Annotated in this window: 54 protein-coding genes and 1 riboswitch (1 of these 55 running past the window's edge); of the genes, 22 read left to right on the forward strand and 32 right to left on the reverse strand. The window is 72.4% G+C overall.

Going from position 1 to position 56480, the window contains the following annotated elements:
- Positions 1-48 precede the first annotated feature (48 nt).
- From AB0877_RS01320 to AB0877_RS01335, 4 genes are all read left to right on the forward strand, one after another.
- Positions 49-1302 carry a DUF2786 domain-containing protein gene (locus tag AB0877_RS01320; protein ID WP_366605596.1) on the forward strand — a complete coding sequence of 418 codons (1254 nt, stop codon included), beginning with the start codon at positions 49-51 and terminating at the stop codon, positions 1300-1302.
- Positions 1303-1450: 148 nt separating this feature from the next.
- On the forward strand, positions 1451-1807 hold the full coding sequence (locus AB0877_RS01325; RefSeq protein ID WP_366606159.1) for a YciI family protein: 357 nt from the start codon (positions 1451-1453) through the stop codon (positions 1805-1807).
- The gene (locus AB0877_RS01330) at positions 1804-3057 is read left to right on the forward strand and encodes a DUF6596 domain-containing protein (protein ID WP_366605597.1); all 1254 of its coding nucleotides are present in this window, start codon (positions 1804-1806) and stop codon (positions 3055-3057) included. Before AB0877_RS01325 ends, AB0877_RS01330 begins: the two co-directional genes overlap by 4 nt.
- Before the next feature lie 90 nt (positions 3058-3147).
- Entirely contained in the window at positions 3148-3852 is a 705-nt protein-coding gene (locus tag AB0877_RS01335; RefSeq protein ID WP_366605599.1) for a class I SAM-dependent methyltransferase, read from the forward strand.
- Between the two features lie 46 nt (positions 3853-3898).
- Here the strand turns inward: AB0877_RS01335 and AB0877_RS01340 are convergent, their stop codons facing one another.
- The 7 genes from AB0877_RS01340 to AB0877_RS01370 all read right to left on the reverse strand — a co-directional run bounded on the left by AB0877_RS01340 (position 3899) and on the right by AB0877_RS01370 (position 9940).
- Entirely contained in the window at positions 3899-5359 is a 1461-nt protein-coding gene (locus AB0877_RS01340; RefSeq protein WP_366605600.1) for an alpha/beta hydrolase, read from the reverse strand.
- Between the two features lie 123 nt (positions 5360-5482).
- A complete protein-coding gene (locus AB0877_RS01345) occupies positions 5483-5752 on the reverse strand; it encodes a hypothetical protein (RefSeq protein ID WP_366605602.1) in 270 nt (89 codons plus the stop codon).
- A complete protein-coding gene (locus tag AB0877_RS01350) occupies positions 5749-6096 on the reverse strand; it encodes a helix-turn-helix domain-containing protein (protein ID WP_285792822.1) in 348 nt (115 codons plus the stop codon). The genes AB0877_RS01345 and AB0877_RS01350 overlap by 4 nt, the downstream gene beginning before the upstream one ends.
- Before the next feature lie 163 nt (positions 6097-6259).
- A complete protein-coding gene (locus AB0877_RS01355) occupies positions 6260-6433 on the reverse strand; it encodes a CsbD family protein (RefSeq protein WP_036410891.1) in 174 nt (57 codons plus the stop codon).
- Between the two features lie 74 nt (positions 6434-6507).
- On the reverse strand, positions 6508-8754 hold the full coding sequence (locus AB0877_RS01360) for a heavy metal translocating P-type ATPase (protein ID WP_366605604.1): 2247 nt from the start codon (positions 8752-8754) through the stop codon (positions 6508-6510).
- Positions 8755-8766: 12 nt separating this feature from the next.
- Positions 8767-9717 carry a hypothetical protein gene (locus AB0877_RS01365; protein ID WP_366605606.1) on the reverse strand — a complete coding sequence of 317 codons (951 nt, stop codon included), beginning with the start codon at positions 9715-9717 and terminating at the stop codon, positions 8767-8769.
- A 13-nt stretch (positions 9718-9730) separates the two neighbouring features.
- Complete coding sequence (locus tag AB0877_RS01370; protein WP_366605607.1) at positions 9731-9940, reverse strand: copper ion binding protein; 210 nt, start codon at positions 9938-9940, stop codon at positions 9731-9733.
- A 94-nt stretch (positions 9941-10034) separates the two neighbouring features.
- Between AB0877_RS01370 and AB0877_RS01375 the strand changes: the two genes are divergently transcribed.
- A complete protein-coding gene (locus tag AB0877_RS01375) occupies positions 10035-10331 on the forward strand; it encodes a metal-sensitive transcriptional regulator (protein WP_366605609.1) in 297 nt (98 codons plus the stop codon).
- Positions 10332-10337: 6 nt separating this feature from the next.
- Here AB0877_RS01375 and AB0877_RS01380 read toward each other — a convergent pair whose 3' ends face one another.
- Entirely contained in the window at positions 10338-12302 is a 1965-nt protein-coding gene (locus AB0877_RS01380) for a copper-translocating P-type ATPase (protein WP_366606160.1), read from the reverse strand.
- 420 nt (positions 12303-12722) lie between these two features.
- Between AB0877_RS01380 and AB0877_RS01385 the strand changes: the two genes are divergently transcribed.
- Both AB0877_RS01385 and AB0877_RS01390 read left to right on the forward strand, forming a co-directional pair.
- Positions 12723-14093: a YibE/F family protein gene (locus AB0877_RS01385; RefSeq protein WP_366605611.1), complete on the forward strand. Its 1371-nt coding sequence runs from the start codon at positions 12723-12725 to the stop codon at positions 14091-14093.
- Positions 14094-14259: 166 nt separating this feature from the next.
- A riboswitch (cyclic di-AMP (ydaO/yuaA leader) is annotated at positions 14260-14390 on the forward strand.
- Positions 14391-14394: 4 nt separating this feature from the next.
- Complete coding sequence (locus AB0877_RS01390; protein WP_366605612.1) at positions 14395-15414, forward strand: hypothetical protein; 1020 nt, start codon at positions 14395-14397, stop codon at positions 15412-15414.
- A 55-nt stretch (positions 15415-15469) separates the two neighbouring features.
- Here the strand turns inward: AB0877_RS01390 and AB0877_RS01395 are convergent, their stop codons facing one another.
- Entirely contained in the window at positions 15470-16195 is a 726-nt protein-coding gene (locus AB0877_RS01395; RefSeq protein WP_366605614.1) for a carbonic anhydrase, read from the reverse strand.
- Between the two features lie 224 nt (positions 16196-16419).
- Between AB0877_RS01395 and AB0877_RS01400 the strand changes: the two genes are divergently transcribed.
- Positions 16420-16755: a MarR family winged helix-turn-helix transcriptional regulator gene (locus AB0877_RS01400; RefSeq protein WP_366605616.1), complete on the forward strand. Its 336-nt coding sequence runs from the start codon at positions 16420-16422 to the stop codon at positions 16753-16755.
- A gap of 69 nt (positions 16756-16824) precedes the next feature.
- Entirely contained in the window at positions 16825-18036 is a 1212-nt protein-coding gene (mycP, locus tag AB0877_RS01405) for a type VII secretion-associated serine protease mycosin (protein WP_366605618.1), read from the forward strand.
- A gap of 102 nt (positions 18037-18138) precedes the next feature.
- Here mycP and AB0877_RS01410 read toward each other — a convergent pair whose 3' ends face one another.
- From AB0877_RS01410 to eccCa, 3 genes are all read right to left on the reverse strand, one after another.
- Positions 18139-18417: a WXG100 family type VII secretion target gene (locus AB0877_RS01410; protein WP_366605620.1), complete on the reverse strand. Its 279-nt coding sequence runs from the start codon at positions 18415-18417 to the stop codon at positions 18139-18141.
- Between the two features lie 25 nt (positions 18418-18442).
- On the reverse strand, positions 18443-18751 hold the full coding sequence (locus AB0877_RS01415; protein ID WP_030329557.1) for a WXG100 family type VII secretion target: 309 nt from the start codon (positions 18749-18751) through the stop codon (positions 18443-18445).
- Between the two features lie 205 nt (positions 18752-18956).
- Positions 18957-22922, reverse strand: a complete 3966-nt coding sequence (eccCa, locus tag AB0877_RS01420; protein ID WP_366605622.1) for a type VII secretion protein EccCa — start codon at positions 22920-22922, stop codon at positions 18957-18959.
- A 166-nt stretch (positions 22923-23088) separates the two neighbouring features.
- Between eccCa and eccD the strand changes: the two genes are divergently transcribed.
- Positions 23089-24486 (forward strand): type VII secretion integral membrane protein EccD, encoded by a 1398-nt coding sequence (gene eccD / locus AB0877_RS01425; protein WP_366605624.1) that lies wholly within the window; start codon positions 23089-23091, stop codon positions 24484-24486.
- 19 nt (positions 24487-24505) lie between these two features.
- Here eccD and AB0877_RS01430 read toward each other — a convergent pair whose 3' ends face one another.
- Positions 24506-25693: a type VII secretion protein EccE gene (locus AB0877_RS01430; protein ID WP_366605626.1), complete on the reverse strand. Its 1188-nt coding sequence runs from the start codon at positions 25691-25693 to the stop codon at positions 24506-24508.
- Positions 25694-25856: 163 nt separating this feature from the next.
- On the opposite strand from AB0877_RS01430, the gene eccB reads away from it, so the two are divergent.
- The 8 genes from eccB (at position 25857) to AB0877_RS01470 (ending at position 32436) form a co-directional block, all read left to right on the forward strand.
- Positions 25857-27464: a type VII secretion protein EccB gene (gene eccB, locus AB0877_RS01435; protein WP_366605627.1), complete on the forward strand. Its 1608-nt coding sequence runs from the start codon at positions 25857-25859 to the stop codon at positions 27462-27464.
- A 46-nt stretch (positions 27465-27510) separates the two neighbouring features.
- Entirely contained in the window at positions 27511-27921 is a 411-nt protein-coding gene (locus tag AB0877_RS01440) for a hypothetical protein (protein ID WP_355004994.1), read from the forward strand.
- The gene (locus tag AB0877_RS01445) at positions 27914-29209 is read left to right on the forward strand and encodes a hypothetical protein (RefSeq protein ID WP_366605628.1); all 1296 of its coding nucleotides are present in this window, start codon (positions 27914-27916) and stop codon (positions 29207-29209) included. Before AB0877_RS01440 ends, AB0877_RS01445 begins: the two co-directional genes overlap by 8 nt.
- Positions 29210-29457: 248 nt before the next feature.
- Positions 29458-29778 carry a hypothetical protein gene (locus AB0877_RS01450; protein WP_366605630.1) on the forward strand — a complete coding sequence of 107 codons (321 nt, stop codon included), beginning with the start codon at positions 29458-29460 and terminating at the stop codon, positions 29776-29778.
- Between the two features lie 158 nt (positions 29779-29936).
- Complete coding sequence (locus tag AB0877_RS01455) at positions 29937-30755, forward strand: hypothetical protein (protein WP_366605631.1); 819 nt, start codon at positions 29937-29939, stop codon at positions 30753-30755.
- 33 nt (positions 30756-30788) lie between these two features.
- A complete protein-coding gene (locus tag AB0877_RS01460) occupies positions 30789-31130 on the forward strand; it encodes a YkvA family protein (protein WP_366605633.1) in 342 nt (113 codons plus the stop codon).
- A 31-nt stretch (positions 31131-31161) separates the two neighbouring features.
- Positions 31162-31569, forward strand: coding sequence for a TIGR03618 family F420-dependent PPOX class oxidoreductase (locus AB0877_RS01465; protein ID WP_366605634.1), 408 nt, complete (start codon positions 31162-31164; stop codon positions 31567-31569).
- A gap of 222 nt (positions 31570-31791) precedes the next feature.
- Positions 31792-32436: a C39 family peptidase gene (locus AB0877_RS01470; protein ID WP_366605635.1), complete on the forward strand. Its 645-nt coding sequence runs from the start codon at positions 31792-31794 to the stop codon at positions 32434-32436.
- A gap of 10 nt (positions 32437-32446) precedes the next feature.
- Here the strand turns inward: AB0877_RS01470 and AB0877_RS01475 are convergent, their stop codons facing one another.
- Complete coding sequence (locus AB0877_RS01475) at positions 32447-33829, reverse strand: FUSC family protein (RefSeq protein ID WP_366605637.1); 1383 nt, start codon at positions 33827-33829, stop codon at positions 32447-32449.
- A gap of 105 nt (positions 33830-33934) precedes the next feature.
- Between AB0877_RS01475 and AB0877_RS01480 the strand changes: the two genes are divergently transcribed.
- Entirely contained in the window at positions 33935-34534 is a 600-nt protein-coding gene (locus AB0877_RS01480; RefSeq protein ID WP_366605638.1) for a hemerythrin domain-containing protein, read from the forward strand.
- Between the two features lie 70 nt (positions 34535-34604).
- On the opposite strand, the gene AB0877_RS01485 is transcribed toward AB0877_RS01480, so the two are convergent.
- Positions 34605-34787 carry an antitoxin gene (locus AB0877_RS01485; RefSeq protein WP_091395189.1) on the reverse strand — a complete coding sequence of 61 codons (183 nt, stop codon included), beginning with the start codon at positions 34785-34787 and terminating at the stop codon, positions 34605-34607.
- 201 nt (positions 34788-34988) lie between these two features.
- Here AB0877_RS01485 and AB0877_RS01490 point away from each other — a divergent pair, with 201 nt between their 5' ends.
- Positions 34989-36089: an AI-2E family transporter gene (locus AB0877_RS01490; protein ID WP_366605639.1), complete on the forward strand. Its 1101-nt coding sequence runs from the start codon at positions 34989-34991 to the stop codon at positions 36087-36089.
- A 3-nt stretch (positions 36090-36092) separates the two neighbouring features.
- On the opposite strand, the gene AB0877_RS01495 is transcribed toward AB0877_RS01490, so the two are convergent.
- Positions 36093-36743 (reverse strand): alpha/beta fold hydrolase, encoded by a 651-nt coding sequence (locus AB0877_RS01495; protein WP_366605641.1) that lies wholly within the window; start codon positions 36741-36743, stop codon positions 36093-36095.
- Between the two features lie 191 nt (positions 36744-36934).
- Between AB0877_RS01495 and AB0877_RS01500 the strand changes: the two genes are divergently transcribed.
- On the forward strand, positions 36935-37129 hold the full coding sequence (locus AB0877_RS01500; RefSeq protein WP_366605643.1) for a hypothetical protein: 195 nt from the start codon (positions 36935-36937) through the stop codon (positions 37127-37129).
- A 99-nt stretch (positions 37130-37228) separates the two neighbouring features.
- Here AB0877_RS01500 and AB0877_RS01505 read toward each other — a convergent pair whose 3' ends face one another.
- From AB0877_RS01505 to AB0877_RS01545, 9 genes are all read right to left on the reverse strand, one after another.
- Positions 37229-39601, reverse strand: coding sequence for a glycoside hydrolase family 65 protein (locus tag AB0877_RS01505; protein ID WP_366605644.1), 2373 nt, complete (start codon positions 39599-39601; stop codon positions 37229-37231).
- Positions 39598-40401, reverse strand: a complete 804-nt coding sequence (locus tag AB0877_RS01510) for a beta-phosphoglucomutase family hydrolase (RefSeq protein ID WP_366605645.1) — start codon at positions 40399-40401, stop codon at positions 39598-39600. The genes AB0877_RS01505 and AB0877_RS01510 overlap by 4 nt, the downstream gene beginning before the upstream one ends.
- 59 nt (positions 40402-40460) lie before the next feature.
- Positions 40461-40925, reverse strand: a complete 465-nt coding sequence (locus AB0877_RS01515) for a DUF4442 domain-containing protein (RefSeq protein ID WP_366605647.1) — start codon at positions 40923-40925, stop codon at positions 40461-40463.
- Positions 40926-40999: 74 nt separating this feature from the next.
- The gene (locus AB0877_RS01520) at positions 41000-42298 is read right to left on the reverse strand and encodes an ABC transporter ATP-binding protein (RefSeq protein WP_366605648.1); all 1299 of its coding nucleotides are present in this window, start codon (positions 42296-42298) and stop codon (positions 41000-41002) included.
- A 124-nt stretch (positions 42299-42422) separates the two neighbouring features.
- Positions 42423-44633, reverse strand: coding sequence for a bifunctional glycosyltransferase family 2 protein/CDP-glycerol:glycerophosphate glycerophosphotransferase (locus AB0877_RS01525; protein ID WP_366605650.1), 2211 nt, complete (start codon positions 44631-44633; stop codon positions 42423-42425).
- 14 nt (positions 44634-44647) lie between these two features.
- The gene (locus AB0877_RS01530; RefSeq protein WP_366606161.1) at positions 44648-46687 is read right to left on the reverse strand and encodes a DUF5941 domain-containing protein; all 2040 of its coding nucleotides are present in this window, start codon (positions 46685-46687) and stop codon (positions 44648-44650) included.
- Positions 46688-46698: 11 nt separating this feature from the next.
- Entirely contained in the window at positions 46699-47445 is a 747-nt protein-coding gene (locus tag AB0877_RS01535; RefSeq protein ID WP_357355862.1) for an ABC transporter ATP-binding protein, read from the reverse strand.
- 1 nt (position 47446) lies between these two features.
- Positions 47447-48274 carry an ABC transporter permease gene (locus AB0877_RS01540; protein WP_366605651.1) on the reverse strand — a complete coding sequence of 276 codons (828 nt, stop codon included), beginning with the start codon at positions 48272-48274 and terminating at the stop codon, positions 47447-47449.
- Positions 48275-48345: 71 nt separating this feature from the next.
- A complete protein-coding gene (locus AB0877_RS01545; protein WP_366605653.1) occupies positions 48346-49716 on the reverse strand; it encodes an L-serine ammonia-lyase in 1371 nt (456 codons plus the stop codon).
- A gap of 421 nt (positions 49717-50137) precedes the next feature.
- On the opposite strand from AB0877_RS01545, the gene AB0877_RS01550 reads away from it, so the two are divergent.
- Complete coding sequence (locus AB0877_RS01550) at positions 50138-50347, forward strand: PspC domain-containing protein (protein ID WP_030486383.1); 210 nt, start codon at positions 50138-50140, stop codon at positions 50345-50347.
- A gap of 82 nt (positions 50348-50429) precedes the next feature.
- Here the strand turns inward: AB0877_RS01550 and AB0877_RS01555 are convergent, their stop codons facing one another.
- The 7 genes from AB0877_RS01555 to pdxH form a co-directional block, all read right to left on the reverse strand.
- Positions 50430-51299: a DUF4230 domain-containing protein gene (locus tag AB0877_RS01555; protein WP_366605655.1), complete on the reverse strand. Its 870-nt coding sequence runs from the start codon at positions 51297-51299 to the stop codon at positions 50430-50432.
- A 99-nt stretch (positions 51300-51398) separates the two neighbouring features.
- On the reverse strand, positions 51399-52562 hold the full coding sequence (locus tag AB0877_RS01560; protein WP_366605657.1) for an acyl-CoA dehydrogenase family protein: 1164 nt from the start codon (positions 52560-52562) through the stop codon (positions 51399-51401).
- A gap of 44 nt (positions 52563-52606) precedes the next feature.
- Entirely contained in the window at positions 52607-52912 is a 306-nt protein-coding gene (locus AB0877_RS01565; RefSeq protein WP_030329612.1) for a type II toxin-antitoxin system VapB family antitoxin, read from the reverse strand.
- A 187-nt stretch (positions 52913-53099) separates the two neighbouring features.
- Complete coding sequence (locus AB0877_RS01570; protein WP_366605659.1) at positions 53100-53702, reverse strand: nitroreductase family protein; 603 nt, start codon at positions 53700-53702, stop codon at positions 53100-53102.
- Positions 53702-54631 carry an aldose 1-epimerase family protein gene (locus AB0877_RS01575; protein ID WP_366605661.1) on the reverse strand — a complete coding sequence of 310 codons (930 nt, stop codon included), beginning with the start codon at positions 54629-54631 and terminating at the stop codon, positions 53702-53704. The genes AB0877_RS01570 and AB0877_RS01575 overlap by 1 nt, the downstream gene beginning before the upstream one ends.
- Before the next feature lie 18 nt (positions 54632-54649).
- Positions 54650-55948, reverse strand: a complete 1299-nt coding sequence (locus tag AB0877_RS01580) for an MFS transporter (RefSeq protein WP_366605663.1) — start codon at positions 55946-55948, stop codon at positions 54650-54652.
- A protein-coding gene (gene pdxH, locus AB0877_RS01585) for a pyridoxamine 5'-phosphate oxidase (RefSeq protein WP_366606163.1) crosses the window boundary here: on the reverse strand, positions 55945-56480 show its 3' portion. It continues 94 nt past the right edge of the window; the window shows 536 of its 630 coding nt (coding positions 95-630); its start codon lies off the right edge, out of view; the stop codon is at positions 55945-55947. The genes AB0877_RS01580 and pdxH overlap by 4 nt, the downstream gene beginning before the upstream one ends.

The raw sequence follows: 56480 nt of genomic DNA on the forward strand, positions 1-56480 counted from the left end.
TGCAGCCTGGAGGGGCAACGACAGCCAGATCCTGAGAGGGAGGTGCCCGTGCCGGACGCGGACGAACTCGTCGCCAACGCGCTCGCGGCGGTGCGCGGCACCGACGTACGGCAGGCCGAACGGCAGCTGGACCACCTGATGGTCGGCACCGGCGCCGCGGACGGCAGCACGGCGGTGGACGCCGCTCTGCTGCGTCGCCTGGTCCGCGGACTGGGTCGGCTCTGGCCGCGCGGTTGGCAACCGGTCGACGTGGACCGGATCACCGGTCGACGGCTCGACGGCCGCGCGGCGCGGCTGGTCCGTGCCGCCATGGCCGCGCAGCGACGCGACCAGGCCGAGCCGGTCCCGGCCTGGTGGGACGACCAGTTACGCGGGCTGGGGGCCGCCGAGGGCGGTGCCGACGGCAGCGTGGTGGCCGGTTGGGCCAGCCGGGAGGGGCTGGACCGGGCCGACGCGCTCCGCACGGCAGTGGACGCTCTCGCGCTGGTGGAGAGTCTGCCGCCGATCGCGGTGCTGCGTCCGCCGCCGGGCACGAACGGCGCGGCACCGACCCGCACGGCGGGCACGGCTCGCAGCGGTTCGCCGATGCTGGATCGGGTACGGGCGCTGCTGGCGAAGGCCGAGTCGACGACCTTCCCGGCGGAGGCGGAGGCGCTGACGGCAAAGGCCCAGGAGTTGATCGCCCGACACAGCATCGACGAGGCGCTGCTGGCGGCCGGGACCGAGCGCGGGGACCTGCCCGGCGGGGTACGGCTGAGCACCGACACCCCGTACGCGGGCGCGAAGGCGCTGCTGGTGCAGGAGGTGGCGGCGGCGAACCGGTGCGAGGCGGTCTGGTCCGACGATCTGGGCTTCGCCACGGTGCTGGGCTGGCCGGCCGATCTGGTGGCGGTCGAGTTGCTCTACACGTCGCTGCTGGTCCAGGCCACGGCGGCGATGCTGCGTGGCCGTGTCGAGCGCCGGTCGGGGTCGGGGCGGCGGACGAAGGTCTGGGACGAGTCCTTCCTCAACGCGTTCGCGCTGCGGATCGGCGAGCGGCTGCGCACGGCCACCGAGGCGGCGACCACCGCGGCGGATCAGGCGGCGGCCGGGACGGAACGGCTGTTGCCGGTGCTCGCGGCGCGGGGCGAGGCGGTCCGGGAGCGGTTGGACACGCTCTTTCCCGGCGTCACCCGGCACCGGCTCAGCGTGCGCGACGCCGAGGGCTGGTCGTCCGGCACCTCGGCCGCCGACCGGGCCTCGCTGGACGTGGGCGGCGCCCGGAAACCCCGGCAGGTGCCCGGCCGACCCGATCCGCGCTGAGCCGTCCGGCGTGGGAACGCCCCCGGAGGATGTTTCTGCGATTTTCTGCGGTACGCGGTAGGGATCGGGGGATCGGCTCCGACCCTCCGGTGAGTCGCGCCCCGATCGGGGTGCGACCAGAGCCTGAGGAGCAATCGCCGTGAAGTACATGCTGCTGATCTGGAACCGGCCCGGCTTCACCGAGGATCTGAGCGAGCAGGAGCGCACCGCCCTCTTCGGTGAGGTCGACGAGATCATGAAGGAGCTGACCGAGACCGGCGAGCTGATTGGCGGCCAGGCGTTGGCCAATCCGTCGCAGACGTTGACGGTCCGGCTCATGGACGGCAGCCCCGAGGTGCTCGACGGCCCGTTCATGGAGAGCAAGGAGCAGTTCGCCGGCTACCTGGCCGTGGACTGCGACAGCCCGCAACGGGCGGCCGAGATCGCGGCCCGTTGGCCGGACGTCCGCTACGGCGGCGCGATGGAGGTCCGTCCGATCATGGATGAGGCCGGGACGGAGATGTGACCGGGGACCGGACGGTCGAGGATCTGCTGCGCACGTTCGCGCCGCAGGTCCTCGGCCTGCTGGTCCGTCGACACGGACAGTTCGACAGGTGCGAGGACGCGGTCCAGGAGGCGCTGCTGGCCGCCGCGACGCAGTGGCCCGGACAGGGCGTACCGGACAACCCGCGCGCCTGGCTGCTCACCGTCGCCACCCGCCGGCTCACCGACGAGTGGCGCAGCGAGAGCGCGCGCCGGGACCGCGAGGTGGCGGTGGCGCGGCGTGAGCCGGCGTACGCCGGGGTGGTGCCCGCTGCGGACGCGGAGCCCACCGTTTCGGCCGACGACGACACCCTCACGCTGCTGTTCCTGTGCTGCCACCCGGCGCTGCCCGGCTCGGCGCAGGTGGCGCTCACCCTGCGCGCGGTCGGCGGTCTCAGCACCGCCCAGATCGCCCGGGCGCACCTGGTGCCCGAGGCGACGATGAGTCAACGGATTCGACGGGCCAAGCAGCGGATCGAGGCTGCCGGGGCGCGGTTCACGATGCCCGGTCCGGCCGAGCGGGGCGAGCGGCTGGGCACGGTGCTGCGGGTGCTCTACCTGATCTTCAACGAGGGCTACACCGCGTCCAGCGGCCCGGACCTGCGCCGGGCCGAGCTGACCGGCGAGGCGATCCGGCTGACTCGCATCCTGCGCGGGCTGCTGCCCGACGACGGCGAGGTGACCGGGCTGCTGGCGCTGATGCTGCTGACCGACGCGCACCGGGCGGCCCGGGTGGGGCCGGACGGGGAGTTGGTGCCGCTGGCGGAGCAGGACCGTTCCCGGTGGGACGCCGCCGCCATCGCGGAGGGGGTGGCGCTGATCATCGAGGCGCTGACCTGGTCGCCGCCCGGCCCGTACCAGCTCCAGGCGGCCATCGCCGCTGTGCACGCCGAGGCGTCGACGGCGGCGGAGACGGACTGGCGGCAGATCGTCGCGCTCTACCGACTGCTGGCCCGGGTCGCGCCGAACCCGATGGTCGCCCTCAACCAGGCGGTGGCGGTGGCCATGGTCGACGGGCCCCGGGCCGGGCTCGCCCTGCTCACGCCGCTGGACGCCGACGAACGCACGGCCGGGCACCACCGGCTGGCCGCCGTCCGGGCTCACCTGTTGGAGCTGGCCGGGGAGGTCGGTGCGGCGCGGGAGGCGTACCTGGTGGCGGCGCGGGGCACCACGAGCCGGCCCGAGCAGCGCTACCTGGAGGTGCGGGCGGCCCGCCTGACCGGGCAGGGCTGAGCCACACATCTTGCCGTTCTGGCAACAATCTTTGCGCATCGGCCGGTCGCCGGTCACAGTCGTTGGCGACGCGCGAAGGAGCAGGCACAGATGACCGAGCAGCACGAGTTCGACAAGGACTACTGGGAACGGCACTGGCGCCAGGCGCACCACGACCGCCCCGGCGCGATGAGCACGAGTCCCGCGCACCCGTACCTGGCCCGGGAGATCGGCGCTCTGGTGCCGGGCTCGGCGCTGGACGCCGGGTGCGGCGCGGGCGCCGAGGCGATCTCGCTCGCCGCCCACGGCTGGCAGGTCACCGCTGTCGACATCGCACCCCTCGCGCTCGCCCGAGCCGCCGAACGCGCAACGGAGAGCGGGGTGTCCGAGCGCGTGCGGTGGGTGGAGGCGGACCTGACGGCCTGGGCCCCGGAGGCACGGTTCGACCTGGTCACGACGCACTACGCGCACCCCGCGATGCCGCAGTTGGCCTTCTACGACCGCATCGCCGGATGGGTGGCACCCGGCGGGACCCTGCTGATCGTCGGGCACCTGCACACCTCGCAAGCCGCCGCGCCGGAGCACGGGCACGGGCCGGAGCACGGGCACGGGCCGGAGCACGGGCACGGGTCGGAGCACGGGCACGGGTCGGGGCACCACCCGCCGGACGAGGCGTCGGTCACCCTCGCCGACATCACCGCCGGCCTGGACGGCAGCACCTGGGAGATCGTCACCGCCGAGGAGCACCGCCGCACGGTGCCGGGCCGGGAGGCACCGCTGTACGACGTGGTCGTCCGCGCCACCCGACGCCGGTGAGCGCAGCGCTGCCGGCCGCCGGGCGGCCGGCGGCCGGCAGCGGCGGTCACACCTCGGGTTCGATGGCCGGGCAGCTGGCACCCCGGGCGGGCACCACCCGATCGGTCAGGTACGAGTCGACGGCTCGTTGCACGCACGGGCTGCTGCTGTAGCTGCCGTGCCCCCACCCCTGGTAGGTGAGCACCGCACCGTGCCGGCCCAACTGTCGCGCCACGTTGCGCGCCCAGTCGTAGCCCGTGGCCGGGTCGTGAACTGTGGCGGCGAGCAGCAGTGGCACGTCGGTGTGAACCCGTAGCCGATGCTGCGGGTTGGCCACCGGCGTCGGGGTGCCCAGGCAGGTGACCAGGGCAAAGAGCGCCGGCGGGTAGCGCAGGTCCGGCGCGAGCCGGGCCGCGCGGCGCAGATGTCCGGCGTACTCCCGGTAGTCGCGGACCGGCAGGCTCCAGTCCTGACAGAAGACCGCGAAGGGGTACGGCGCCACGGCGTCGCCGGTCGACAGGCCGGCGCTTCGCAGGGCGGCGGCGGCGTCCATCGTGCCCAGCCACTCGGCCAGGCCCGGCCACCGCCAGGTGTCGTAGAACTCCCTGTGGGTGAGCCGGCTCAACTCGAACGGGGTCAGCACCACCCCGGGGCGCTTCGGGTCGGTCAGCAGGCCGCGCTCGGCCCGCACGTGCAGCCCGGCCCAGATCGACCGGAGGTCCCGGCCGTGCAGGGCGCAGGTCGTGGACCGTTCACACCAGGCGGCGAACTCGTCGAACGCCCCCTCCGCGGTGGCGGCCTGGGTGTCCAGGAAGGCGCGGGTGCCGAGGCTGTGGTCCATCGTGGCCTCCAGCACCATGGCCCGAACCCGATCGGGGTACAGCTCGGCGTACCGCTGCCCGAGCAGGGTGCCGTACGAGCTGCCGTGGAAGGTCAACTGCCTCTCACCGAGCGCGGCGCGGACCGCGTCCAGGTCGCGGGCGGCGCTGGTGGTGTCGACGTGGTCGTAGAGCGCCCCGGTGCGGGCCCGGCAGTCGGCGCGCAGCAGCGCGTTGTTGGCGAGTGTGGCGTCGAACTGTGCCTGGTCGGCGATCAGTTGCGGTTGCCGGGCGAGCAGGTCCCGGGCACAGACCACCGGGTGACTGCCGCCGGTGCCGCGCGGGTCGAAGCTGACGATGTCGAACCGGGCCCGCAGGTCGGCGCTGAATCGGGAGCTGCCGTTCACCACCCGGTCGACCCCGCTGTCGCCCGGCCCGCCGGGGCCGAAGACCAGCGCGCCTTTCCGAGTCGCCGGGTCGGCGACCCGGCGGGCCAGCGACAGGTCGAAGCGCTCACCCCCGGGTCGGTTCCAGTCCACCGGCAGCGACAGGGTGCCGCACTCGGCGCTGGTGTCGGTGGCGCAGGGCCGCCAGTCGATCGCCGGGGCGGGCTGTGGTCGGGCGGCGGCCGGGCTCGCCGGGGTCAGGCCGGCGGCCGTCAGGGCCAGGGCGACGGCCCAGCCGACCGCGGATTTGCGTACGCGCAGCATGAGGTGCTGTCCTCTCCTCGAAGGAGCGTTGCCGGTGAAACTCGCCCACTGGGCGAGGTGATGCTGCTTCCACCCGGGCCGTCGAGTAGCCGCTCGACGGCCCGGGGCCTCTCGTCCGCCGGGTCAGTCGACCTCGCGCAGAACGCGTTCGAGCGTGGTCATCCGGGTCTCCATCCCACCCAGCCGGCCGTCCATCGCCGCGAGCAGTCGGGCGTTCTCCGCCTGGACCTGGGCGGCCGTCTCGGCGAGTTGGCGGTAGTCGTCCGCCCGGTCCGCCTCGTACCGGGCCCGACGGGTCTTGGCGAGTTGCACGACGGTCACCGTGACCACGCTGATGAGGAAGGCGAAGATGCCGATCGCGCCGACCACCTCGGTCCAGTCGTGTTCGCTCATCGCTGCGCTCCCGGTTGCTCGCCCGAGTCGGGCACGGTCAGCGTCTCGACCGCCGCCGCGATGACCGCGGGGGTGAGTGTGAGCACGAACGGCTCCACCTCGTAGTAGTTCATGGCCTTCCCGTCCTCCGACAACTCCAGGCGGGCGGTGACCAGCCCGGCCGCCGCCAGCTTCCGTAGGTGGACCTGCAACAGCGCCCGGCTGATGCCCAGTTGCCGGGCCAGCCCGCTGACGTACGCACGCTCGCGGGCCAGCGCGGCGACGACCCGCAGCCGGTGCGGGTTGGCCAGGGTGGCCAGCACCCGGACCAGGTCGTCGCCGGTCGGCGGTGAGGCGGTGCTCATAACCAGCCCTTGCACATGCCAAGGGAAGTTAGCAGGTGTCGCCGCACCGCGGTGCGGGCGGAGAGCGGAATCAGGGGGATCTCAGGGTCGGCGAAAGAGGCCGGAGACACAGCACGCCGGGCCGGTGATGATCACCGGCCCGGCGTGCGGGTTACGTCGTACGTCAGCTCTTGAAGGCGTCCTTGATCTTCTCGCCCGCCTGCTTGAGCTTGGCGGTGGACTGGTCAGCGCGACCCTCCGCCTCCAGCTGCTCGTTGTCGGTGGCCCGACCGGCGCCTTCCTTCAGCTTGCCGGTCGCGTCCTCGGTGGCGTTGTTGATCTTGTCGTCGAATCCCATTGCCAACCTCCATTGCAAGCGTCGCTACGACAACAGAGGTACCCCCGCCAAACCCGGTCCAACCATTACCGTCGTCACAGATCGGCGGCGGCCGACCGGAAGCCACGCAGGCGCAGGCTGTTGGCCACCACGAAGACCGAGGACAGCGCCATCGTGGCACCGGCGATCATCGGGTTGAGCAGCCCGGCGGCGGCCAACGGCAGGGCCGCCACGTTGTAGCCGAACGCCCAGAACAGGTTGCCCCGGATGATGCCGAGCGTGCGGCGGGACAACCGGATGGCGTCCACCGCGGCGTCCAGGTCGCCCCGGACGAGGGTGAGGTCGGCCGCCTCGATCGCCACGTCGGCGCCGGTGCCCATGGCCAGCCCCAGGTCGGCCTGGGCCAGCGCCGGGGCGTCGTTGACCCCGTCACCGACCATCGCCACCGACCGCCCCTCGGCCTGGAGCCGCTTGACCACGTCGACCTTCCCGGCCGGCAGCACCTCGGAGATCACCTCGTCGACGCCCACCTCGGCGGCGACCGCGCGAGCCACAGTGGCGTTGTCCCCGGTCAACAGGATCGGAGTCAACCCCAGCCCGCGCAGCCGGGCCACCGCCGCCCGGCTGGTCGGCCGGACCACGTCGGCGACGGTGAGCACGCCCCGGGCCCGGCCGTCCCAGCCGGCGACGATCGGCGTACGGCCGGCGGCCTCGGCGTCACGCACCGCCCACTCGACCTCCGGGGGTACGTCGATCTCACGCTCGCGCAGCAGCCGGACCCGGCCGACCAGCACGGCCCGCCCGTCGACGGTGCCGCTCACCCCCAGCCCTTCGAGGTTGCCGAAGGCCGTCACCGGGGGCAACGCGCCCGCCTCGGTGGCAGCGACCGCGACCGCACGGGCGATCGGGTGCTCGGAGGCGGCCTCCACCGCCCCGGCGAGCCGGAGCAGTTCGGCCCGGTCCACGCCGCTCGCCGGCACCACGTCCAGCACTGTCATCCGGCCGGTCGTCACGGTGCCGGTCTTGTCGAGCACCACGGTGTCCACCCGACGGGTCGACTCCAGCACCTCCGGGCCCTTGATCAGCACGCCGAGCTGGGCGCCCCGACCGGTGCCGACCAGCAGCGCGGTCGGGGTGGCCAGGCCGAGCGCGCACGGACAGGCAATGATCAGCACGGCCACGGCGGCGGTGAACGCCGCGGTCGGGCCGGCCCCGGTGCCGAGCCACCAGCCGAGCGTGCCGACGGCGAGGGTGATGACGATCGGCACGAAGACCCCGGAGATCCGGTCCGCCAGCCGCTGCACCGCCGCCTTGCCGCTCTGCGCCTGTTCCACCAGGTCGGCCATCCGGGCGAGCTGGGTGTCCGCGCCGACCCGGGTGGCGGTGACGATCAGCCGCCCGCCCGCGTTGATCGTCGCGCCGACCACGCCGTCACCCGGGGCGACCTCGACCGGCACTGACTCACCGGTGAGCATGCTCGCGTCGACGGCGGAGGTGCCTTCGTCGACCACCCCGTCGGTGGCGATCTTCTCCCCGGGGCGGACCACGAACCGGTCACCGACGGCGAGCCGGTCCACCGGGATCAGGGTCTCCACGCCGTCACGCAGCACCGTCACGTCCTTGGCGCCGAGATCGAGCAGGGCGCGTAGGGCGGCACCGGCGGTGCGCTTGGACCGGGCCTCGAAGTAGCGACCGGCCAGGATGAACACGGTGACCCCGGCGGCCGCCTCCAGGTAGATGTTGCCGGCGCCGTCGCTGCGGGCGATGTCGAAGCGGAACGGGTGCGTCATTCCGGGCATCCCCGCGTCACCGAGGAAGAGCGCCCAGAGCGACCAGCCGAACGCGGCCACCGTGCCGAGCGAGACCAGTGTGTCCATGGTGGCCGCGCCGTGCCGCAGGTTGGTCCAGGCGGCCCGGTGGAACGGCAGCCCGCCCCAGACCACCACCGGGGCGGCCAGGGTCAGCGACAGCCACTGCCAGTAGTCGAACTGCCAGGCCGGGACCATCGCCAGCAGGACCACCGGCACGCTCAGGGCCACCGACACCCAGAGCCGGGTACGCGGACCCCGCAACGGGTCCACCGGGGGTTCCGCGCTGGGCGGGGCCGGCAACGCCGCGGTGTAGCCGGTCTTCTGCACGGTCCCGATCAGGTCGTCCGGCGTGACGCCGTCGGCGTACCGGACCGTCGCCTTCTCGGTGGCGTAGTTGACGGTGGCGCTCACCCCGTCCATCCGGTTGAGCTTCTTTTCGATGCGGGCGGCGCACGCGGCGCAGGTCATCCCGCCGATAGCCAGTTCGATCCGGTTCGGCGCCTCGGGCAGCGGTCTGCTGGTGGTGGTCATCGTCTGGTCCCGTCAGTCGTGTCCGTGCCCGGGGGTGCCGTGGTCGGCCCCGCCGGTCGGCGCGGGCCCGCTCGGGGTGGGGGTGTCTCCGGTCGGGGCGGCGCCGGCGATCACTGTGAACTCGGCGGTGTGCACCTTCCCGCCGTGTCGGAAGTCGAGGTAGAGCCGGTAGCTGCCGGCCGAGGGCACCTCGGCGAGGAAGGTGACGGCCGGACCGGGCCGGGTGCGCCCGTCGCCGGGTGTGCCGTCCGGGTGCACGTGCAGGTAGGCGAGATCACCCCGCCGCAGTGCCACCAGGTGCCCGTACGCGCCCAGGTAGGGCTCCAGGTCGGTGACCGGCTGCCCGTCCCGGCTGACGGTCAGGGTCAGCGACGATGTCCGGCCGGGCTGCGGCGCACCGGTGAGGGTGACGGTGTAGCCGTCGACCGTGGTGCTGGTCGTCGGGGCGGGCAACGGCCGCTCGGTCAGCTCGCCGGGGACTGTCACGTCCACGCCCAGGGTCAGCGGCTCGCCCCCGGTCGGGGTGAAGTCGGCGAACGCCCGCCACTGCCCGGGGCCGGCCAGCGGGGTGTCGACCCGCCAGGTGCCGTCCGGGGCCAGCTCGGGGTGGACGTGGCGGAAGCCGGAGAGGTCCCGACGGGCGACGATCAGGTGCATCTGCTTGTCGTGCGCCACGTCGTACCGGGTGACCGGTCGGCCGTCCGGGCCGGCGATCCGGAAGGCGAACCCGCCGGCCGGGGCGTCCACCGGTTCGAGGGTGTAGCCACTGTCGGAGACGAGCAACCCGCCGGGCAGCCGATCGCCCGACCCGCCCCGCTCGCCCGCCGTCGGGGTGGTGGCGACCTCGTCGTGCCGGCTCTCGGCGACCGGGGCGGGGTCGACGACCCGGCCGACCCCGTAGGCGGCGCCGAAGACGGCCGCCAGGCCGACGGCGAACCCGGCCAGTTTCGTCACGGTACGCACGCCGGCCCGCCGATCACGCGTCGACGAGGTCGTAACCGGCCTCGTCGACGGCGGCCCGGACGACGGCGGTGTCCAGCGGCTGGTCGCTGCTGACGGTGACCCGGCCGGCGGCGAGGTCGACCTGCACGTCCCGCACACCCTCGATGGCACCGACCTCGGCGCTCACCGCGCTGACGCAGTGCCCGCAGGTCATGCCCTGCACCTGGTACGTCGTGTCGACCATTGGATCGTTCCCTTCGTGGTACCGGTACCCGGTGGGGGTATGTCAACAGAATCGACCGTACCATACCCCCTGGGGGTACGCTATCCTGGTCGGCATGACCGCACCCACCCCGATCCGCGGATACACCGCCAGCAAGGACCAGCTGCTCGCGCGGCTCCGCCGCGTCGAGGGGCAGGTCCGCGGCATCGAAAAGATGGTCGACGACGACCGGTACTGCATCGACGTGCTGACCCAGATCTCCGCCATCCAGGCCGCCCTCGACAAGGTGGCCCTCGGGCTGCTCGACGGGCACGCCCGGCACTGCCTGCACGAGGGTGCCGCCGAGGGTCGGGCCGACGAGATGGCCACCGAGATGATGGCGGCGGTCGGCCGGCTCATGAAGCGCGGCTGACCGCGCTCAGTCCGGCGCGGGATCGAGACGGACCCGGCGCAGCAACTGCGCGTTGAGCGCCACCACGATCGTCGACGCCGACATCAGCACCGCGGCCACCGCCGGGCTCAGCGCCACACCCGCCCAGGCCAGCGCCCCGGCGGCCAGCGGCAGCGCCACCACGTTGTAGCCGGCCGCCCAGGCCAGGTTCTGCCGCATCTTCCGGTACGACGCCCGCGACAGCCGGACCACGGCCTCCACCCCACGCGGGTCCGAGGATGCCAGCACCACCCCGGCGGACTCGATGGCCACATCGGTGCCCGCGCCGATCGCGATGCCCACGTCCGCCCGGGCCAGCGCCGGCGCGTCGTTCACCCCGTCACCGACCATCACCACCACCAACCCCCGCCGCTGGAGCTCGGCCACCCGATCGTCCTTCTCGGCCGGCAGCACCTCGGCGAAGACCTCGTCGACGCCGGGCCGGAAGCCGAGGTCGGCGGCGACCGCCTCGGCCACCGGCCGGGCGTCACCGGTGATCATGGCGATGGTCCGGACACCCTCGGCACGCAACTCGTCGACAGCGCGCCGGGCCTCCGGACGCACCTCGTCGGTCAGCGCGAACGCGCCGAGCACGGCGTCGGGCAGCCGCACCAGGTGCAACACCGCGGCACCCCGCGCCGACCACCGCCCGGTCGCGGCCTCCAGCTCCGCCGGGAGCGAAAGGCCCAGCTCACGCAGCAACGCCGGCCCGCCCACCGCGTACTCCGTACCGTCGATTGTCGCCTTCACACCGCGGCCCGGCAGCGACCGGAACCCGGCTGCCCGGGCCGGGCCGGCGCGGCCGGCCGCCGCCACTATCGCCCGGGCCAACGGATGTTCGCTCTCCGACTCGACACCGGCCGCGATCCGCAGCACCTCGTCGCGCTCGACGCCGGACGCCGTCGCCAGGTCGGTCACCCCGTGCTCGCCCCGGGTCAGCGTGCCGGTCTTGTCGAAGAGCACCGCGCCGACGGTCCGCATCCGCTCCAGGGCCAGCCGGTCCTTGACCAGGATCCCGGACCGCGCGGCGAGCGCGGTGGAGAGCGCGACGACCAGCGGGATGGCGAGACCCAGCGCGTGCGGGCAGGCGATCACCAGGACGGTGACCGCGCGGACCACCGCCTCGTCGGGCTGACCGAGCGCGGTCCAGACCAGCACGGTCAGCACGGCGGTGCCGGTGGCCAGGTAGAACAGCGCGGCGGCGAACCGGTCGGCCAACAGTTCGGCCCGTCCACCGGAGGCCTGGGCCTGGGCGACCATCCGCTGGATGCCGGCGAGCGCGGTCTGCTCACCCACCGCCTCGACGCGCACCCGGATAGCCGAGTCGGTGGCGACGGTGCCGGCCACCACCCGGTCGCCGGTCGACCGGGCGACCGGCCGCGACTCCCCGGTGATCATCGACTCGTCCAGCTCGGCGTCGCCCTCGACGACCCGGCCGTCCGCCGGCACCCGACCTCCCGGCCGGACCAGCACCACGTCGCCGATCCGCAGTCCGGTCACCGGCACGGCCTCGACCCGGCCCTCCGCCGTCACCCGTTCGGCCTCGTCCGGCAACAGCGCGGCCAGCGCCGCCAGCGCTCCCCGGGCCTGCCCGATGGCCTTCATCTCCTGCCAGTGCCCGAGCAGCATGATGGTGACCAGCGCGGCCAACTCCCACCAGAAGTCCAGGTCGAAGACGCCGACGCTGGTCGCCAGGGACGCGGCGTACGCGACGGTGATCGCCATCGCGACCAGCAGCATCATCCCGGGCGCCCGGTCCCGGACCTCCCGAACCGCACCGACCAGGAACGGCCAACCGCCCCACCAGAACACCACCGAGCCGAGCACCGGGCCCACCCAGGCCCGAGCGGGGACGACGTCCCCGCTCAGGCCCAGCCGACCCGACACGAGATGACTCGTCAGCACCACCGGGACGGTCAACACCAGGCACACCCAGAACCGACGGCGGAACATCGCCGGATCGTGCCCGGCGTGCTTGTCGTGCACGGGGCGCTCGTCGTGCCCGTGCTTGTCGTGCGGCACGGATCTGGTGGGTTGCGGGTGGCCGGGGTCCGGCGGTGGTGCAGCGGGCATGGCTCCAACATGCCGGCCCGGCGAGCGCCACGCGGCCGGATCGGCCACCCGACACCCGACACGACCCGCGACCCCCAGGTGGGCTGGCTAGCATCTCCCCGATGGCCCTCCGTATGCCGCTGCACAGTCGGGTACCAGCGCCGCTTCGACGTGGCGTCGCCCCCGGCCCAGCACTGACCGTCCGTGATCAAGGGGTCGTCAGGCAGCGATCCGCCCCGCCGTCCGCCGCGTTTCCGCCGAAACGGTGAACCGCCCGGCCCGCTGACCCGTACCCCGCACCGGATCGTTGGGAGTCCCACCTTGGCCGCCAACCACACACACTCCGCTCCGTCCGCCCCACCGAGGGTGCGACGGATCCTCGTCGTGACTGTGGTGCCCCTCTTCGTCGCCACCGTGCTGGCCGCGGCGCTGCTCTGGCCGCGCGGCGGATCGCCGCAGACCGATGGTGGCGCGGACGTGCCGCGCTACCCCGGCACCGTCACCCGGGTGGTGAGCGAGCCGTGCCCGCCGGTGCCGTCGGTCCCCGAGGGGACCCCGAGGGTCGGCGACGGGCGGTGCGGCACTGTCGACGTCCGGGTGGACGACGGGCCGACCGCCGGCCAGCAGGTACGGACTCCGGTGCCGGACGGGCCGGGCGCGCCCCGGGTCGAGGTCGGCGACGAGGTCGTCCTGGTCGAGCTGGCCGACCCGGTCGACCCCACCACCAGCAACTGGAACATCGCCGAGCACCAACGCGGCACCCCGATGGTGTGGCTGGCGGTGATCTTCGCGGCCGCGATCGTCGCGTTCGGTCGGTGGCGAGGTCTGGCCGCGCTCGCCGGGCTGGCCGCCAGCTTCGCCATCCTGCTCACCTTCGTGCTGCCGGGCATCAGCGCCGGCAGGTCGCCGCTGCTGGTGGCGGTGGTCGGCGCGGCTCTGATCATGTTCGTGGTGCTCTACCTGACCCACGGGGTCACCGCACAGACCTCGGTAGCGGTGCTCGGCACCCTGGGCAGCCTGGTTCTGACCGGCGTGCTCGCCACCATCGCCACGGCCGCGACCCATCTCACCGGCTTCGGCAGCGAGGACGCCACCACACTGTCGATGTTCCAGGGCGACGTGGACCTGCACGGTCTGCTGCTGGCCGGAATCATCATCGGGTCCCTCGGGGTGCTCGACGACGTGACGGTCACCCAGGCGGCCACCGTCACCGAACTGGCGAACGCCAACCCCGGGCTGACCCGGTTGCAGCTCTACCGCGCCGCCACCCGGGTCGGCCGCGCGCACATCGCCTCCACTGTCAACACCATCGTGCTGGCGTACGCGGGCGCGTCACTGCCCCTGCTGCTCCTGCTCACCGCCGACGCGCGGCCGATCGGGCAGATCCTGACCAGTGAGTTCCTGGCGCAGGAGATCGTCCGCAGCGCGGTCGCCACCCTCGGTCTGATCGCCGCCGTGCCGCTGACCACCGGGCTGGCCGCGGTGGTCACCGCCGCCGGGCGCACCGACACCTCAGCGTCCACCGACGCTCCCACGTCCCGACCCCAACCGGATCGCAGCGAGGCCCTGGCCGCACTCAGCTCCCCGCGAACGGCCGACTCCGACGAGCCGGACCGGACGCGGACCGCACCCCCACCCGAGGCCACCGACCGGTGGCCGAAGTCGAACAGGAGCACGGATACGGCATGGTGACACTCCTCAGCGTGACCAGATCGGGCATCCACCCTGAGAACCCCGTCATTGGTCACTCAACGCTATGGCGAAATGACGCTTTTGGTCGGCATCCAGGCGTAGCTCAGCCGGTCGACTCTCGGGTAACCTCGCTGCCGGTTACCGATGAAGGCGCGAAGCGGCGCCTGCGGTGCCACCGCCCAATCGCCAACCGGCGAGCCGGGGACCCAGGTACCTGGGGTGAATCCGCATCAGCGGTAGGGGCCGCTTCCGCCCCGAACCCGTCAGCTAACCCGGTCGGCGGTCGACGGAAGGGAACATTGTGACGGCACCCCTACGCCGCTGGTTGACCCCCGTGGTGGCCGTGATCGCCGCACTGACCGTGTTCGCCGGGCCGTTCCCGGCGCATGCCGCCCCGACGAACCCCACACCGTCCGGGCACGAGGAGGACGGCGAGCCCAAGCTGCTCAACGACGTCATCGAGCAGGCCAACCGTGACTACTCCGCCGCGAAGTCCAAGCTGGACAAATCCAAGAAGCGGCAGAGCGAGTTGGCGGCGGAGGTCAACCGGGCCAAGGCCGACCTGGACGCGTTGGCCCCGCAGGTCGGGCAGATCGCCGCCCAGGCGTACCGGACCGGCCGGATCGGCGCGGTCGCGATGCTGCTGGAGAGCGAAGCGCCCGACTCGTTCGTCCAGCGCGCCGGGATGCTCGACGAGATGAACATGGTCAACGAGAAGAAGCTCTCCGAGGTCAACGAGGTGAAGGCCCGCGCCGAGCAGGCCAAGTTGGCGCTCGACACCGAGGTCCGCGAGCAGCAGAAGCAGACCGCTCTGATGGCGAAGCGCAAGAGCGAGGCCGACAAGGCGCTCTCCCTCGTCGGCGGCAAGGGATTCACCGGCGGCCTGGTGGATGCCACCTCCAAGGTCGCGAAGATCGGCCCGGGTCGCACCGCCGACGGTGACTGGAAGTCCCAGTCGTGCAGCGAGAAGGACCCCACCACGTCCGGCTGCGTCACGCCGCGCACGCTGCACGCGTACAAGGAGGTCAAGGCGGCCGGCTTCAACCGGTTCGTCGGCTGTTACCGCCCCGGCGGGCCGTGGGAGCACCCGAAGGGCCGCGCCTGCGACTGGTCGCTACAGAAGAGCGGGTTCTCCCCGTGGCACAACAACGACACCCGCATGTATGGCAACAACGTCGCCGCGTTCCTCATCCGTAACGCCGACCGGCTCGGCATCTACTACGTGATCTGGAACCGGCAGATCTGGTTCCCGGCCACCGGCTGGAGTTCGTACAGCGGGCCGTCGAACCACACCGACCACGTGCACATGTCGCTGCTCTGACCCGCACGATTTCGTCGAGGGCCGTTCCGCGTGACGCGGAGCGGCCCTCGTCGCGTCAGACGATGGCGGGCGCGGCCGGGTCGGTCGAGGCCGGTGTCGTCGACGTCGCGAAGCCGGCCGGCACGGCGGCCACCGGACGTACCGCTCCGGCCGCCAGCCGGTAGGACACGCCCACCACCGCGCACCGTCCCCGCGCCACCTCCTCGGCCAGCACGGGCGACTGCGCGAGCAACGTCTCGACGGTCTGTGCGATGTGGATGTCGACGATGCCGTCGATGTCGTCCACGCCCTCGGCCTCGGCCCGGCCAAGGCTGGGCAGCACGGCGTCGACCACGGCCCGCAGATGGCCACTCGGCGCGGTACCGGTCGCGGCGGACTCCCGGGCGGCCTGCACCGCACCGCAGGAGTCGTGACCGAGCACCACCACCAGCGGGGTGCCGAGCACCGTCACCGCGTACTCCACGCTGCCGAGCACCTCGGGGCCGGCGGTGTGCCCGGCGGTGCGCACCACGAACAGGTCGCCCAGACCCCGGTCGAAGATGATCTCGGCAGCCAGCCGCGAGTCGGAGCAGCCGACGATCACCGCGAACGGCTGTTGCCCGTCGGCCACCGCGGCCCGGCGCCCGGCATCCTGGTTGGGGTGGCGTGGGGCGCCGTCGACGAAGCGCCGGTTGCCGGCGACCAGTTCGGCGTACGCCCGGGTCGGCTCGATCAGCGCGGTGGCCCGGTCGGTGGTCCGCTGCGGACCCGGCTGACCGCCGGAGCTTCCGGTATGACTCATCCCGCACCTCGTCTCGACGCATCTGACCTGGTCAAAGGGCTATCCGCCGGCCGGGCGGCGGGCGCTGGCTCGTGCTCCACCGTCACACGCACCGTAAGATGCGTCAAGGGATGCGTGATTTAGATTTCATACGTTGACGCCGACCACCCCCTGGGCAACCTCTTCCGGGCGGGGCGACCAGACTCTCGCGAGGGCAGACGGACATCCGGAAGGGCGGTCACACGATGGCGACCACGGTGACGGGCGACACCGGCAGCGGGCGGAACTGGACGTTCCTCACCAATCACGGACACGTCCTGCTGGCCATCGCCCGCGATCCGACCGCCCGGCTGCGGGACGTCGCCGCCGAGGTCGGGGTCACCGAACGGGCCGCGCAGGCGATCGTCGCCGACCTGGAGGCCGGCGGTTACCTGCACCGCACCCGGGTCGGGCGGCGCAACGAATACACCCTCAACCCGGCCGGCCGGTTCCGGCACCCCGCCGAGGCCGACCGGCAGGTCGGCGACCTGCTCGCGCTGTTCGCCGACGTGCCCACCGCGAAGGCGGAGCCTCAGGCCTGACCCCGGTCACCGGGGTCCGCTGAGCGACGGTCACGGCGGTAACCTTTGCTGGTGCGCGAATGCCCGCCGATGAGCGCGACCCCGTCCCGCCGCGCCCTTCACGGCGTCCTCAGTGGAACGCTGGCGGTCCTGCTCGGCGCCGACCTGGTGGCACCCTCCCCCGCGACCGCCGCGCCGCCCCTCTGCGGTCCCACCGGCACCGACAGCCTGACCCAGATGCCGTGGGCGCTCCGCCGACTGGAGCCGTCCTCGGCGTGGCCGCTGTCCCGGGGCGCCGGGATCACGGTGGCCGTGATCGACTCCGGAGTCTCCGCCGCCCACCCGCTGCTCAAGGGGCAGGTGCTGGAGGGTCGCGACTTCAACGGCCTGCCGGCCCGCCAGGGCCAGTGCGACGAGGCCGGGCACGGCACGCTGATCGCGGGCATCATCGCGGGCCGGGAGGGCACCGTCGTCCCCTTCAGCGGCATCGCCCCGGCCGCCCGCATCCTGCCGATCCGGGTGCTGCCGCAACTCGGCGCGGTCAACAACCCGCAACTCCCCGCGCAGATCGCCGCGGCCATCGACTGGGCCGTCGAACAGGGCGCCGACGTGATCAACCTGTCCCTGACCACAGTGCCCCGCCCCGAACTGACGGCGGCCGTCGATCGCGCGCTGGCCGAAGGGGTGGTGCTGGTCGCCGCCGCGGGCAACCGGTCGGAAGACTCGCAGAACCTGCCGGGTTACCCGGCCGCGTACCCCGGGGTGATAGCGGTCGGCGGGGTGGACGAGCAGGGCGGCCACGTCGGCACCTCGATCAGCGGCGACTACGTCGACATCGCCGCGCCCGGGATGAACATCGTCGGGCCGGCACCCGGAAACAGCGGCTACCGCACCGTCCCGGAGGGTGGCACCAGCTACGCCGCCGCGTACGTGTCGGGGGCGGCCGCGCTGGTCCGGGCCGCCTACCCCGGTCTCGACCCGCAGCAGGTCGCGGAGCGGCTGAAGCGCACCGCCGACAACCCACCCGAGGGTCAGAACGCCGACATCGGGTACGGCATGGTCAACCCGTACCGGGCGGTGTCGAGCCTGCTCGGCACCAGGGCGAACCCGCCGGCGAGCGCGCTCCCGGCGCCCGCCGTGCGGGACGACCCGCTGAGCTGGCAGCGCCCCACAGCGATCTGGGCAGCGGTCATCGGCGGGCTACTCGCCGGGCTGCTGCTGGTCGCGCGACCGATCATGGCCCTGGGCCGCCGACGCGACTGGCGCCCCGGCCGACGCAACGACGCGCCAACCGCCGGCTGACCCACGCACCGCGGCCCGGCACCCACTCCTACACCCGCCAACGCCAGACACACAGCGGCTCCGGGCCGGGCGAACCGGACCGGAGCCGCTGGTGCGAATGCCTCAGCTCCACACCTTGGAGTTGCTCATCTCCGTGGTGAGGTAGTTTTCGCGGGCGATGCCCACGGCACCGCCGATCTCGTTCAGGATCCGGTTGATGTCCCGGACCGCCGCGTCCCACTTCGCCTGGTGCTGCTCGTAGGCGACCCGGTCCTCGCCGTCCCAGTGCAGCTTGGTCAGCATCGACCGCAGCGTGTCGAGCTTCTCCTCGAGGGTCTTCGAGATGCTCTGCATCTGCTGGTTACTGCTCTCGAGGACCGCATAGTCAACTTTGATCGTCACGATTTCCTCCTCTGCCGGCTACGGATCACGGGTTGAGAGCAGAGTGGAACTTGTCCAGCATCTGCTGCTGCTCTTCGTCGTTGACCTGGTGCGTCGTACCCGACTTGTCGAGCAGGTCCGCGATGCTGTCCATCGCCGTCAGCAGCTTGACGGTGTCCTCGTTCCAGCGCGTCATCAGCGACTGGAAGCCCGTGGACGCCTGACCCTTCCACGCGATGGCCAGGTCGTCGACCACGTTCCACAGCTTCTTCAGCTCGCCGTCGACCTCGCTGCGCGTGGACCGCACGTCACTCGCGGCGGTATGCAGAGTCGCAGCTTCGACCTCGAACGCCATGCTTCACACCCTTCCGTCTGTTGTGGTGGCGGCTTCGCCGCACCCCTCCCCCGCGGCAAGGCAGCAACACCCCACCGACGGACACTCCTGTGAAGACCGTAGCGGAACGTGTCCAGCTCTCGCAGCCCTGACCGGGGACGTTCGATGGATGGTGGTGAATCGGGCCGGAACGGCCCACCACCCCCTGCCGAACGAACGACAGCGCTCAGACCGGCTCAGACCACGCGGTCTGAATCAGCTGCTGGCCGTCACGACGGCGCACCAGGGTGCCCCGCCCGGCCGGCTGCGGGCTCGGCCGCAACGTACCGAAGACCGCACCCTCCTCCCGGTTGCCGGACATCAGCAGCCCCGGCGAGTCCAACTCGCGCAGCCGTTGCAGCACCGGCTCGTACAGAGCCCTGGACACACCACCGACCCGGCGCGTGACGATCAGGTGCAGGCCGATGTCGCGGGCCTGCGGCAACAACTCGTGCAGGGCGCTCAGCGGGTTGCTGCCGCCCGACGCCACCAGGTCGTAGTCATCCACCAGGATGTAGAGATCCGGACCCTTCCACCAGCTCCGATCACGCAGCTGTGCGGTGGTCACGTCCGGGCCGGGCAGCCGGTTGGACAAGGCGCTACGGATCGACCCCAGCCCCTGGGCGAACGCCTGGTTCGACGGGGCGTAGTCGAGCAGGTGGTCACCCTCCACCGCGCCCAGCAGGCCACGCCGGTAGTCGGCGATCACCAGCCGGGCCTGCGCCGGCGTGTACCGCTCGGTGATCCCCCGGGCGATCAGGCGCAGCATGTTCGTCTTGCCGCACTCCGCGTCGCCGAAGACCGTCAGGTGCGGCTCGTTGGCCAGGTCCAGGTAGACCGGCGCTAGTGCCGACTCGTTGACACCGATCGGGAGACCGGGCGCCGAGCGGTCGATGATCCGGGCCAGCTCCGACACCGGCAACCGGCGTGGCAGCAACCGCACCTTGGGCGCCGGACGCCCCGGCCAGTTCGCCGCCACGTGCCCGGCCAGGGACAGCGATGCCTCGCTCAGATCCTCGATGTCGCGGCGGCCGTCGATCCGCGAGATCGCGGTGAGAAAGTGCAGCTTGTCCCGGGTCAGACCACGACCGGGCGACTTCTCCGGCACGTTGTTCGCCGCCCGACGGTCGATCTCGGACTCCGACGCGTCACCGAGGCGCAGCTCCAGCTTGGTGCCGAGCAGATCCCGCATGTTGATCCTGATCTCCGCCCACCGCACGGCGGTGAGCACCACGTGCACACCGAAGCCGAGGCCCCGGTTGGCCAACGTGGTGATGGTCTGCTCCAGCTCCTCGTACTCCTGGCGCAGGGTGTTCCACCCGTCCACCACCAGGAACACGTCGCCGAACGGGTCGTCGGCGAACTCACCGGCGGCACGACGGCGACGGTAACTTGCCACCGAGTCGATGCCGTGCTGGGCGAAACGACCCTCCCGATCGTCCAGGACGGCGACCACCTCGGCCACCGTCCGGCGGACCGCCTCGACGTCGCGCCGACCCGCCACCCCGGCCATGTGCGGCAACCGCTCCATGCTGCGCAGCGCGCCACCACCGAAGTCCAGGCAGAAGAACTGCACCTCCCGCGGCGTGTGCGTGAGCGCCAACGAGGCCAGCAGCGTACGCAGCATCGTGCTCTTGCCGCTCAGCGACCGACCGACGATGACCACGTTGCCGCCGGCCCCGGCCAGCTCGACCATCATCGGATCCCGACGCTGCTCGTAAGGGCGGTCCACCACGCCGACGGGCACCGTCAGTCGCCCACGCCCCGGCCAGGAGGCGGTGCACAACCCGTAGGTCGGGTCCACCGCCAGCGGACCGAGCAGCTCGCCCAGACCCGGCGGGTCGGCCAACGGCGGCAGCCACACCTGGTGCGCCGGGCGACCCCGACCCTTGAGCTGGTCGATCAGCACGTCAAGCATCGCCACGGCCTTGCCGTCGGCCGGCTGCTCCGCCTCCGGAGCGGTGGCCACCGGCACCTGCGGGACCTGCACCGGCACGAAGTCGAGACCGTAGGGCACGATCCGGCGCTGCACCAGCGCCTGCGAGGCGGAGGCCTGCTGCCCCGGCGCCCGGTACGCGCCGGACACGTACGCGGCCCGGAACCGCAGCATGGTGCTCGTGTCCGTCTTCAGGTAGCCGTGGCCCGGCGAGTTCGGCAGCTCGTAGGCGTCCGGGACGCCGAGCACGATGCGGCTCTCCACAGCGGAGAAGGTCCGCAGACCGATCCGGTACGACAGGTGCGTGTCGAGGCCCCGCAGCTTGCCCTCTTCGAGACGCTGGCTGGCCAGCAACAGGTGCACGCCGAGGGACCGACCCAACCGGCCGATCATCACGAACAGGTCGATGAAGTCCGGTTTGGCGGCGAGCAGTTCACTGAACTCGTCACAGATGATCAACAAGCTGGGCATCGGCGCCAGCGGCTCACCGGCCGAGCGCGCCTTCTCGTACTCGAAGCGGGAGACGTAGTTGCCGGCCGCCCGCAACAGCTCCTGACGGCGCACCATCTCGCCGGCGAGCGCGTCGCGCATCCGGTCGACAAGCGGCAGCTCGTCGGCCAGGTTGGTGATCACCGCGCTGGTGTGCGGCAGCGCCTCCAGCGAGGCGAAGGTCGCGCCGCCCTTGAAGTCCACCAGGACGAAGTTCAGTTCCTCCGACGAGTGGGTCACCGCCAACGCGGCCACCACCGTACGCAGCAGCTCGCTCTTGCCGGAGCCGGTCGCACCGATCACCAGACCGTGCGGGCCCATGCCCTCGTGCGCCGACTCCTTGAAGTCGAGCTCGACCACATTGCCGTCCGGGCCGACACCGAGCGGGATGCGCAGCCGGTCGCGGTGCCCACGCGGGCGCCAGGTGTTCTGCACGTCCACCGCCGCGGCGTCACCGACGCCGAGCAGGTCCGGCAGCTCGGTGCTGCGCGCCAGCGGCTCGTCGCCGCCGGTCTGCTGCTGGGAGAGCCGGAAGGGGGCGATCTGTCGGGCCAGCCCCTCGGCGGCCTCCGCGCTGAGCCGGTCGGGACGACCCAGCGTCGACGACGAACTGCCCCGGACCAGGTCGAGTGAGGCTCCGTCGTTCACGTCGAGGCAGAGCAGCCAGCGGCCGGCGTCGCGCGGCACCGTCCCGGATAGGTCGATCACGGTGGCCCCGAGCAGACCCGGGCCGACCAGCTGGCAGGTCGGCGAGATCTCCCCGCCGTCGATCACCACGACCAGGTGCGGGGCGGTGGTCAGCGGCTTGGCCTCCGGCGCGAACCGGGGCCGCCCGGCCAGCTCGGCGGCGAGCGAGGCTTCGGCCTCGGCCAGGCTGGCGAAGACCAGCCGGCGCGCGCCCGCGGCGTCCGTCCGACCGCTGTGGTGGGCGTGTGGCAGCCACTTCACCCAGTCCCAGGACGACTGCCGGTCGGGTGCGGCGACCACGGCGATCACCAGGTCGTCCGGTGCGTGGAAGGTGGTCAGCTGCCCCAGCGCCGCCCGGGTCAGGTCGAGCACCGGCTCGCGGTCACCGCGGAGCACCACCCGACTGAACGCGCGCACCGACAGCGCCGTCGGCAGTTCGGGCACCGTGGAGTGTGCCCGGACGAACCGGCGGAGCGCGATGGCGCTCATCGGCTCCAGGTCCTCCACCGGCTTCGTCTCCGGCGGGACGATCTCCACGGCGAGCCGCTGCGGGCCGAGGGCGATCCGGGTCTCGCCGAAGTCGTCCTCGGTGATCCGCCGCTCCCAGAGTCGCCGGGACGCGGCGATCGACCAGAGCGCGTCGGGCTCCGGGTGCCGCCAGGCCATCGCGGCCCGCTGCTGCTCGGCGGCCCGCCGGGTGCGCTTACGCATCTGCGCCAGGTAGCGCATGTAGTCGCGGCGATCGGCGTTCAGCTCCGCCTTGTCCTTGCCGCCACTGTTGGCCAACGAGCCGATCGCCATGCCGAGCATCGAGACACCGAACAGACCACCGGCGACGTAGGTCATCATGCCGCCGCCCTTGCCGGCGTAGAGGAACGCCATGGCCCCGACCCCGCAGAACATCGGCAGGATCATGAGCAGCTGCCCCATCCCGCGGGGTGTCGGCTCGGGCAGCTCAGGAGGCGACTCCAGCAGCACCTCGCCGCGCGGCAGGGCCGGCCCCGGCTGACGCGGGAGCCGGCGGAACACCACAGTGCTCACGGCTGTCTCCTCCCCAGAAGCGGCCCTGATGACGTGCTTCCCGCGGAACACCGCCCGCGGGTGGGCATCGTACGTGCCGTCATCGTAGGTAATCTGCCGTGTGCGCGGTGGACCCGGACCGCGGCATCCCAGCCCGCCGATCACAGACGCACACCTGGAGGCCACTGTGGCGACGAAGACGGCGACCGGCGGTCTCAGCCGGATCACCATCGTGGCCCCGCGTACCCGGATGGACCTGGCGCTGCCGTCGGACGTCCCGTTGGCGGACCTGCTTCCCACGCTGCTGCGCTACGCCGGCGAGGACATGGCCGACGAGGGCGCGCGGCACGGCGGCTGGGCACTGTCCCGGTTGGGTGGTGCGCCCCTCGACGGTGGTCGTACCGCAGCGCAGCTCAGCGTCCGCGACGGTGAGGTGCTCTACTTCAACCCCCGGTCCGACGCCGCGCCGGAGATCGTCTTCGACGACGTGGTGGACGCGGTCGCCACCGCGACCAACCAGCGCCCCGGCGCCTGGCAGGTCGGCGCGACCCGCTCCTTCGCTGTGGTCTTCGCGGCGGCGGCGCTCGGCGCCGGCGCGCTCGCCGCCCTCTTCGCCGGTCCGCCGCACCTGCCCGGCGCGCTGGCCGCGCTGCTGGTCGCGGTGGCGCTGCTGGTGGGCGCGGCGGTGCTGTCCAGGGCCGCCGGTGACAGCGGCACCGGCGCGGTGCTGGCCCTGGTCGGCCTGGCGCACGCGGCCACCGGCGGCCTGCTGCTGCTGGCCGGTGATCGGGCGCTCACCGACCTGGCCAGCCCGCATGTCCTGCTCGCGGCGACCGCCGCGGTGGTGGCCGGCGCGGTGGCGGTGCTGGCGGTCGGCGACCGGTATCCTCTCTTCTTCGCGGCGATCGGGGTCGCGGCCGCGACCGGCCTGGGCGCTGTGCTCTGCCTGGCCCTCGGCCTCGACGCGGCGGCCTCCGCGGCGGTGGTCGCGGCGGTCGCGTTCGGCGTGGTGCCGGCGCTGCCGATGATGGCCTACCGGCTGGCCCGGCTGCCGGTGCCGTCGATTCCCACCGGGCCGGAGGATCTGAAGACCGACAGCGAGTCGGTGGACGGCCGGCAGGTGCTCCAGCAGAGTGAGCGCGCCGACGCGTTCCTGACCGGTCTGTTGTGGACGGTGTCCCTGCTGGTGCTGGGCGCGCAACTCGTGCTGGCCCTGGACGGGCGCCTGCCCGCGGTGCTGCTCTGCCTGGTGCTGGCCCTGCTGGCACTGCTGCGGGCCCGCCCCCTCCTGGGCCGGGCGCAGCGCACCCCGGTGCTGCTGGCCGGCACCGTGGGTCTGGGCCTGGCCGCCGCGACCACCTTCGCCGGTGGGTCGCTGCCGGTCCGGCTCGGCCTGATCCTGGGCGGTCTGGTGCTCGCCGCGGTGATCAGCCTGATCTACGGCCTGACCGTCGCCGGCAAGCGCATCTCGCCGGTCTGGGGCCGCCTGCTCGACATCGCCGAGATCCTGCTCATCATCTCGCTGGTGCCGCTCGCCTTCTGGGTCTGCGGCCTCTACGGCTGGATCGTCAACCTCCGCCCCTGACCGTGTGCCCCCGCACTTCTCAGCGCGACCGCAGGTCGGCCGAGACGCCCAGCGCCGACGCGACCGGAGCGGTGGCGTAGACGCCCGGGGCGTGCTGACCGTCCATCGGCCGGGTGGACGCGCCCACCCGGCCGGCGACCTCCCGAACCACCTTGACCAGGGCCTCGACGTGGTTGTCCATCGCCGCGACCCGCAGCAGCGGTGCTGCCACCCGACCGTCCGACGAGACGGTCACGGCCACCGTGTGCGACGGCGCCGAGGTCGCGGTGATCGCGTCCACCAGCGGACCGAGCGGCGCGTCGAAGCGGCCCCGTAACGCCATGCAGCGGTGCGTCCAGCCGCCGCCGCGCAACCCACGCCAACTCTCCGCCGGTGCCTCGGGCACCAGGTCGAGGCCGGCGGCCGAGACGATGGCCGCGCGCAGCTCCTCCCGGCCCAGCGGGCGATGTGCCAGCCCCGCCGAGGTCAGCGCCTTGCCGAGCCGGCCGATGCCGGCCGCCACCGTCCGGTGTACGCCGGTCAACCCGCCGCCCCGGCTCACCGCCTCGACCCGGGCGTCCCGGACGGTGAGTCGCACCGCCATCCAGACGGTCCGGTGCGCAGCCGGCGGAGCGCCGGGTGCCGGGTACCAGACCAACGTGTGCGCGACGACCTGGGCCCGGGAGATCGGGGCGCTGAAGTCCGCGAGCACCCGCAGCGCGCGGTCCACGGCGGCGGCGTCGACGGAGCCGACCGCCGCGCCGGTGGCGGACTGCAGGGCGACGGCGGCGAACCAGCCCTGGTCGTCGCGCCCGATGCCGAGCCGGGTGCCTCGGTCGGTCAACTCGATGACGCTCAGCTCGGGAGCGAGCGCGGCCAACCTCGGGTCGGTCGCCGTGCCGCTGGCCAGCGCCGCCGACGCCCGGTCACCACGTCGACGCAACCGTCGGCGCAGCAGCAGGTCCTCGAACCACCAGCGGCCACCCCGACGGGCGAAGGCCGCCAGGACGACCAGCAGCGAGGCGACACCCGCCGCGGCGAGCACCCACCTCGGTCCGGCCGTGGCTGCCCAGACGCCGACCACGCACAGCTCCAGCACGACGAGCTGCCCGACCAACACCGGGCCGACCCGCCCACGGCCGGGCCGCTCGGCCGGAGGCGCCGGCCGGGTCGGAGCGTCGACAGGGTCCGTGACCGCTCGGGCGGGTGGCGCCTGAACCTGCGTCATCGCTGACTGTCCCTCCTGCACGGTACGACTCTGCGCCGGGTCTTCTCCGGTGCCGGCCACGAGCGGTGGTCCCAAGGAACCACAGTCGGCCCCTTATCGTAGGGAAGCCCGCGACGGCACCCCGACCCTGATCGTCGCGGATCCACCCCGCCGGAGGTAAGTCATGCGGACCCGCCGCGATCAGGTGCAGGCGTACCGCTTCGTCACCCGCCGCATCGTCTCCGCCTTGCTGTCGGGTGATCCGGAGACCACCAACCTGCCGATGCGACGGCTCGGCATGGCCGTCTTCGGCAGTGTCCTCACCGCGGCCATCGTGCTCGGCGGGGTCGGCGCCTACGGCCAGTTGACCGGTGGCACGGCGCCGCTGGACGACCAGACCCTGGTCATCGAACGGGAGACCGGCGCGACGTACGTGTTCATCGAGGGCAAGCTGCACCCGACGCTCAACTACACCTCGGCGCGCCTCATCGTGAACGATGCGAGCGCCCAGGTGCGGACGATGTCCCAGGCGTCGCTGCGGGACCGGCCCCGCGGCGTCACGGTCGGCATCGTCGGGGCACCGGACGCCCTGCCGGACCGCAAGTCGTTGACCGGCCTGCCCTGGTCGGTCTGCGACGTGCCCGACCCGGTCGACCGGCAGCGGTCCAGCACCCGGCTGGTGATCGACCGTGCGCTGCCAGGCGGCACGCCACTGGGTGACCGGGCGGTGCTGGTCTCGGCGAACGAGCAGCGGTACCTGGTCACCAGCGACACCCGACTCCAGCTGCTCGACCCGTCCCGCACGATCACGGCGCTGCGGATGGCCGGCACCGAGCGACTCCAGGTCGGACAGCAGCTGCTCAACGCCGTCCCGGCCGGGCCACCGCTGCGCCGGCCGTCACTGCCCGGCGAGGGTGAGCCCAGCAGTCGCACGGTGGCAGGGCAGGCGTACGACGTCGGTTCGGTGTTCAAGGCCGCCGGGCGGCACTACGTGCTGACCCGGGAGGCTCTCGTCTCAATCAGTGAGATCACCGCGCTGCTGCTGGTCAGCAACGGCGGTCGGATCACCGACATCACGCCGAACCAGGCCAGCGAGGCGTTCGAGGAACGGCGGATCGAGGAGGAGGGGGTGCCGGCGACGATGCCCGTCCTCTACCCGGCCCAGCCCGGTCAGACCACGCTGTGCGCGACGTACCGCAAGGGCAGCGCGGGCGGCCCGCCGACCACCACCCTGGAGGTCTTCGACCGGGTGCCGAGCGAGTTGACCGACAGCGATCCGGGCCTGGTGCCGGTGCGCCAGACCAGGCGCGACGCCGTACGCACCGCCGAGGCGGTGTTGCTGCCCGGGGGCAAGGGTGTCATCGCGCAGGCCTCGCCCGGTGCCGGGACCAGCGGGTCCGGTGCCGCCGGGTCGACGATCTACCTGATCAGCCCGCAGGGCATCCGGTATCCGCTCGGTTCGGCGGCGACCCTCGACGTGCTCGGTTACGGCGGGATCACCCCGCTGGCGGTGCCCGGCTCCCTGCTGGCACTGATCCCGACCGGGCCGACGCTGAACCGCGAGGACGCGTTCGCCGTCTTCGCCGCCGACGGGCCGGCACCGAGCGCGCCGCCGTCGGCCGCACCCTCGTCGGCCGCGCCGAGATCGGGCTCGCCGTCCGCGGCACCGCCGTCGGGCACGCCGTCCGCCGCGCCACCGTCGGGGTCGCCACCGTCGAGTCCGGCCAGTGGCACCCCGTCGAGCGGTGGGACCGGCGGGGGGTCCACGGAATCGACCGACGCCGACGGCTGAGCAGCTCCGACGGGTCGCCCTCAGTCGCACTGGTGGACTAACCTGGATGCCGCTGACGGTTGTCAACCAGAACGACGGGGATGTTGCCATGGCCGGGCGTACGGAAGTCGACCTGTTGTCCCTTGAGGACTTCCACGAGCACCTGGCGTCGCGGTTGAGCCAGGCCGAGTCGGTGCTGCGCAAGCTCAACACCGAGATGCAGTGCCGTCCTCCGGCGCTGGGCTCGTTCTTCGACGCCACCGACAAGGCGCGACGCTACAGCGAGGTCCACCAGTCCTATGTCGACCAGGCCGAACGGATCCGGCAGGCGGTGCTGGCGGCGCAGCAGGCGACGAGCACGATCCTGAACAACTACCGCACCGCCGAGGCGCGTAACGCGGCGAACGCCGACGATGTCACCGCCGCGCTGACCCCGGTCGACCGGGCGTTGCAGCCGAAGGAGGACGGGCGTGTCTGACTACACCCAGCGCTACCAGGGCAACAGCCACCAGCAGCTGTACGACGGCCTGATGGCGGGCAAGCCCGAGCAGATCGAGGGCGTGGCCACCCAGTGGGCTGAGCTCAAGGGCATCCTCGACGGTCTCGGCCGGGAGCTGAGCGGCGACCTCGACAAGCTCGCCAACGCCTGGACGGGTTCGGCGGGTCAGGAGTTCCACCGGCGACTCAGCTTCATCGTCGCCCACACCGACGCGCTGGGCGAGGGGATGGCCGGCATCAGGCAGGGGTTGACCATGATGGCCGACCATCTGCGCGACGCCCACAAGCAGGCTGAGAGCCCGGAGGAGACCGACGACAACGACAAGGCGATCGGCGGTGCGATCAAGGGTGGCGCGGTCTTCGGTCTGACCGGTCTGATCGTCGGGGGCATCGCGGGTCACCAGCAGGACAAGGCAGAGCAGGAGAAGGCCCACCAGCGGATGGTGAACCTGGTGGCCGGCCTGGCCAACAGTTACGAGCTCTCCGCCTACGACCGGGTGGTCGAGCCGCCCCCACCGGACCCGGACACTCCGACCACCGCCCGGAAGGATCCGACGACGCCACAGAGCGTCTCGGCGATCGCCCGGGTGAGCGGCGGCCCCCACACCGGCACCGACACCGGGCGCAAGGGTGACGCGACCATCTCGACGCCCGACCATGTCGCGCAACTGCCGGGCGACGGTTCGACCCCGGGCGAGGTCGGCGGAGTCACCGGCGGCGGGGCTGCTGTCGTGACCGTTCCGACCGGCGCTGGCAACGATCTCGCTGGCGGGGGCACCTCCCTCGCCGGGGCGGACCCGCTCCTCGGCGGCGCGCTGCTCGGCGGGGGTGCCGCCGGGCTGGTCGGGCTGTCCGGGCCGGCCGGCGCGCCGACCGCGGCGAGCACCGGTCCCGGCCTGCTCTACGGGGCGCAGGGCGGGGCACCGGCCGGCGGGGTGTTGCGCAGCGGCGCGCTCGCCGGCTCGGGCAGCGCGGCCCCCACGTCGGCTCGACCGACCGGCGGCGGCGCGGCCCCGGCGGAGACCCGCGCCGCCAACGGGGTCGGGCGCAGCATCGACGGCCAGCGTGGTGGGAGCGGCGGCCGTCCGGCCATGACCGGTGGCAACGCCCGGCCGGGGTCCGGCGGCGCTCGTCCCGGTGTGCTCGGCGGGCAGGGTCGTGCGCAGGACGACGACTCCGACGAGCGGCTGACCTGGCTGACCGAGGACGAGATGGTGTGGCAGGGCGACGAGAGGGCTGCGCCCCCGGTGCTCGGCACCGGCGACTGACCACGGCCCACCGACGGGCGGGACCGCACCATCGGCGGTGCCACCCAGATGATGCACGCGGCGCCCCCGATCGGACCGGATCCGGTCGGGGGCGTTGCCGTTCCCGGGCCCTGGTCGGCGGTGTCCACAGTGCGCATGGTGGTGGCGGTCACGCCCGCGCCGTCCATCGCCGTGCTGCGGTCGGCCGGAACGGGCGATAGGTTGGTCGGGTGTCATCCGCAGCGTCCGTCCGCCCAGCCAGGTGGGCTGTGCTGCGGTCACTGCGGGAACTGACCCGCCTGGCGGTCACCGCGCTGGTCCTCGCGGTCGGCCTCGGTGCCGCTCTCGCCGCGACTCCACCGCCCACCCCCACGCAGCTGCGGCCCAGCGCCGTGAGCAGCCGGGTGGCGACTGTCAGCCCGGACGCCGTCGCGGCCGACGAGAGCGCCGGCCAGCCCGCTGAAGCCCTGCCGACTGGCACGCGCGACACCGCCACGGCGACCGGTCCGGTCGCGGCGGGCCCGGCGCACGTCCCGGCCGCCGATCCCGGCCGCGGCTCCCCCGCACGACGCGGCCCACCCACCCGCTGAGCCAGGCCCGGCGATCCCCGGGGCCCGACCCCGACTGATCCTCCCGCACGGCACCTGAGTTCGCCGTCCACAGGATCATCCCGCCACCGCGCCGACCGGTGCCGCCGCGCCTTCCTGCCGCCCGTCGATACCCGCCTTCGACCGCGAGGTGCTGATACATGCAAACCATCCTCTCCGCCGTCCTGCCCGACCTCTCCCGGGCCGCCGTCATCTGGCTGAGCCTGCTCGGGGTGGTGGCCGTCGCCGTCTCCGCTCTCCTGCTGCGACCCGGCCGGCTCCGCTTCGACCCGGGTTCCCGGATCCGGCGCGCCGCGATGCCGAGCCAACTTGAGCTGGCGCAGGAGGAGCGGGAGCAGAGCCGCTACGCGCAGGAGGTCGCGGTCGCCGCGGAGCGGGCGACCACCACGGTGCGGCGTCGACGGGCGGAATGGGTGGCCGCCCAGGAGGCGGTCGAGGCGGCCTGGCTGGCGTACGAGGCGGCCGAGGCCGGCGTACGGCGGTTCGACGCGGCGGCCGCGATGCCGCTGCCGCACACCGTACGGACCCCCGCGGAGTACGCGGACCGCGAGCGCTACCTGCACCGGGCGGCGCTGGACGCGTACTGGCGGCGGGAGCTGTCGGTGGAGCAGCTCAGCGACGTCTTCGCGCACCGCGACGGCTGGGACCCGCGGCTGCACCCGGTCGAGCAGGAGCTGGTGCTCCAGCGGGCGATCCGGGACAACCTGGCGGCCCGGCACGCCGCAGCGCGCGAGCGGGAGCAGAGCGCGTGGCGGGCGGCGGAGGTGGCGGTTGCCGCGGCTCGCAGTCTGCGCGAGGAGGCGCACGCCGCGAGCGGGCGACGGGTCGCCGAGTCCGCGTCGGTGCTGCCGCTGAGCGAGGTTGCCCGGCCGGTGGGCGCGCAGACCCGGGAGAACGTCGAGCAGACCCGGGAGAACACGGTGATCGCTCGCGGCCGTGCGACGGTGCCCGCGTTCTGAGCCGCGCGGGCTCGGGTGGGTTAGCGTGACGGCATGTCCCGACAGGCGTGGGTCCTCGTGGTGATCGCCAGCATCCTGGCGCTCGCCACACTGGTCGGTGCCGTGGTGCTGGCGGTGCGGGTGGTGCGTACCCGGCGGATGCTGACCGGGCTGGGCGCGGGCGGCAAGATCGCCTTCTACGGCGCGCTGATCTACACGATCTTCCCGGTCGACGTGCTGCCGGACCCGATCTACCTGGATGACATGGGGGTCCTGGCCGCCGCGCTGATCTACCTGACCCGGCTGGTGCACCAGCGTCGGGCGGCCGGTCGCCAGCTGCCCGGTCAGCCGGACGCCCCGCCGGATCGCGGCCAGGTGCGCCGCCGCGTGCCATGATCGGGATCGGTTCGGCGGACAGGGGACGGGCATGGCGGGCGATCATCGGTTGGACGTGCACGATGAGCGGGTTGTCGCCTTCTGCGCCGAACGACACCTGGCGACGCTGACCACCCTGCGGGCGGACGGCACCCCGCACGTCGTACCGGTCGGGGTGACTCTCGACCCGGCGGCCGGCCTGGCCCGGGTCATCACCTCCGGCGCGTCCCGCAAGGCCCGTCAGGTGGCGGCTGCCGGCGCGGCGGGCGCGGCGGTGGCCGTCTGCCACGTGGATGGCCGCCGTTGGTTGACCATCGAGGGCCGCGCGGTGCTGCGGTCGGATCCGGCCTCCGTGGCGGAGGCGGAGCGACGGTACGCCGAGCGGTATCGGACACCACGCCCGAATCCGGAGCGGGTGGTCATCGAGATCACCGTGACCAGGTTGTTGGGCAGCCTCTGAGCTGACCGGGTGTCCCCGATGACCGGTTCGGGTCGGGCCGGACGACGCGCGGCCCCCGGTGCCGACAGTCAGCGGAATTCTCGGTGGAGCAGAGCCGTTACGCCCTCGGTACGCCCGGGGCCGAGACCACAGCTGGTCGGCCCCGTGTTGCGCCGAGCGCCATTCCCGGTGCTGCCGCCCTCCGCTTGTCGGAGCCGACAACCCCCGAACGGAGACTCGACCATGAACCCGATCGTCCAGAAGAGCGGTCTGTCCGTCGTCGGCCTGCTGGTCGCCGGCGGCTGCGCCCTCGGCCCGGCGGTGGCCGCACAGGCCGCGCCGGCACCCGCCGCGCCGGCCTCGTCGAGCCAGACCGACAGGCACGCCGAGCGGGTCCTCGGCGTCGAGTACCAGGCCCAGCCCAACTTCTACTACTGCGGCCCGGCCGCGACCAGGATCGCGTTGTCCGCCCAGGGCAAGGCGCTCTCCCAGGACGAGGTGGCCCGGCTGCTCGGCACCACCGAGGCGGGCACCCCCTCGGCCCTGGACACCACCCGGGTGCTCAACGAACTGACCGGCGGCAAGTACCGGACCACCGAGATCCGTGATTCGGTGGCCCGCCCCGAGCAGGTCGAGCAGTTGCGCCGTGACGTGCTGGCCGCGGTGGACGCCGGCCGCCCGGTGGTGGCCAACATCAAGGGCACGACCGTGGACACCGACGGCAACCCGCACTCGTACGAGGGGGGCCACTACCTGACCCTCGTCGGCTACCGCGACGGTGGTGACACGATCCGGGTCGCCGACCCGGCCGACCCGGCGTTGGGCGAGTACTGGATGAGCCTGCCGAAGGTCGCCAACTGGATCGCCGAGCGCGGCTACTCCTCCTGATCCGGACGGTTCACCGGGCCGGCCTCTCCCGTGCGGGGAGGCCGGCCCGACCGTTGTCACGGGTGCGGGACGCCAGGTGCGCGCGTCGGCGGGCTCGGGCGGCTCGCGTCGGCGGAGCCCGGTGCAGTTGTCGGCGCAGTGGCGGGTGGATCTCCGCCTCGCCGGCTCCGGCCGCGCGGCGCACGATCCGGTTGGCGTCCTCCGGTTCGTAACCCGCTGCCCGGAGCAGGTCGCTGGCCGCGGTACGCAGCCCGGTGACGAGGGATTCGCCGAACGACCTGACCCCGGCCGCCGATGCCTGCCCGGCCAACTCGGCGCACTGCTCGACCAACCGACGGGTGCGCTGGGTGTCGTCGCCGACCTTGCACTCCGCACGCATCTCCGCCACCGCCTGACCCAGTCGGCCCATCGCGTCCGGCAGCTCCGGTGGGATCGGCTCGTCGTACTGCAACGCGGTGGTCGACCAGCGGGCCATCGCCCGGCTGTCCAGCGATAACCGCTCCAGGTGGCCCGCGCTGCGGGCGTAACGGTGGTACTGCTGCCGGCGGTGCCAGCGCACCGGGGCGATGGTCACCACCTCCTCGGCGCCGCTGAGCGCGTCGTGCAGCCGGCCCAGGTCGTCCTCGGTGCTGCGAAGCCGGTCGAGGACGCCCATGGTCCGGGCACCGTCGCGCTCGCGGATCGCCTGCGCCAGCTCGTCGAGCTGCTCACAGAGGATCGCGAAGATCGGTGCGGCGGCCCGGTCCAGCACCCGCATCGGGTTGATCGGCAACAACAGCGCGACCACCACCAGGCCGACCGCACCACCGACGAGCGCGTCGAAGATGCGGGGCACCTCCAGGCCGCGTTGCATCGGGGCCAGCGTGGCGATCAGCACGGCGGTACCGCCGGCCTGACCGACGAGCGGACCACCCTTGCCGGCCACCAGCAACGCGCTGGCGATGGCCAGCGCGACCACCACACCGGTCTGCCACGGGCCCGAGCCGAGCAGGAATCGCAGCGTGTCGCCGATGATGATGCCCAGGGCCACGCCGCCCAACAGCTCGAAGGTGCGCCGTGCCCGCTGCCCGATGGCGGTGGCGATCGTGCCGACGGCGGCGGCGGGTGCGAAGACGTGCGATCCCTGGCCGAGCAGGTTCTGGGCGAGCAGGGCGGCGATCGCCGCGGCCAGCCCGGCCTGGATGGAGATCACCAGGGTGACCTCCCACTGCCGGGCCCGGACCCGACCGGCCTGCCCGCCACGGTGCCGCACCCGCCGGACCGTCCGCTGGGCGGTCTCGTCGAACCGCGACTGATCGCGGTCGGCGGGCGGGCGGTCGTCGGCCATGGCGGCGGTTACCCCGGCGGCGGCACGGCAATCGTGTCGGCCGGGCACCACCGTCACCGCAGGCACCGCAGACACCGTCGTACGCATCGTCAACCGTGGGTTTGTGCAGCCCCGTGGGGGTACCAGAGCCACACACCTCCCACCGATCCGCAACCGGTAAGGGGCCGTGACATGACCAATCCACCGAACACCGACGACCACGACGCTGTCGACATCCTGGTCTCCGATCACCGTGCGATCGAGGCAGTCCTGGTCGAGTTGGCGACCCGGCAGGGCACTGTCGAGCACCGCCGCCGCCTCGCCGACGTGGTGATCGCCGAACTCGTCCGCCACTCGGTGGCCGAGGAGGCGTACGTGTATCCGATCGCCCGGAAGGTGCTGCCCGACGGCAACGAGATCGCCGACCGGGAGATCGCGGAGCACGCCGACGTCGAGCGGATCATGAAGGAGTTGGAGTCGGCCGACCCGTCCGACCCCCACTTCGACGAGCTGCTCGCCCACCTGACCAGCACCGTCCGACAGCACGTGGCGGAAGAGGAGAAAGAGCTCTTTCCGCGGCTGCGCGCGGCGACGGCCCGCGAGGAGCTGGTCGAGATCGCCGCCCGGGTGACGGTGATCAAGGAGATCGGGCCGACCCGGCCACACCCGGGGAGCCCGGAGCACCCACCGGCGAACAAGCTGCTCGCCCCCGGCATCGGCCTGGTCGACCGGCTACGCGACGCGTTGAGCGGCCGGCCGACCTCGATGGACGAGCTCCGCGACAAGCACTGACCGGCGCATCATCCGGACCTGGCACTCCCGGGTCGCCGACGGCTCGGCGACCCGGGAGAAGCGCGGTGGGTCAGCGGACCTGATCGCCCTCACCGGTGCGCGCCTGGGCCTGGTCGACGCCCTTGTCGATCTGATCGCCGTACTTGCCGCCGGTGCGCTTGTCGGCCATGTCGCCGGCCTTCTCCGCACCCTGGTCGACCTGCTTGTCATGCTTGTCCGCGAAGTCCTTGGCCTTGTCCATGAAGTCACCCACGGCGTTCCTCCTCAGTCCGGTCCGTCCCCTTCGCGTTCCCTCGGCCGGACCACGCAAACGCCGCCGCTGCGGACGTGATCGGCGAACACCCACCGGCGTCACTCCGGCCGACGTACGATCCGCGCGGGCGACGGCCAGCGAATCGGGTGTCGGGGCACGACCGACCGGGTACCGACCTCGTCGACATCGAGGAGGACCGACATGGCCGCAGAGGTACCCGGACCGACAGGCGGCCCCGGGCCGCGCCAGACCTGGGCGGCGCTGCCGTGGCTGGTCCGGACCGCCGTGTTGTGGAGCGCCTGCCTGGTGGTGATCGCCGCCGGGCTCTACCTGCTCGGCCGGATCGCCGTCCTGTTGGCGCCGCTGGCCATCGCGCTGGCCGCCACCATCTTCCTCACCGCGCTGCTGGATCCGGTCCTGCTGCTGCTGCGCCGGTTGCGCCTGCCAGCGGCGCTGGCCGCGCTCTGCACCGTACTGCTGCTGCTCGGCATCCTGGTCGGCGTCGGCGCCCTGGTCTGGAACCTGACCGCCAGCCAGTTCGATCAGCTCAGCCAGGAGTTGACGCAGGGGGTCGATCGCAGCCGGGACTTCGTGACGTCCACCCTGCCGGTCAGCGAGGCACAGCTGGACCGCCTGGTCGACCAGGCCCGGGAGGGGCTCAGCGGCAGCTCCCCGGACCCGGTGGCCGGCGCCCGGACCGCCACCGAGGTCTTCGGCTCCGCGCTGCTGGCTCTGGTGCTGCTCTTCTTCCTGCTCAAGGACGGCCGGTCCATGTGGCACTGGGTGCTGTCCCGGGTCTCCGGCCCGAACCAACCCGTGCTGGCCGAGGCCGGCCGTAACGGGTGGCAGACGCTGGGCGCGTACAGCCGGGGCACGATGTTCATCGCCGCGGTCGACGCGCTGGGCATCGGGCTGGCTCTGGTGGTGCTGCGGGTGCCACTCGCCCTGCCGCTGGCGTTGATCACGTTCCTCGGTGGGTTCGTGCCGATCATCGGGGCGACGGTGGCCGGCGCGGTGGCGGTGCTGGTGGCGCTAGCCGCCAACGGTCCGACCACAGCACTGCTCACTCTCGCGGCGGTGATCGCCGTCCAGCAGATCGAGGGCAACCTGCTGGAGCCGCTGGTCATGAAGCGGCAGGTCCGACTGCATCCGGCGGTGATCCTGGTGGCGGTCACCGCTGGCACGCTGATCGCGGGCATCGCTGGCGCCTTCGTCAGCGTCCCGATCACCGCCGTCCTCTGGCGCGTCATCGACACCGTCCAGCAGCGCCGCTCGGCCGCGGCCCTGCTGCCCTCGGACTGATCATCACCGACCGAGGTGCGTGGTGAACCAGGCGCCAGCCTGATCGGCGATCTGCTCAAGGGTGCCGGGCTCCTCGAAGAGGTGGGTGGCACCGGCGATCACCCGCAACTCGCCGACCTCCCCCAACTCGGCCAGCGCCCGCTCGTTGAGTGTGATCACCTCTTCGTCCAGCCCGCCGACCAGAAGCAACGTCGGGGTACGCACCTGGGTCAGCGCGTTCCCGGCCAGGTCCGGCCGACCACCCCGGCTGACCACCGCGGCCACCCGATCGGCGCGGGACGACGCCGCGACCAGGGCGGCGGCGGCACCCGTGCTGGCTCCGAACAGCCCGATCGGCGCATCGCCGGCAGGACGCTCGACGGCCAGCCAGTCGACGATCCCGGCCAGCCGGCTGGCCAGCAGCCCGATGTCGAAGCGCAGTTCGGCTGTGCGCGCGTCCACCTCGTCCTCGGCCGGGGTGAGCAGGTCCGCCAGCACCGTGCCGAGCCCACGGTCGTTCAGCGTCCGGGCCACCGCCACGTTGCGCGGGCTGTGCCGGGAACTGCCGCTGCCGTGGGCGAACAGCACCACGCCGACCGGCTGGGCAGGCAGCGTCAGGTCGGCGGCGAGTTGGGCGTCCCCGACCGGAACGGTCACGCTGCGCTGCTGGTCCATGCCCCACCTCCGTGTCCTCGCCGGTGGCCCGGGTACCCCGCCCACCGCCGGGCACGCACGCCGCGACGGCGTTAACCGCGGGCCGTGGGCCCGCCGCCGGGCCGCGTTTGTCGGCTGGGGCGTCGGGTACGCGACGAGCGACCGCAGACCGTGTCGGCGCAGCCGCGCCCCGACGGATCGCGAGGATCGCCATGGCCAAGCAGCAGATTTCCCGGCAGCAGCAGCTGACCGAGCGAGCCCAGCGTGAACAGGACGCCGGGCGCAACCAGGACGTCGGGGACCAGGATTTCGGTGATCAGGCCGCTTCGGCCCGGCTGCCCGACGATCCGAAGGCGGCGGCGCCCCGGGACGCGATCGGGCGTCCGTCGACCGGCGAGCCGGTCTGATCGACTGTGACCGGCGAACCGGTCCGATCAACTGTGACCGGCGAGCCGGTCTGATCGACGGCGCGGGCGGGCGGGGCGGGGAGACTCCCGCCCCGCCCGTCACTGTTCGCGTTCGGGCAACCGCAGCAGCGGGGACCGGCCCGGCGGCTGCTCGGGCGGCGGGCCGGACGGTTCGGCCGGCGGCACGGGCACCGTCACCGGCTCGTCGCAGGTCACCCGCAGCAGCTGGTCATGGTGGCGCAGCTCCACCACATCGTCCGGGCCGCCGTGTCGCAGCGAGTACGTCGTCTGGTGCGGCCGGACATCCACCCGCAGCGACAACCCCCGCCACTGGAGTGAGAACTCCAACCGGCTGAGTCGGCTGGAGAGCCGGGGGGCGAAGGACAGCTCGCCGTCGTGGTCGCGTAGACCGCCGAACCCGCTGACCAGGGCGAGCCACGCGCCGGCCAACGACGCCATGTGTACGCCGTCGCGGGTGTTCTCGTTGAGGTCGTGCAGGTCCATCAGCGCGGCCTCGCGCAGGTAGGTGTGCGCGAGTTCGGGGTGGCCCACCTCGGCGGCGAGCACCGACTGGGTGCACGCCGACAACGACGAGTCGCGGACGGTGCGGCGCTCGTAGTAGAGGAAGTTGCGCACCTTCTCCTCGGCGGTGAAGGCGTCCCCCCGCCAGTGCATGGCGAGGACCAGGTCGGCCTGCTTCACCACCTGCTTGCGGTACAGCTCGAAGTACGGGTAGTGCAGCAGCAGCGGGTACTTCTCCGCCGGTGTGTGCGTGAAGTCCCATTCCTGGAGTCGGGTGAAACCCTCCACCTGCTCGTGGACCTCAAGCTCCTCGTCGTACGGGACGTGCATGGAGGTGGCGGCGTCGCGCCAGCTCGCGGCCTCCTCGTCGGTGACGCCGAGGTGGAACGCCTCGTCCCGGTGGCGCATGACCACGTCGGCGGCGGCGAGCAGGTTCCGCTGCGCCATCAGGTTGGTGTAGACGTTGTCGTTCTTCACCGCGGTGTACTCGTCCGGGCCGGTGACCCCGTCGATGTGGAACTGCCCGTGCCGGTCGTGGTGGCCGATCGAGCGCCACAGCCGGGCGGTCTCCACCAGCAGCTCCAGCCCGATCTCCCGTTCCAGCTGGGTGTCCCCGGTGACCATCACGTAGCGGCGCACGGCGTCGGCGATGTCGGCGGCGATGTGGAAGGCTGCCGTCCCGGCCGGCCAGTAACCGGATGATTCCGGGCCGCCGATGGTGCGCCAGGGGAAGGCGGCGCCCTTGAGGTTGAGCGTCTCGGCGCGTTCCCGCGCCGAGTCCAGCGTGCTGTGTCGCCACTGCAACGCGCTGCGCACCGCGCTCGGCTGGGTGTACGTGAGCACCGGGAGGACGAACATCTCGGTGTCCCAGAAGGCGTGGCCGTCGTAACCGGGGCCGGTCAGCCCCTTCGCCGAGATCGGCCGTTGCTCGGCCCGCGCGCCGGCCTGCAACACGTGGAAGAGCCCGAACCGGACCGCCTGCTGCACCTCCGGGTCGCCCTCGACCAGCACGTCGGAGGCATCCCAGAACGCGTCGAGGTAGTTGCGCTGCTCCCGGTGCAGCCCGTCCCATCCGTCGAGCCGGGCGCCGGCCAGTGCCGCGCCGACCTGGTCGCGCAACGCCGGCAGGGACCGGCGACTCGACCAGCTGTACGTCAGATACTTGATCACCCGCAGCTTCTCGCCGGGCTGGAGCACGCAGGCGATGGTGGTCCGCACCCAGTCCTGGTACCCCTCGGACTCGATGGTGGTGTGGTCCGGGCCGTGCACCTCGTGCTCCATGGCGGCGGCGACCCGCAGACCCGAGACCTTCGTGCGGTGGATCAGCTGGCCTCCGTCGGGGGTGGTCAGCTCCTCCTCGGCCTGGAGTGGCGACTCCAGTACCGCCGCGACCCGGGGGTCCTTGCTCTGCGCGGGCAACGACTCGTTCGCCACCAGCTCGGACTGCACGATCAGCCGCAGCGGGCCGTCGACGGCCTCCACCTCGTAGCTGATGGCGGCCACGGACCGCTGGGTGAACGAGACGAGACGGGTGCTGCGGACCTTGACCTCCCGGCCGGCGGGCGAGCGCCAGTGCAGCTCGCGGTGCAGCGTGCCGGCCCGCAGGTCGAGGATCCGCTCGTGGGCGATCAGCTCGCCGTACCGCACGTCGAGCGGTTCGTCGTCGACCAGCAGCCGGATCAGTTTGCCGTTGGTGACGTTGACGATGGTCTGTCCGGACTCGGGAAAGCCGTAGCCCGCCTCCGCGTACGGCAGTGGACGCAGCTCGTAGAACGAGTTGAGGTAGGTGCCGGGCAGGCCGTGCGGTTCGCCCTCGTCGAGGTTGCCTCGCAGGCCGACGTGCCCGTTGGAGAGCGCGAAGACCGACTCCGACTGGGCCAGCACGTCCATGTCCAGCCGCGTCTCCCGGACGTGCCACGGCTCGACCGGGTAGGCGCGCTCCCGGATCATCCAGAGCCCCGTTCGGCGGCGAGCGGGTCGGTCGCGGTGCGGTTCGGCGCCGGGGGGTTGGCGCCGTCCAGCAGGTCGGCGAGGTCGGTCACCACGATGTCGGCCCCGTGGGCCAGCAACTCGTCGGCCTGCCCGACCCGGTCGACGCCGACCACGTAGCCGAAGCCACCGGCGCGGCCGGCGGCCACCCCGGAGAGCGCGTCCTCGAAGACGGCGGCCTGCGTCGGGTCGACGCCGAGCAGCCTGGCTCCGGCGAGGAACGAGTCGGGGTGTGGTTTGCCGCGCAGCCCCTGCGTGCGGGCGACGATCCCGTCCACCCGGGCCTCCAGCAGCGGCTCCAGCCCGGCGGCGGCGACCACCTCACCCCCGTTCGCGCTGGCGGTGACCACGGCGCGGCGGAGCCCGGCGGCGGTCGCCGCCTTGAGATAGCGCACCGAGCCCGGGTAGACCTCGACGCCTGCGGTACGCAGACGGTGCAGCAGCAGGACGTTCTTGCGGTTGCCCAGGCCGTTGACGGTCTCCGCCTCCGGCGGATCGTCCGGGCCGCCCTCGGGCAGCACGATCCCTCGGGAGGCGAGGAAGGACCGGACGCCGTCGGCCCGGGGGCGGCCGTCGACATAACGGTTGTAGTCCGGGCCCGGGTCGAACGGTTGGAACGGTTCGCCGGAGGTCGTGGCGCGCTGGCGGAGAAACTCGTCGAACGTCTGCGTCCAGGCGGCGTTGTGTACGCGGGCGGTCTGCGTCAGCACACCGTCCAGGTCGAAGAGACAGGCGGTCACGTGAGCAGGTAGGCCCAGCACGGTACGAATCTATCCACCCTGCTGGGCCCGCAAACCCATTTCAGCCGCCCTGAGGCGTTTCAGTTCGGTCGCAGCGTCCAGATCACCGTCATCTCCGAGGTCGGCTTGCCGTCCTCGGTGCTGATCTGGACCGCGACAGGGAATTCCGGGCGTCGACCGGCGGCCAACTCCTCGGTCACCTCGGCCGCCGGCCGGCCGAGGCGCGCGGTGGCCAGCACCGGACCCATGGCGAGTTTCCGGTAGGCGATCTCGGCCCGGACGGCCAGTGGCACGGCCCGGTCGAGCAGTTGCCCGAAGGCGGCCAGCACGACCGCGCCGGAGGCCGTCTCGCCGAGGGTGAACATCGCGCCGGCGTGCGGCCCGCCGATGTGGTTGTGGGTGGCCGCCGAGTCGGGCAGCCGGACGACCGCCCGGACACCGCCCTCCGCCTCGGGCGCCACCTCGACGAACTCGATACCGAGCGTGCGAGCGAACGGCACCGCTTCCAACATGCCGGCCGCCACCTGGCGGGAGTCGATAGTCATGGCCTGACGTTACTAACCGGTAACCAGGCCGGCAACCAGCGCCTTCGCCGCCAGAGCGGCACGGTCAGTCGCCGTCAGCGCCAACCCACGTCGATCCGGTCGCCCCGCTCGTCGAAGAAGTGCAGCGCGTCCATCCGTACCGAGACGGCCAGCGGGTGACCGGCGCTGACCGCCGGGTACGGCGCCAGCCGCACCGCCAGCTCCGCCGGGCGACGGTGGTGCCGGCCCGGATCGGGAAGCACGCTGGTCTGGACGCCACTGGCCGGGGCCTCCTGCGCATCCACCGGCTTGCCGGTGAGCCGCTGCATCACCGAGCCGAAGCGGCGGAGGCCACGTTGGCCGACCGGCGGCGGTTCGAGCGGGGCACCCATCTCGTCGACCACGATCGCGGTCGCGCCGATGTCGAGGAACGCCAACGACTCGTGCCCGTGGTGCTCCAGATAGCGGATCCGCCCGCGCAGCACGTCGCCGGGGGTGTCCGGTGCGACCGGGGTGAGCGCCTCGGCCCTCATGCCGACCACGATCCGCTCGCCGTGGTAGTGCGCCACCGCCCGACTGCGAATGTCGTTCCAGGGCAGGTAGAGCGACTGGTCACCCAGGTTGAGCGTGACGTACCGGTCGAGATGGACGTAGACCGACGCCTCCAGCAGGTTCATCCGTGGGCTGCCCAGGAATGCCGCGACGTAGAGCGTCGCCGGCCGGCCGTACACCTGGGTCGGTGTGCCCACGTCCTGGAGCACGCCGCGGCGCATGATCGCCACCCGGTCGGCCATGGTGAGCGCCTCGGCCTGGTCGTGTGTGACGTAGACAGTGGTGACGCCCAGCTCGCGGGTCAGGCCGGAGATCTCCGCGCGCAACTCGGCGCGCAGGCCGCTGTCCAGGTTGGACAGCGGCTCGTCCATCAGGAACAGGCCGGGCCGGCGGACGATCGCGCGCCCCATCGCCACCCGCTGCCGCTGCCCGCCGGAGAGCTGACCCGGCTTGCGGGCCAGCACGTCACCGATGCCCAGCGCGCTCGCCACGTCGCTGACCCGCTCGCCCCGCGGCTCGGGCTCGACCCCGGCCAGCCGCAACGGAAAGGCGATGTTGTCGCCGACCGTCATGTGCGGGTAGAGGGCGAAGTCCTGGAAGACCATGGCGATCCTGCGGTCGCGTGGGGGGAGGTCGTTCGCCAACTCCCCGTCGAGCATGACCGCGCCGGTGGTCGGCTCCTCCAGCCCGGCGATCATTCGCAGCACTGTCGACTTGCCGCAGCCGGAGGGCCCGAGCAGCACCATGAACTCGCCGTCGTTCACATCGAGGTTGATGCTGTCGACGGCCAATGTGCCATCTCGGAAAACCTTGGTCACATCCTTGAGCGTGACGGTGCTCACCGTCTTCCCCCCCAGCGCGTCGGCCGAACCCCCCAAGACTGTGACCAGGATCATGGGTTTGTGACATCGGGTAAACGTCTCATGTTCGATCGATGACACTGCTATTACACGACAGAAACCGCGATCAGCAGCGTGTGGACCGCTCGTCCGGCTCGCCGAGGAACACCTGCCGCACCACCCGCTCCGCCGCCCGCCCGTCGTCCAAGGTGCAGAACCGGGCCCGGAAATGCTCCCGGGCCTTGGTCGCCGCGTCCGAGCGCACCCCGTCGGTGCGGAACAGATCGAGCAGATCGGCGAAAGTGGAGGCCACCGCCCCCGGCGGTTCGGCGGTGACGTCGAAGTAGACCCCCCGGGCCAGCCGGTACGCCTCCCAGTCCGGGGTGTAGAGCACGATCGGCCGATCCAACACCGCATAGTCGAACATGGCCGATGAGTAGTCGGTGACCAGCACATCCGCCACCAGGTACAGATCCTCCACCCGTTGGTGGCCGCTGACGTCACGAACCCGCTCCCAGCCCCTCGGCTGGCCGGGACGTCGGTCACGGTCGTGGAAGTAGTGGCTGCGCATCAGCAGCCGGCCCGAGTCACCCAGCGCCGCGACGAACCGGTCCGGGTCGAACGGTGGCCGGTAGCCGGGCAGGTGCTCGCGGTGCGTCGGGGCGTACAGGACAACCTGCTCGTCGGGGTCGAGGCCGAACTCCGCGCGGAGTCGGCGCACCTCGTCCGGACCCGCGGTGACCAGGCGGTCGTTGCGCGGGTAGCCCACCTCCAGCGTGGTGTACGTGGCCGGGTACGCCCGGTCCCACATCTGGGTGGAGAAGCTGTTGGCGCTGACGCTGTAGTCCCAGCGGTCCACCCGGCGCAGCAGCCCTGCGAAGTCCATCCGGCCCGCGCCGATCGGGTAGCGCTGCTGATCCAGCCCCATCACCTTGACCGGCGTGCCGTGGTGGGTCTGCACGTGCACCTGTTCCGGTCGCTTGCGGACGAAGTCCGGAAAGTTGACGTTGTTGACCAGCCACCGGGCGCGGGCGAGCACCCGGTAGTACGCCGGCGTGCCGGCCACCACGTACTCCACTCCGGGCGGTACGGCCTCCACCCGGTCCCGGCGTACCACCCACACCCCGCGCACCCCCGGCGCCAACCGGCGGGCGACCTCGTAGATGGCCGCCGGGTTGCAGGAGTAGCCCCGGTACCAGTACGCCGCGTACACCGCGAGCGTCGGGTCGACCGGCCGCCGCAACTCGGCCCGGTAGTACTCACGCAGCAGCCCGTCCCGGGTCAGCCGGGCACCGCGCCGGGCGACCGGGCCGACCCTGCGCCGCGCGGAGCGGGCCCGCCGGCGGGCGGAGTCGCGGGCCCGGCTGGCGGCCCGCAACGCGCTGAAGGTGCGCCACCGGCCGGAGGCGACGAGCTTGTGCTTGATCCCCTCGACCCCGTCCGGCACCGGGTATCCGCCGGGCGGCAGCCAACGCTCGTAGTCCGCGGTGATCTGCGCGAAGAACGCCTCCCGCAGCTCCGGGGCGATCCGCTGACCATTGCCGAGCACGGTCAGGTAGTGCCAGATCATCCGTTCGAAGACCGCCGGCCGCAGGGCCTCCGTCGCCGGCCCCCACGAATCCATCAGGTGGAAGACCCGGTGCCACTGCGGGAAGACCTCGAAGTGCCGGTCACCCCGGGTCCGGGTGATCGCGCCGGCGCGGCGCTGGCGGTAGTTGACGCAGACCCGGTCCAGTACGCCGATCCGGTGTGCGGCCATCAGCACCGGGTAGCTGAAGGAGACGTCCTCGTACCAGCCGGGCGCGAAACGCAACCCCAGGTCGGCGAGGAACTCCCGACGGACCAGCCGGTTCCACGCGGTGTGCAGCAGGTGCATCGCCTGCGGCCGGTCCCGCAACCGGAAGGTGCCCGGCCCCGGGGACTCCGGAAACACCTCGGCCATCGCGCTGCGGGTGGCGGTGTCGTTCCAGTGGGTGCGGACGTGGTCGACCAGCAGGACGTCCGGGCGGGTGACCCGCAACCGTTCGGCGACCTCGGTCAGGCACTCCGGAGCGAGCCAGTCGTCACCGTCGAGAAACCACACGTACTCGCCGACGGCCCGGTCCAGCCCGATGTTCCGGGCCGGACCGAGGCCGACGTTCTCCGGCAGCCGGACCGAGTGGACCCGCCGGTCGCGGGCCGCGTACTCGTCGATGATGTCGCCGCTGGCGTCCGGCGAGCAGTCGTCGACGGCGATCACCTCGATGTCGGTCTCCGGCTGACCGAGGATGGAGTCCAGGCACTCCCGCAGGTATCCCTGCACCCGGAAGGCCGGCACCACGAAGCTGATCAGAGTCATCCGGCCGCCCTCCGTCAGCGCGGCGCGACACCTCCAGCGCCCGCCGGCGCCACCGACGCCCGCGCGCTACGGGCCGGTCGCACGAACCAGGCCAGGACGACGCTCACCACGAAAACCACGAGAAGGTACGCACCGAGTGTAGCCAGTCCGATACCCGCAATGCCGGCGATCGCCGCGAGGGCCAGCAGCACCGAGCGCCCCTCCCAGCCCAGCGTCGCCGCGTGCAGGGGCGGTGCCGCCTGCCGCTTCTCCAGCCGGGCGGTCAGGTCGTAGTGGTGCACGGTGAGCACGAGGACGTACCCGAAGATCAGCCAGCCGGGTGCCGCGCCGACCACCCCGACCGCGATGGCGAACAGGTACTCGGCGCCCCGCAACGCCGCGGGCACCAGCCAGTCCAGCGGGCCGTTGTGCGCCGCACCGGCCCCGAGGCCACCGATGAGCAGCACCAGCAGCGCCACCGGCACCGCCCAGCGCAGCCCGTCCGGGGCGTCGCTCAGCAGAGCCGCCACCAGGAGGGCCGCCGGGCCGAGCGCGGCGATCACCGCCAGGGTCAGCGGGCCCATCGGGCGGACCACCGGCAGCCAACGGGCCAACGGGCCGTCGTCGCGGTGCAGGGTGGCGTCGACCGTGTCCAGCACCGGCACCCACATCCACCGGGCCCGCAGGGTCCGCAGCGCCCCGGTGTACGCGAACGCCAGGACCCCCCAGACCAGCACCGCGATCAGGCTGACCAGTGGGTTGAACAGCGCCACGGTCAGCGCGATCAGTGCCCACCGCTCACCGATCGGGAAGACCACCGTCCGCTTCAGCCAGTACGACACCGACCCGGTGTCCGCCTGCACCCGGGTCGACGCGGCGTTGAGCCGGTCGCCGATCCCGCCGCTGGCGTTCGTGGCCGTACGCGGGCGGCGGGCCGCCTCGTCGTGCAGCACCCCGTACCACGTGTCGGTCATGTGCCGGACGGTCTGCAACGTCATCGCGGCGATCGCGAGCGCCCACCCGTTGCCCAGCCCGGCATGGCTCACACCGAAGCCCAGCCCGGCGTAGACCAGGTACTCCTTGGCCCGGTCCGCCATGGTGTCCAGCCAGCCACCCCAGGCGCTGAAGTGCCGGGTGTAGCGGGCCAGTTGGCCATCGACACAGTCGAGCACGAAGCCGAGGTAGAGCAACACCGCGCCACCGACCAGCGCGGGCCGCCCACCGACTCCGAACAGCACCGCCGCGCCGAGCGCGAAGAGCACGGAGATCACCGTCACCCCGGTCGGGGTGAGCCGGAGCCGGGCCGAGAGCCGGACCAGGTACGGCGACCAGGTGCTGACGAAGTAGGTGGAGAAGAAGTCGTCCTTCTCCTTCACCGACAGCCGCAACTCGGCCCGGTCCTCGTCGACAGCGGTCACCGCCGCCTCGGCAGCGGTGAGCCCGGCCGGGTCCTCGACCCGGTGGGCGACGAGCAGGCGTACCCGCTGGGCGAAGACCAGGGTGCCGAGCGCCGTGAGGCCCGCGAAGAGCCGGTCCACGGCGGAACCGGGGCCACCGGCCGCCACCGACCCGCCGGCCCCGCCGGTCGCCGGCAGCGGTGCCACGTCGCCGGTCGGGCCGATCGGGGCGGCGACCGGAAGCAGCCCGGACGCGGCGGCCCGGGCGGCGGCCGCGAGGGTCGGCAGGTCGTCCACGCCGACCCGCAGCGCGCCGCCGAACACGCCGGTGGCGGCCCCGTCGAGGGCGTCCAACGCGCCGGCGTCGACCACCTGGCCGCGCTCCTCCCGCACGGCGGTCCGACCGGGCACCGGCGGGTCGCCGAGCACCAACGCCACGGTGGGGCCCACCGGGTTGGTGGCCAGGTGCCGCAGTACGGCGGTGTGCGCGACCAGATCCGTGCCGGTGATCAGCACCGGGGCGGTCGCGGTGGTGACCAGGTCGGACAACTCGTCGAGGGTGGCGGCGAAGCGCACCTGGGCCGCCCCGGCCTGGCGCAGCTGGGCGGCCAGCCGGTCGGCCAGTTGCTCACCTGTCGCCGTGGTGAGGCCCGCCGCGGACGTTCCGGCGGCGAGCACGATCGCGAGCGTCACCGCGGAACCGCTGCGTGGTACGCGTCGAGCGCCTCGGCGATGGTGCCGTCGAGCGTCAACCGGCCCGCGTCGAGGTACAACCCCCGACGACAGAACCGGGTCAGGTCCTTTTCGTTGTGTGACACCAGCACCAGCGTGCGCCCCTCCCCGAGCAGACGATCAATCGTCGCGTAACACTTCTTGCGGAACTCCGCGTCCCCGACCGCGGTCACCTCGTCCATCAGCAGGATCGGGTGCGGCAGGTGCGAGATGATCGCGAAGCCCAACCGCACCTTCATCCCCGACGAGTAGTGCCGCACGGACGTGTCGATGGCCCGTTCCACCTGCTCGCCGGCGAACTCGACGATCTCGTCGAAGTGCCGCTTCAGGTAGCTCGTCGACAGTCCGTGCAGCCCACCGACGAGGTGCAGGTTCTCCCGCCCGGTCAGGTCGTTGGAGAAACCGGCGGACAACTCCAGCAACGGCGCCACCGCGCCGTGCACCCGGATGCCGCCCTCGTCCGGGATGAGCACCCCGGCGATCAACCGCAGCAGGGTGCTCTTGCCGGTGCCGTTACGTCCGATCACCCCGACCGTCTCGCCGGGTTCGACGGTGAACGACACGTCCCGCAGCGGCCAGAATTGGCCGGGCAGCGCACCGCGGGCGCCCCGGTGGATGAACAACTCCCGCAGGCGGAGCTGACGGCGACGGTTGCGGACGAACCGAATGCCCAGGCCGTCGGCCTCGATGATCGGCGCGGCCACCTCACAGCTCCTTGAGCACGGCGGGCTCCAACCGGCGGAACGACCACCAACCGGCGGCCAGCACCAGCAGGCTGCCGGCGATCGTGGTGGCGAGCAGTCGGGCGTCCGGGAACTCGTCCGGATACCAGATCGCGTGGTGCAGTTGGAAGATCCCGACCAGCGGGTTCAGCTCGTACGCCACCTTCAGCCAGCCGGGCAGCCCGGACTCCCGGACCAGGCTGAGCGGATAGATGATCGGTGTGGCGTAGAACAGCACCCGAATGATCAGCCGCATCAGCCGTTCCACGTCGCGCATGAGCACGTTCCAGGCGGACAGCAGCAGGGCGAGCCCGGTCAACAGGACCGCCTGGACGGCCACCGCCAGCGGCAGGGAGAGCAGCGACCAACCCGGGTGGATCCGACCGTGCACCGCGTAGATCACCGCGATGGCGATCAGGATCGGCAGGCCGGCCGCGTACTCGGCGAACCGGCCGGTGACCCGGCCGATCGGAAACACCTGACGCGGGACGTTCATCGTGGTGATCAGCCGGGACTGCCCGGTCAGCGCGTTCGTCGCCTCGCTCAGCGCGGAGCTGGTCCACATCCAGGCGAAGATGCCGGTGATCAGGAACAACGGGTACGACCCGGCCGCCTCACCGAGGTGCCGACCGGTGTCGGAGGAGTAGAGCACCCCGAAGACGAACCAGTAGATGGCGCCCATGCCGAGCGGCTCGATCAACGACCAGAAGTAGCCCAGCACCGACTGCTGGTACTTGACCGCGAGATCCCGCCTGACCAGGATGCGCAGCGAGTTGCGGTGCGACCACAACGCCGCGACGCCAGAGGTCACCGCAGCCTCCCGCCTCCTGAAACGGACGACAGGTTAGCAGTCGGTGAACGATTGCCCCGAATCGACCGGACTCAGCACTCGATCACGTTGACGGCCAAACCGCCACGCGCCGTCTCCTTGTACTTGACCTTCATGTCGGCGCCCGTCTCCCGCATGGTCTTGATGACCTTGTCCAGGGACACCTTGTGCACCCCGTCGCCGCGCAACGCCAACCGGGCGGCCGTGATCGCCTTGATGCTAGCCACCGCGTTCCGCTCGATGCAGGGGATCTGCACCAGGCCACCCACCGGGTCACAGGTCAACCCGAGGTTGTGCTCCATCCCGATCTCGGCCGCGTTCTCCACCTGCTCTGGGGTGCCCCCGAGCGCCTCGGCCAGCCCCGCCGCCGCCATCGAACACGCCGAACCGACCTCACCCTGGCAGCCCACCTCGGCGCCCGAGATCGAGGCGTTCTCCTTGAACAGCACACCGATCGCGCCCGCCGTCAGCAGGAACCGCACCACACCCTCGTCATCGGCGTCCGGCACGAACCGGGTGTAGTAGTGCAGCACCGCCGGAATGATCCCGGCCGCGCCGTTGGTCGGCGCGGTGACCACCCGGCCGCCCGCCGCGTTCTCCTCGTTGACCGCCAGCGCGAACAGCGTCACCCAGTCCATCGCGTGCAGCGGGTCGGCCGACCCGGCCTCCGCCTCCAGGCCACGCCGCAGCTCCGCCGCGCGCCGCCGGACCCTCAACCCCCCAGGGAGTACGCCGTCGCGCTCGCAGCCGTTGCGCACGCACTCCTGCATCACCCGCCAGATCTCCAGCAGACCGGCCCGGATGTCCGCCTCACTGCGCCAGGAACGCTCGTTGGCGAGCATCACCTCGCTGATCGACAGCCCGGTGCGGGTGGTGACGTCGAGGAGTTGCGCCCCGGTCAGGAAGGGGTACCGCACCACGGTGCTGTCCGGCTTGATCCGGTCCGCCCCGGCAGCGGCCTCGTCGACCACGAACCCGCCACCCACCGAGTAGTAGGTGCGGCTGCGCAGCTCGGCGCCGGTCCGGTCGTACGCCGCGAAGGTCATCCCGTTCGGGTGGTACGGCAACGACCGGCGGCGGTGCAGCGTCAGATCCCGATCCGGGTCGAAGTCGATCTCGTGCGCGTCGAGGATGTTGATCCGCCGCTCGGCCCGGATCCGCTCGACCCGAGGGCCGACGGTGTCCGTGTCGACGGTCTCCGGCGACTCGCCGGCCAACCCGAGCAGCACCGCCGGACCACTGCCGTGGCCGTGCCCGGTGGCACCGAGCGAGCCGAACAACTCGGCCTGCACCCGCGCCGTGTCGCTGAGCAGCCCGTCGGCCTTCAGCCCTCCGACGAACGTCCGCGCGGCCCGCATCGGCCCCACCGTGTGTGAGCTGGACGGCCCGATACCGACGCTGAAGAGGTCGAAAACACTGATCATGGCTGCGCTTCCTCGCCGTCGTCCCGGCGTACGGGACCCGGCCGGGTCGTGACCGCCGGTCTGGCGGCCCCGCTGGTGACCGTCCGGGGTATGGGTGCCGGCCTCCCGGGGTGTGGAAGGCCGATCAACCAGCCTACCCGCCCAGCTCACCGCCGACCCGGTCCGGCACGTGAACACCCGACCGCCATCTCCCGCCCGCCCCGCGCCCCGCCCCGCCTGGCCGGTCCCCGCTCGCACGAGCGGCGCGCACCAGACGGCCGCGACGGACGGGCTCGCGGGAGGCGTCAGCGAGGGGTTACCCGGGTAAAGCACCTACGGGTCCACGGGTCGCCACTCCTCCTCGGGACCGAGGGCGAGGTGGCCATCCCTTTCTACCGTGGATTGCAGACGCGGCGCACCGCCGCAGAGTGGGAGTACGACGATGAGTCGCAAACTGGTTCGACCCCGCGAGGGGCGCATGATCGCTGGTGTCTGCGCCGGTCTCGGGCGGCGGTTCGGCATGTCGGCCGGAATGGTCCGGCTGCTGTTCCTGCTGTCTCTGCTGCTGCCCGGCACGCAGGTGATCGTCTACCTGATCCTGTGGGTGCTGATGCCGAACGAGGACCGCTACCTCGCGTCCACCGGACACTGACCCCGCCCCACACCCCCACGGAACCGGAAGCGCCCGCTCCGACGGAGGTCGGTGCGGGCGCTTCGGCGTACGGGAGGGCAGGTCAGGGGGCGATGTAGGTGACCGTGATCTGCTGGTAGCCGAGGGAGCGGAGCAGCCCCTCCAGCATCTTGCGGGTGTTCTCCTCGGCTCGGGCCGACAGCCCGCTGTCCCGGGCGGCGGCGGTGATCCGCTCCTCGGCGAGCTGGTAGACCTGCTGCTGCCGGTTGGGGTCGTTGCCGACCAGGTCACCGAGTCGGTTGAGCAGACCGCGCTGCTCGGCGAAGACGTAGCTCTTCTCCATGTCGAGGTTGGTCTCACCGAGTTGCGGCGCGGGCAGCTTGATCTCGACGGACTTGCCGTCGGCGGACTGGACGACGGCGCCCTCACCGATCTTGGTGAAGTCGACGTACGCCTCGACGCTGCCGGCCCCGACGAACAGGGTGCGCTCGTTGAGCAGGAAGTCCGGGACGTTGCGCCGGTCGTTCTGCGTGTCGACCACGACCTGGAAGTTGCCCTCCGCGGCCACGTAGCGGCTGAGGTCCTGGATCGACTTCAGCAGCGGTGGCTGACTGCGGTCGGTCTGCTCCTTGGCGAACGGGTTGCGGAACTCCGGCAGGATGCCGGTCGCCTGAATGCCGAGCAGCACGACCACGGCCAGCGCGGCGGCGCCGAGCAGCAGGAGCAGACCGCGGGCCGCCCCACCGCCACCACCACCACCACCGACGGGGCCGTCGCCACCGCTCGTCGGGCCACCGGGACCTCCAGGCCCACCGGGGCCGGCGGGTCCACCGGGGCCGGCCGGCTCGCCGGGGCCACCCGGCGTCTCCGTGGTCCACCCGGGTGTCGCGGTCGACCGCGCCTTGAGATCGTCACCGGTCGGGTAACCGGGGAACTCTCTCGTGGGCTCGTTGCTGCCAGCGTCGCGGGCCATCACGCTCACCGTCCTCGTCAGACACGTCGTCTGTCAATGACGGTACGGCCCCGATACGACAGTCGCGCGGCGAGCGCCAGGAAGCGACAAACGAGCAGGTCAGGCGAATGCGGAGAGCCCGGTCAGCCGCTGCCCGATGACCAGTTGGTGGATCTCCGAGGTGCCCTCGTAGGTCAGCACGCTCTCCAGGTTGTTGGCGTGCCGCATCACCGGGTACTCGCCGGACACACCGTTGGCCCCGAGGATGGTGCGGCACTGCCGGGCGATGGCCAGCGCCTCCCGCACGTTGTTCAGCTTGCCCACACTGACCTGCTCGGGCCGCAACCGCCGGGCGTCGGCGAGGCGGCCCAGGTGCAGCGCGAGCAGTTGCCCCTTCACCAACTCGACGGCCATGTCGGCGAGCTTCGCCTGAGTGAGTTGAAACCCGGCCAGGGGGCGACCGAACTGGGTGCGGGTGCTCGCGTACGCCAGTGTGGTTTCGAGGCAGTCGCGGGCCGCGCCGACCGCGCCCCAGACGATGCCGTAGCGGGCCTCGGTCAGGCAGCTCAGCGGGGCCTTGAGCCCGACCGCCTCGGGTAGTTGGGCGTCGCCCGGCAGCCGCACGTCGTCGAGCACGATCTCGCCGGTCACCGACGCGCGCAGCGACATCTTGCGGCGGATCTCGCGGGCCGAGACGCCGGGGGTGTCCATGGGTACGGCGAAACCCCGTACGCCCTCGTCGGTGCGCGCCCAGATCACCGCGACGTCCGCGATCGGGGCGTTGGTGATCCACATCTTTCCGCCGGTGAGCACCCAGTCGTCGCCGTCGCGGCGGGCCCGGGTGGCCATCGACGCGGGGTCGGAGCCGTGATCCGGCTCGGTCAGGCCGAAGCAGCCGATCGCCTCGCCGGTGGCCATCGACGGCAGCCACCGTTGCTTCTGCTCCTCGCTGCCGTAGCGCCAGATGGCGTACATGGCCAACGACCCCTGCACGGAGACCAGGGAGCGGAGGCCGGAGTCGCCGGCTTCCAACTCCTGGCAGGCCAGGCCGTAGGCGACAGCGGAGGCGCCGGCGCAGCCGTAGCCGGTCAGGTGCATGCCGAGCAGGCCGAGCTTGCCGAACTCACGGGCCAGCTCCCGGGCGGGCACCCGGCCGTCCTCGTACCACTCGGCGACGTGGGGTCGCACCCGGTCGTCGACGAGTTGGCGGACGACGTCGCGGATCTGCCGCTCCTCCTCGCTGAGCGACGGGTCCAGGTCGAGCAGATCCAGCGCAGCGGTCATGGACGCCACCCTAACGAAGGTTCAGCGCGGGCAAGAAGGGCTCGTCACTCGATGGGCTCGGAGAGCACCAGCACCCGCGCGTGGATCTGGTTGCGCTGCTGGAGCGCCGCGCGCAGCGCCCGGTGCAGCCCGTCCTCCAGGTAGAGCCCGCCGTTCCACTGCACGACGTGCGGGAAGAGGTCACCGTAGAAGGTCGAATCCTCGGCGAGGAGCTTGTCCAGCGCCAGCTCGCGCTTCGTGGTGATCATCTGATCCAGGCGCAGTGGCCTCGGCGGGATCTCCGCCCACTGCTTGAGCGTCAGATTGTGCTCCGGATAGGGACGCCCGTCCCGGACCGCTCTGAAGATCACGACGGCACGCTCCCCTCCCCGTGGCCGGGCCGACCGACGGCGCCGAGCCGGGCCGCGGCGGGCACCGCGCGGCGCGGCACCGATGACCGTGCCAGCCTAGCCGCCCAGCGCACGCTACGTTCTGCTCCCTGATGTCAGTTTCGCTATCGCTCGTCCGATCCTCAACCGGACGAACGGGACGTCCGCGTCAGTTCCACCGGCCGCGCCGCACCACTTCGTCCATCGGGCGACGTCCACGGCGCAACGACGGTGACCGATGGTCAGCCGCACGGTAACCGATTGTGACGGCACCGATGGGTTGGTACTCCGCCGGCACGCCGAACGCGTCCCGGTAGGCGGCGAGCCGCTGCTGCGGAATGCCGAAGAAGCACGCCCCCAGCCCCTCGTCCACCGCGGTGAGCAGCATCAGCAACGCCGCGAATCCGGCGTCCACGTGCCAGTACGGCACCGGCCACCGGTCCGCGGACTGATCCGTCCAGCCCTTGTCCGGCTCCGCGTACCGCCGCAGGTAGGCCGACTCGTTGGCGTGCGGCACCACGATCAGGGGTGCCCGGCGCATGCCCGCGAGCCAACGCTCCCGCCCACCGCCGTCGGGGGTGGTGGCCGCCCAGAACCGCTCCCGATCGGCCGACTCCTCCAACACCAGAAAGCCCCAGCCCTGGGCGAAGCCGGCCGACGGCGCGCGGACCGCGTGGTCGAGCAACCGGTCCACCACGTCGGGCGGGACCGGGCGGTCCGGGTCGTAGTTGCGCACCATCCGCCGTCGGCGGACGACCTCGGCGAACTCCATCAGGCGCCGGGGCGGATGCCCCAGGCACCTCGCCAGGTCGCGCCGGGCTTGAGGGTGAGCAGGTCCCGGCCCGACCGGAACGCGTCCGGTGGGCAGGTCATCGGCTCGATCGCCACCGAACGGCGGTGCCGCTCGCCGGTGAGGGCGTCCCCGGTGAACACCTGCCACCAGCCGAACTCGGCGTCCGCCCAGATGCTCACCCCGGCCGAACCGTCCGGCGCGGCGAGGCTCACCGACGAACCGCCGTCAGCGTCCCGGATCACCTCGCCGAAGCAGGAGTCCAGCACGGCAGCGCCGATCCGGCGGGGGCTGGTCCAGTCGTACTCGGTGCCGGCCACCGGGGTGACCCCCACCGGCAGCAGCCGACCGTCCACCAGCACGCGGCTGCGGGTGGGCAGCCGCATCACCAGGTCGTCCACCGCGACGCCCGGCAGTTGCAGGTACGGGTGCACGGAGAAGCCGAACGGGGCGAGCTCCCCGCCGATGTTCGTCACCTCGTGCTCGGCGCGCAGCCCGTCCGCGTCGACGCTCCACCGGCTGCGCAGCCGCAACGGCCACGGGTAGCCGGGCTGCGGCGGCAGGTCGTACCCGACCGTCACGGCGTCCGCCGACTGCTCCAGCAACTGCCACGGCACCCAGTTGACCAGCCCGTGGATGGCCACGTGCCGCTCCGGCTCGGTCAGCGAGAGCTGGTGCGTCCGCCCGTCGAACGAGTAGCGACCATCGCGGATCCGGTTCGGCCACGGTGCCAGCACCTGCCCGGTGCAACCGGGGCAGACCTCGTCGGTCCGGTACCCGTCGAGCAGGTCGACACCGTCGTGCCGGTACGTCCGGAGCCCACCGCCGACCTCCACGATGACGGCCTCGTGGCCGGCGGCGGAGATGGTCCACTGGGCGCCGGAGAACGGGCGCGGATCGGGGCTTTCCATGCCGGCGACACTAACCGGTCAGGTCCGGTTGTCGCTCGACGCCGTCGCCGCCCGGTAGCGCAGCAGCGCCGGGAACGCGACGGCGAGCACCACCACGAGCGCCGCGGAGGCGAGCCCACCGGCCACCCAGGCCACCCCGCCGCCGAACCCGGCGGCCATGGTGCCGGCGCGCAGATCACCCAGGCGTGGGCCACCCGCCACCACCACCGTGTTCACGCCCTGGAGTCGGCCGCGCATCCGGTCCGGCGCGTAGACCAGCAGCATCGACTGACGCAGCACCGCGCTGATCAGGTCGGCGGCACCGGCCACGGCGAGCAGCACGACCATCAACCAGAGCTGGTGGGCCAATCCGGCCGCGGCGATCGCCAGGCCCCAGCCGACCACCGCGAGCACCAGGCCGAGCCCCTGCCGGCGGAGCCGGCCGATCCATCCGGAGGTCAACCCACCGATCATCGAACCGATCGCGATGGCGCTGTAGAGCAGACCGACCGAGCCACCGCCACCGAACCGCTCGTGCGCGATCTCCGGAAAGAGGGCCCGTGGCATGGCGAGGATCATCGCGATCAGGTCCACCCCGAAGGACAGCAGCAGGACCGGGGTGGTGGCCAGGTAGCGGAACCCGTCGACGACGCTGGCCAGACCGGCACGCCGAACCTGGCCGTCGGCGCTGGGCTCGGGCGGGAGCGAGGGCAGCCGCAGCGCCGCCCAGAGCATCGCGGTGAACAGCACCGCGTCCAGCCCGTAGGCGATCGGCAGGACCACAGTGGTGTCCGACGAGGCGGAGAGGATCAGACCGGCGGCGAGCGGGCCGGCTACCGAGGCGGCGGTGAAGGTCGTGTAGTTCAGGGTGGTGGCGGACGCCACCAGGTTCTCCGGCACCAGCCGGGGCAGCATGGCGCTGCGGGCCGGCGAGCTGATCGCGAAGGCCACCGACTGCAACGCCATCAACGCCAGCAGCAGCACCGGGCTGCCCACGTCCAGCACCGCCTGGAGCAGCAGCCCGAGAGTGGATGCCCAGAGCAACAATGAGCCGCCGAGCAGCACCGCACGCCGGTCACGGGCGTCGGCGACCGCGCCACCCCAGAGCCCGAAGACCAGCAACGGTACGAAGGCGGCCACGCCCAGCAGGCCCACCCAGAACGAGTCCCGGGTCAGGGCGTACATCTCCACCGGCACCGCGACGGCGGTGAACTGGAAGCCGAACATCGCCACCGTGTTGCCGAGCCAGAGCCGGCGGTACGCCGGAACCCGCAGCGGACGCACGTCGATCGCCCAGCGGCGCGCTGCGTGCGGCCGGGTCTCCCGCACACCCGTCACGGCGCCAACCGCTCGACGATCCAGCCACCCTCGTCGAGGCGGCGGAAGCGCAGCCGGTCGTGCAACCGGCCGGCCCGGCCCTGCCAGAACTCCACCGACTCGGGTTGGACCCGCAGCCCTCCCCAGTGCGACGGGGTCGGGATCTCGGCCTGATCGGCGAACCGTTCGACCGCCTCCTGGTACCGCTGCTCCAACGCCGCCCGATCCGACACCACCTGGGACTGCGGGCTGGCCCAGGCACCCAGTTGGGAGCCGCGCGGCCGGCTGGCGAAGTACGCCTCGCTCGTGGCGCGGTCGACCGGCGTGACCCGTCCGGCGACCACCACCTGACGCTGCATGGCGAACCACGGAAAGACCAGGCTGGCGTACGGGTTGGCGGTCGCCTCGACGCCCTTGCGCGACAGGTGGTTGGTGAAGAAGACGAAGCCCTCCGGGTCGTACCCCTTCAACAGCACCGTCCGCCCGCTCGGCCGGCCGGCCGAGTCGGCGGTGCCCACCACCATGGCGTTCGGTTCGGGCAGCCCGAAGGCCA

This window comes from Micromonospora sp. NPDC047644, from assembly GCF_040704315.1.
GTDB lineage: Bacteria > Actinomycetota > Actinomycetes > Mycobacteriales > Micromonosporaceae > Micromonospora.

Excerpts from the sequence above, each read along its gene's own strand:
- AB0877_RS01325 (WP_366606159.1), top strand. The coding sequence starts at position 1,451 with ATGCTGCTGATCTGGAACCGGCCCGGCTTCACCGAGGATCTGAGCGAG.
- AB0877_RS01335 (WP_366605599.1), top strand. The coding sequence starts at position 3,148 with ATGACCGAGCAGCACGAGTTCGACAAGGACTACTGGGAACGGCACTGG.
- AB0877_RS01340 (WP_366605600.1), bottom strand. The coding sequence starts at position 5,359 with ATGCTGCGCGTACGCAAATCCGCGGTCGGCTGGGCCGTCGCCCTGGCC.
- AB0877_RS01345 (WP_366605602.1), bottom strand. The coding sequence starts at position 5,752 with ATGAGCGAACACGACTGGACCGAGGTGGTCGGCGCGATCGGCATCTTC.
- AB0877_RS01350 (WP_285792822.1), bottom strand. The coding sequence starts at position 6,096 with ATGAGCACCGCCTCACCGCCGACCGGCGACGACCTGGTCCGGGTGCTG.
- AB0877_RS01355 (WP_036410891.1), bottom strand. The coding sequence starts at position 6,433 with ATGGGATTCGACGACAAGATCAACAACGCCACCGAGGACGCGACCGGC.
- AB0877_RS01360 (WP_366605604.1), bottom strand. The coding sequence starts at position 8,754 with ATGACCACCACCAGCAGACCGCTGCCCGAGGCGCCGAACCGGATCGAA.
- AB0877_RS01370 (WP_366605607.1), bottom strand. The coding sequence starts at position 9,940 with ATGGTCGACACGACGTACCAGGTGCAGGGCATGACCTGCGGGCACTGC.
- AB0877_RS01375 (WP_366605609.1), top strand. The coding sequence starts at position 10,035 with ATGACCGCACCCACCCCGATCCGCGGATACACCGCCAGCAAGGACCAG.
- AB0877_RS01380 (WP_366606160.1), bottom strand. The coding sequence starts at position 12,302 with ATGTTCCGCCGTCGGTTCTGGGTGTGCCTGGTGTTGACCGTCCCGGTG.
- AB0877_RS01395 (WP_366605614.1), bottom strand. The coding sequence starts at position 16,195 with ATGAGTCATACCGGAAGCTCCGGCGGTCAGCCGGGTCCGCAGCGGACC.
- AB0877_RS01400 (WP_366605616.1), top strand. The coding sequence starts at position 16,420 with ATGGCGACCACGGTGACGGGCGACACCGGCAGCGGGCGGAACTGGACG.
- mycP (WP_366605618.1), top strand. The coding sequence starts at position 16,825 with ATGAGCGCGACCCCGTCCCGCCGCGCCCTTCACGGCGTCCTCAGTGGA.
- AB0877_RS01415 (WP_030329557.1), bottom strand. The coding sequence starts at position 18,751 with ATGGCGTTCGAGGTCGAAGCTGCGACTCTGCATACCGCCGCGAGTGAC.
- AB0877_RS01430 (WP_366605626.1), bottom strand. The coding sequence starts at position 25,693 with ATGACGCAGGTTCAGGCGCCACCCGCCCGAGCGGTCACGGACCCTGTC.
- eccB (WP_366605627.1), top strand. The coding sequence starts at position 25,857 with ATGCGGACCCGCCGCGATCAGGTGCAGGCGTACCGCTTCGTCACCCGC.
- AB0877_RS01440 (WP_355004994.1), top strand. The coding sequence starts at position 27,511 with ATGCCGCTGACGGTTGTCAACCAGAACGACGGGGATGTTGCCATGGCC.
- AB0877_RS01455 (WP_366605631.1), top strand. The coding sequence starts at position 29,937 with ATGCAAACCATCCTCTCCGCCGTCCTGCCCGACCTCTCCCGGGCCGCC.
- AB0877_RS01460 (WP_366605633.1), top strand. The coding sequence starts at position 30,789 with ATGTCCCGACAGGCGTGGGTCCTCGTGGTGATCGCCAGCATCCTGGCG.
- AB0877_RS01465 (WP_366605634.1), top strand. The coding sequence starts at position 31,162 with ATGGCGGGCGATCATCGGTTGGACGTGCACGATGAGCGGGTTGTCGCC.
- AB0877_RS01470 (WP_366605635.1), top strand. The coding sequence starts at position 31,792 with ATGAACCCGATCGTCCAGAAGAGCGGTCTGTCCGTCGTCGGCCTGCTG.
- AB0877_RS01480 (WP_366605638.1), top strand. The coding sequence starts at position 33,935 with ATGACCAATCCACCGAACACCGACGACCACGACGCTGTCGACATCCTG.
- AB0877_RS01490 (WP_366605639.1), top strand. The coding sequence starts at position 34,989 with ATGGCCGCAGAGGTACCCGGACCGACAGGCGGCCCCGGGCCGCGCCAG.
- AB0877_RS01495 (WP_366605641.1), bottom strand. The coding sequence starts at position 36,743 with ATGGACCAGCAGCGCAGCGTGACCGTTCCGGTCGGGGACGCCCAACTC.
- AB0877_RS01500 (WP_366605643.1), top strand. The coding sequence starts at position 36,935 with ATGGCCAAGCAGCAGATTTCCCGGCAGCAGCAGCTGACCGAGCGAGCC.
- AB0877_RS01505 (WP_366605644.1), bottom strand. The coding sequence starts at position 39,601 with ATGATCCGGGAGCGCGCCTACCCGGTCGAGCCGTGGCACGTCCGGGAG.
- AB0877_RS01515 (WP_366605647.1), bottom strand. The coding sequence starts at position 40,925 with ATGACTATCGACTCCCGCCAGGTGGCGGCCGGCATGTTGGAAGCGGTG.
- AB0877_RS01525 (WP_366605650.1), bottom strand. The coding sequence starts at position 44,633 with ATGACTCTGATCAGCTTCGTGGTGCCGGCCTTCCGGGTGCAGGGATAC.
- AB0877_RS01545 (WP_366605653.1), bottom strand. The coding sequence starts at position 49,716 with ATGATCAGTGTTTTCGACCTCTTCAGCGTCGGTATCGGGCCGTCCAGC.
- AB0877_RS01550 (WP_030486383.1), top strand. The coding sequence starts at position 50,138 with ATGAGTCGCAAACTGGTTCGACCCCGCGAGGGGCGCATGATCGCTGGT.
- AB0877_RS01555 (WP_366605655.1), bottom strand. The coding sequence starts at position 51,299 with ATGGCCCGCGACGCTGGCAGCAACGAGCCCACGAGAGAGTTCCCCGGT.
- AB0877_RS01560 (WP_366605657.1), bottom strand. The coding sequence starts at position 52,562 with ATGACCGCTGCGCTGGATCTGCTCGACCTGGACCCGTCGCTCAGCGAG.
- AB0877_RS01570 (WP_366605659.1), bottom strand. The coding sequence starts at position 53,702 with ATGGAGTTCGCCGAGGTCGTCCGCCGACGGCGGATGGTGCGCAACTAC.
- AB0877_RS01575 (WP_366605661.1), bottom strand. The coding sequence starts at position 54,631 with ATGGAAAGCCCCGATCCGCGCCCGTTCTCCGGCGCCCAGTGGACCATC.